The organism is Bordetella genomosp. 5, assembly GCF_002261475.1.
GTDB lineage: Bacteria > Pseudomonadota > Gammaproteobacteria > Burkholderiales > Burkholderiaceae_B > Bordetella.
In genome coordinates, this window is record NZ_NEVN01000001.1 from 167,742 (window position 1) to 222,889 (window position 55,148).

The window sequence follows — 55,148 nt, forward strand, 5'->3', positions numbered from 1 at the left end:
GCCTTCGGGCAGGGCGTCATTGAACACGGTGACGCGGGCGTCGGGGCCGAGGCTGGCCCAGTCGGCGTAACGCTGCGCCACGTCGTGATAGTCATCGAGAATCGCGATATCCATTGCCAGTCTCCAGGTATTGTTTTCGAGCGGTTGGTGTCCGGCGGGTGAGCGCGCCCACCCGTGCAAAGCAATCGGCCCGCTGGGAGGCGGGCCGGAGAATCATTTGAGGCGTTCCTGCAGTTGCTCGATCGGCAATGCGCCGCTCGCGCGGCTGCCGTCGGCGAAGAAAATGGTCGGGGTGCCCCGCACCATCAACTGCTTGCCGAGCGAGACCATCTGCTCGACCGGCGCGTCGCATTGCACCGAGGCCGGGCGCTTGCCGCGCAGCATCCAGTCGTCCCAGGTCTTGGCGGGATCGCTGGCGCACCAGACATCGCGCACCTTGGTGGTCGAGTCCGGCGACAGGATCGGGTACAGGAAGGTGTAGATCGTGACGTCGTCCACGTCTTCGAGCGTGTGGCGCAGCTGCTTGCAGTAGCCGCAGTTGGGATCTTCGAAGATCGCGACCTTGCGCGTGCCCTTGCCGCGCACCTGCTTGAGCGCGAGGTCGAGCGGCAGTTGGTCGAACGACACCTGGCCGAGCTGTTCCTGGCGCTCCTGGGTGACATCGCGGCGGCTCGCGGCGTCGATCAGCGGACCTTCCATGACCCAGTTCACGCCCTCGTCGGTGTAGATGAGGTCCATGCCCAGCTGCACCTCGAAGAGGCCGTAGGGCGTGCGACGCACGGCGGTCACGTCGAAATTCTTGAAGCGCTCCTTGAAGCGCGACTTGACCGCATCGGCCACGGGATCCGGAGGCGTCACCGAGGCGGTGTTGTAGACCTTCTCGCCCGGCTTGGCGGGCTGGCCCATCTGGGTGGTGCCGGTGACCTTGTCGCCCGCGGCGGGGGCGGGCGGGTTGGCGGTGGAATAGACCTTGTCGGCGGCCTGTGCCCCGGCGGCGCCGCAGGCAAGCGCGGCGGCCAGGATCAGCGATACGCGAATATTCATGTGAACTCCTGTGGGATCGGGCGCGGCACCGGACCGCCTTGAGCCTGTCCTTGAGACCGCGCCCTGACCGGATTAGTTGCGCGAGGCGCCTTCGATGAGCTGGCGCTTCACGAAAGGCACGGCCTCGACCCAATGCATGCCCGCGTTGCGCAGCCACACCAGCGGCGCGGCGCGCGAGGCGAACAGCCGATGCAGGCCGTCGGTGGCCAGGCGCATGGCGAGCACGGGCTCGGCGCGGGCGCGCTGGTAGCGGCGCAGCACGCGCAGATCGCCGGCTTCGCGGTACGCCTCGCGCGCGGCCACGGTTTCGGCCAGGGCCTGGACATCGCCGAGGCCGAGGTTGAGCCCCTGGCCGGCGAGCGGATGCAGCCGGTGCGCGGCGTCGCCCGCCAGCGCGATGCCGGGCGCGACCATCTGCGCGCGTTCCAGCGTGAGCGGAAATCCATGCAGCTTGCTGCGCACGCGCAACGCGCCCAGCCGGCCATGCGTGGCGTCCGCCAGGCGGCGTTCGAGTTCGGCGGTCTGGGCTTCGGGCGCAAGCGCCATCAGCGCGCGGGCGGGTTCTTCGCGCATCGACCAGACCATCGACACCTGGGCGCCGGCGCTCGTGTCGGGCAGCGGCAGCAGCGCCAGCACGCCGTCGTCGCGGAACCACTGGATCGCGGTGCCCTGGTGCGCGCGTTCGGCATCCAGGTGCACGACCAGACCGATGTCGTGGTACGAGGTGGCCTCGTGCTTCATGCCGGCGGCCTCGCGCAGCGGCGACGCCGCGCCATCGGCGCCGACGAACAGCTCGGCTTGCAGCGTGCGGCCGCCGTCGGTCTGCACTTCGCCCGGACGCCAGCCCGTGCAGCGCTCGTCGATCCACGGAATGCCGAACATCTGCACGGCCTGGATCAGCACGCGTTCGATTTCGCCGGCCTCGACGATCCAGGCGAGCTGCGGTTGCGCCGCCTGCCAGGCGTTGAGGTCGACGCGGCCGTCGCCGTCGCCGTGGATTTCCATGGCCGTGACCGGCATCAGCCGTGCCTGCGGCATCGCGTCCCAGATGCCGAGCTCGGCCAGGAAACGCTGGCTCGCGGGCGAGATCGCGTAGACCCGCGGGTGGTAGTGGTCGGCCGCGGCGGGCGCGATCTGGTTGCGCGGCGACAGCACGGCCACGCGCTGGCCGCGGCGCGCCAGCGCCAGGGCGGTCGACAGGCCGACGATGCCGGCCCCGCAGATCAGGATCTGGTGTTTCATCGTGCGCTCGGTTCGCCAGCCTGCTTGGGCCACAGCAGCCACATCTGGCCGCGCTGCTTCATGCGCCCGGCCTGCTGCCCGGCTTCGTCGCCGAAGCCCCAGTAGAAGTCGGCGCGGGCGGCGCCCTTGATCGCGGTGCCGGTGTCCTGAGCGAACACCAGGCGCTGCAGCGGGCGCTCGGAAGCGGGATAGGTGGTGGACAGGAACACCGGGGTGCCCAGCGGCACGAAGGTCGGATCCACGGCGATCGAGCGGCCGGTGGCCAGCGGAATCGCGTAGGCGCCCTTGGGGCCCTGTTCGGGATCGGTCACGGCTTCTTCGCGGAAGAACACCACGGCCGGATTGGCGTTGAGCATTTCCTGCGTGCGGCCCGGATTGCGCTGGGCCCAGGCCCGGATGTTCTGCATGGACGCCTGATCGGCCCGCAGCTCGCCCCGGTCGATCAGCCAGCGGCCGATGGACACATAGGGCTGACCGTTGTGGTCGGCGTAGGCGACGCGGATGGTCTTGCCGGCGTCGGGCCCTTCGGTGAGCTGCACGCGGCCCGAGCCCTGCACCTGCAGGAAGAAGTTATCGACGGGATCATCGACCCACACCAGCACGGGCGGCTTGCGGTCGGACGCCTCGATGGAGGCGCGGGTGTCGTAGGGCACGACGCGGCGGCCATCGAGCTTGCCGCGGACACGCTTGCCGGCCAGGTCGGGGTAGACCGAGCCCAGGTCGATCGTGAGCAGGTCGGCGGGCACGGCATACAGCGGCCACTGGTGCTTGCCACCCGACTCGCGCGAGCCGCGTACGAGCGGCTCGTAGTAGCCCGTGACGGTGTTGGTGGCGGGGCGGCCGTCGGTGCCGAGCACACGCCAGGGCTGCAACCAGGTCTGGATGAAACGGCGTACCGCGGCGGCGTCGCCCGCGGCGGGCGCGCGGGCCGGATCGGCGGCCGCCGCGCAGACGGGCTGCCAGGCGCGCGGGGTGGCGCGCGCGGGCGCCGCGAGGTTGCCGCTGGTGGGCCGCATCAGGCCTTTGCAATTGCGCAGCACCAGAGGCCACAGGCGCGACAGGTCGTCGCCGTCCCAGCCGGGCAGTTCGCTGTAGTTGGCGCGCTGATAGCGGCCGGCCAGCGCGCGCGCCGGGGTGTCGGGCAGGGCCGAGACCGAGGGCACGACCAGCGGGCCATCGGTCGGCACGGGCGTGACGGTGCCGGGACGCTCGTCGGGCGGGATGCTGGAGGGGGTGGTACACGCCGCCAGCAAGACCGACAGCACAGACAGACTAAGGAGGCGCTTCATGGGCGGAACATCGGGTTGCGGCCGGCGCGGGGTGCGCCAGCGGGGTCAATGCAGGGTGCGGGGCATGGCGAGCACGAACTCCTCGATCGGCACTTCGAACGGAATGCCGTTCTCGCCCACGCAGTGATAGGTGCCGCGCATGGTGCCGACCGGGGTCGGCAGCGGACAGCCGCTGGTGTATTCGAAGGTCTCGCCCGCCGCCAGCAGCGGCTGCTGGCCCACCACGCCGAGACCACGGACTTCCTGCACCTGCTGGTTGCCGTCGGTGATGATCCAGTGACGGCTGATCACCTGGGCCGGATTCGAGCCGGTGTTGGTGATGCGCACGGTGTAGGCGAATACGTATTGCTGCTGACTGGGATCGGACTGCTCCGGCACGAATCGAGGGGTCACGGATACGGTCAGATCGTAAGGTTTCACAGGCCTTTCCCAGTGTGGCGTATGAGGGATGAATGCAGGGGATCGCGCAGTGCGAATGCGGCCGGCCGGGGGCGAAGAAGTAACGGCGCTCCCGGGCCGGGGCGGCAAGCTGCAATAATTGCACATTATGCCCCCGGAAATCCCGATCACCATGTCCACGCCGGCCACCTCCACCCGCATCGCTCCCAGCATTCTATCCGCCGACTTCGCCCGCCTGGGCGAAGAGGTCCGCAACGTCGTCGCCGCGGGCGCCGACTGGATTCACTTCGACGTGATGGACAACCATTACGTTCCCAATCTCACCATCGGTCCGATGGTCTGTGCGGCGATCCGTCCCCATGTCGAGGTGCCGATCGACGTGCACCTGATGGTCGAGCCGGTGGACGACATCGTGCCCATGTTCGCCAAGGCCGGCGCCAACATGATCACGTTCCACCCGGAGGCCAGCCGCCACCCGGATCGCACCCTGCAACTGATTCGCGACCACGGCTGCAAGGCCGGTCTGGTGTTCAACCCGGCCACGCCGCTGAGCTACATGGACTACGTGATGGACCGCCTGGACCTGGTGCTGCTGATGTCGGTCAACCCCGGCTTCGGCGGCCAGTCGTTCATTCCGTCCACGCTCACCAAGCTGCGCGAGGCCCGCGCCCGCATCGACGCCTGGACCCGTGCCGGTGGCCAGCCCATCCTGCTCGAAGTCGACGGCGGCGTGAAAACCGACAACATCGCCGAGATCCGCCAGGCCGGTGCCGACACCTTCGTGGCCGGCTCGGCCATTTTCGGCAAGCCCGACTACAAGGCCGTGATCGACCAGATGCGCGCCGAGATCGCCCGCGCCGAATCCCTTTCCGCCTGACCCATACCGCAAGGAATACGCTGTGTCCGCCACGCCCCTGCTCGCCGTCCTGCTCGACCTCGACGGCACGCTGCTCGACTCCATTCCCGATCTCGCCCACGCGGCCAACGCCATGCGTGTGGAGCTTGGCATGGTGCCGCTGCGCGAAGACGTCATCGCCACGTTCGTGGGCAAGGGCGTGGACAACCTCGTGCGCCGCACGCTGGCCGGCAGCCTCGAGGCCGAAGCGCCCGAAGATGCGCGCTATGCCGAGGGACGCGCCTCGTTCCATCGTCACTACCACCTCGTCAATGGCGACAAGGCCCGGGTCTATGACGGCGTGATCGAAGGCCTGAAGGCCATGCGCGCCCAGGGCCTGAAGCTCGCCGTGGTCACCAACAAGCCCACCGAATTCACGCTGCCGCTGCTGCAACGCACGGGCCTGGCCGGCTTCTTCGACACCGTGGTCTGCGGCGATACCTGCGCCGCCAAGAAGCCCGATCCCGATCAGGTGCTGCACGCCTGCGCCACGCTGGGCGTGACTCCGGTTGAGGCCATCACGATCGGCGATTCGATCAACGACGCGCTGGCCGCCCGCCGCGCCGGCACGGTGGTGCTCGCGGTGCCCTACGGCTACAACGAAGGGATGGACGTGCGCTCGCTGGATGTGGATGGTATAGTTGACACGCTGCTTGACGCCGCCCACTGGATTTCCGCCCGCAACGCCACACTGGCCGCGGCCGAATAATCCAGAAAGCCGAGCCAGGTAGCCAAGCAGTAACCCCGGACGGCGACGCCAGGCACGAAGCCCCGGCGTCTCCTTACTCAGCCAGACACTCGAATCAATGAACGCTCGCCCCTCGAACCAAATGCGCAACGCCTCGTGGCGTTGGTGGCGTTTGTCTTCCGGGTGGCGATGATTCCCTTCCCGGCCCTGACGCGCACACCGCGCCAGCGCCGTAAGCTGTAAAGCCAGCAAAGCCAAGCCCGGAACCGTAACAGGACCGGGCTTTTTCACATGCGTGCCCGGTCTGTCGCAACCCTCACCGCCCCAGACCGACATGACCGAAATCGAATTCAAGGCGCTTGCCGCCCAAGGCTTTAACCGGATCCCGCTGGTCGCCGAGACCTACGCCGACCTGGACACCCCGCTGGCCATCTATCTCAAGCTGGCCCACAGCGGCCCTCAGGGCGGACGCATGAGCTGCCTGATGGAGTCGGTGGTGGGGGGCGAGCGCTTCGGGCGCTATTCCTTCATCGGCCTGCCGGCCCGCACCGTGATCCAGGCGCGCGGCACGCACACCGAGGTGCTGACCGACGGCAAGGTGGTCGAGACCCACGACGGCGACCCGCTGTCCTTCATCGAGTCGTACCAGGCGCGCTTCAAGGTGGCGCTGCGTCCGGGCATGCCGCGCTTCTGCGGCGGCCTGGCCGGCTATTTCGGCTATGACACCGTGCGCCACATCGAGACGCGCCTGGGCCCGGCGGTCAAGCCGTTCCCGGCCGGCATGGACGAAGGCACCCCCGACATCATGCTGCTGCATGTCGACGAGCTCGTGATCGTCGATAACCTCGCCGGCCGCATCTATCTCATGGTCTATGCCGATCCGGCCCAGCCCGAGGCCTACAGCCGCGCCCAGCAGCGCCTGCTGGACCTGCGCGCCCGGCTGCGCCGCGCGGTCGAGATCCCGTATAGCCACGCCAGCATGCAGACCGAAGAGCGACGCGATTTCGCCAAGGCCGATTACCTCGCGGCCGTGCACCGCGCCAAGGAATACATCGCCGCGGGCGACCTGATGCAGGTGCAGGTGGGCCAGGTCATCGCCAAGCCGTTCCGCGATTCGCCGCTGTCGCTGTACCGCGCGCTGCGCTCGCTCAACCCCTCGCCCTACATGTACTTCTGGAACTTCGGCGACTTCCAGGTCGTGGGCGCCTCGCCCGAGATCCTGGTGCGCCAGGAGCAGGTCGTCGAGAACGACGTGCCGAAGTCGCAGATCACCATCCGCCCGCTGGCCGGCACGCGCAAGCGTGGCGCCACCCCCGAAGAAGACCAGGCCCTGGCGGCCGAGCTGCGCGCCGATCCGAAGGAGATCGCCGAGCACGTCATGCTCATCGATCTGGCGCGCAACGACGTCGGCCGCGTCGCGGAAACCGGCTCGGTGCGCGTGAGCGACACGATGGCGATCGAGCGCTATTCCCACGTGATGCACCTCGTGTCCAACGTGACCGGCAATCTCAACCCGGGCATGAGCAGCATGGACGTGCTGCGCGCCGCGTTCCCGGCCGGCACGCTGACCGGCGCGCCCAAGGTGCGCGCGATGGAGATCATCGACGAGCTCGAGCCCGTGCGCCGCGGCATCTACGGCGGCGCGGCCGGTTATCTGAGCTATGGCGGCGAGATGGACGTGGCCATCGCCATCCGCACCGGCGTCATCAAGAACGGCACGCTCTACGTGCAGGCGGCCGCCGGCATCGTGGCCGATTCCAATCCCGAAGCCGAATGGGCCGAGACCGAAGCCAAGGCGCGCGCCGTATTGCGCGCGGCCGAGCAGGTCCAGCACGGCCTGGATGAGCCCATCTGAGCCCCGAGCCTCTTCAGGGCCCGCGGCCCGCACCGAAACAAGCGAGACAGACATGCTGCTGATGATCGACAACTACGATTCCTTCACCTACAACCTGGTGCAATACTTCGGCGAGCTGGGCGAAGACGTGCGCGTGGCGCGCAACGACCAGATCACCCTCGAAGAGATTGCCGCGCTCAAGCCCGACCGCATCTGCGTGTCGCCGGGGCCGTGCTCGCCGGCCGAGGCCGGCATCTCGGTGCCCGCGATCCGCGAGTTCGCCGGCAAGCTGCCGATCCTGGGCGTGTGCCTGGGGCACCAGGCGATCGGCGCGGCCTACGGCGGCGACATCGTCCGCGCGCAGCAGATCATGCACGGCAAGACCGTGCGCATCTCGCACACCGGCACCGACATCTTCACCGGCCTGCCCACCCCCTACACGGTGATCCGCTACAACTCGCTCACCATCGATCCCGCCACCCTGCCCGACGAGCTGCGCGTGACCGCCACCGCGCCCGACGGCGACATCATGGGCGTGGCCCACAAGACGCTGCCGCTGTACGGAGTACAGTTCCATCCGGAGTCGGTGCTGAGCGAGCACGGCCACGCGATGCTGCGCAACTTCCTCAATCTCTGACCCATCCAGGAGCCCCCACGTGACGATCACTCCCACCGAAGCGCTCGTGCGCTGCATCGAACACCGCGAAATCTTCCACGACGAGATGCTGCATCTCATGCGCATGCTGATGCGCGGCGAGATGTCGCCGCAGATCGCCAGCGCGCTGCTGATGGGCCTGCGCGTGAAAAAGGAAACCGTCGGCGAGATCACCGCGGCCGCGCAGGTGATGCGCGAGTTCGCCACCCCCGTGGTCACGCCCAACCCCGAAGACCTGCTCGACATGTGCGGCACCGGTGGCGATGGCAGCAGCACGTTCAACATCTCGACCACCGCCATGTTCGTGGCCGCGGCCGCGGGCGTGCCGATCGCCAAGCACGGCAATCGCAGCGCGTCCTCGTCGTCGGGCAGCGCCGACGTGCTCGAGGCCCTGGGCGCCAATCTGCAACTCGGCCCCGAGGAAGTCTCCGAGTGCATCGCGGCCACCGGCATCGGCTTCATGTTCGCCCCGGCGCATCATGGCGCGATGAAGAACATCGCGGCCGTGCGCAAGGAGCTGGCCGTGCGAACCATTTTCAATATCCTCGGTCCATTGACCAACCCCGCCGGCGCCGCCAACCAGCTCATGGGCGTGTTCCACGCCGACCTGGTGGGCATCCAGGTGCGCGTGTTGCAGCGCCTGGGCTCGCGCCACGTGCTCGTGGTGCATGGCAAAGACGGCATGGACGAGGCCTCGCTCGGCGCGTCCACGCTGGTGGGTGAGCTCAAGGACGGCGTCGTGCGGGAATATGAGATTCATCCCGAGGACTACGGGCTATCCATGATGTCCAATCGGAGTATCAAGGTGTCCAATCGCGATCAGTCGCGCGAACTTGTCATCGAAGCGCTGGACAATGTCGAAGGCGCCGCGCGGGACATCGTTGCCCTGAACGCGGGTCTGGCCATTTATGCCGGCAACAAGGCCGAGTCCATCCCCGCGGCGCTTACACTGGCGTTCGAGCTCTTGTCCAACGGCGCGGCCCGCGCGAAGCTGGAAGAGTTCTGCGCTTACACCCGGAAATTCCAAAAATGAACGATATCCTCGCGAAGATCCTGGCCGTAAAGGCCGAGGAAGTCGCCACCGCACGTCAATTGCGCAGCGAAGCCGAACTGCTGCGCGAGGCGCAGGCCAGGCAGGACGTGCGCGGCTTTGCCCAGGCGATCGAAGACAAGATCGCCGCGGGCAAGCCGGGCGTGATCGCCGAGATCAAGAAGGCATCGCCCTCCAAGGGCGTGCTGCGCGAGAACTTCGATCCGTCCGCCATCGCGTCCACCTATGCGGCGCATGGCGCAGCCTGCCTGTCCGTGCTCACCGATGTGCAGTTCTTCCAGGGCTCGCACGACAACCTGCGCCGCGCACGCGCCGCGTGCTCGCTGCCGGTGCTGCGCAAGGACTTCATCGTCGATCCCTATCAGATCATCTCGGCCCGTGCGATGGGCGCCGATTGCGTGCTGCTGATCGTGGCCGCGCTGTCGCCCACGCAGTTGCGCGAGTACGAGCAGGTGGCGTTCGACCTCGGCCTGGATGTGCTGGTCGAGGTGCACGATGCCGCCGAGCTCGAGGTGGCGCTCACGCTCAACACGCCGCTGCTGGGCATCAACAATCGCAACCTGCGCACGTTCGAGACCAGCCTGCAAAATACGCTGGACCTGCTGCCCCGCATCCCGGACGGCAAGCGCGTGGTCACGGAGAGCGGCATTCTCAAGCCCGAAGACGTCAAGCTCATGCGCGACCACAAGGTCGACGCCTTCCTGGTGGGCGAGGCCTTCATGCGTGCCCCCGATCCGGGCGTCGAGCTGGCGCGCATCATGATGCAGTGAGCGCCGCGCCATCGCATCGCCACGGGCTGCTCGGCAGCCCGTTTTTCATGGTGCGGCGGGATCAGTGGGCGCCGCGGCGCGCCTGCAGACGGCGGTACAGCGTGCTGCGGTGCAGGCCCAGCCGGCGCGCGGCCTGGCCGACGTTGCCCTCGCATTGGCGCAGCACCGCGTCGATGCGATCGTCCTGCAGGGCGGCGAGCGTGTCGGGCGCGGCGCGGGCGGGCGTGCCCAGATCGGCCGGCAGCATGTCGGCACGCGCCACGCCACCCTCTTCCGCCAGCACCGCCAGCGTGCGCAGCACCGAGACGAGCTGACGGACGTTGCCCGGCCAGTCGTGCGCGGCCAGCCGCGCCGCGAGATCGTCGGGCAGGCTGAACTCGGGAGCCAGCGTGCGCCAGAGCTGGCGTACCAGCATCGTGCGATCGGCGCGTTCGCGCAGCGGCGCCAGCGTGACCGTGTACTCGGCAATGCGAAAGTACAGATCCGGTCGCAGTACGGGTTCGGCGTCGTGGTCGGCAAGCCGGCGATGCGTGGCGCAGACGAGCGCCACGTCGAGCGGCACCGCGTGGGCGCCGCCCAGCGGCACGACCTCGCGCGTCTGCAGCACGCGCAGCAGACGCGCCTGTAGCCCCAGCGGCATATCGCCGATCTCGTCGAGAAACAGCACACCGCCTTCGGCCTGGCGCAGCAGCCCCTTGCTGCCGTGGCGCCTGGCGCCCGTGAACGCGCCGTCTTCGTAGCCGAACAGCTCGGCCTCGATCAGGCTCTCGGGCAAGGCCGCGCAATTCACCGCCACGAAGGGCCGGTCCGCGCGCAGGCTGCGCGCGTGCATGGCGCGCGCGAACATCTCCTTGCCGGTGCCGGTCTCGCCTTGCAGCAGCACGGCGACGCCGGCGTTCTGCATGCGCACCGCACGCGCGAGCGCGGCACGGCTTTGTTCGTCGAAGCAGGCCGCGGGCTCGCGCCGGGCGGGCGCGCGCGGCTGCGGCGCCTGCCGGGCGAGGTGCGGGACCAGTGCCCGGGCGGTGCTCTCGACGGGCCGCCCCGCATCGAGCGCACCCTCCGGCGCGCTCGACCACGCGGCGAGATCGGACGCTTGCCCGGTGGCCGCGGCGCGCAGGGGGGCGCGCACGCGGGCCTGCCAGCATTCTCCCGACACCGTGCGGCGCAGCGTGTCCGAGGTATCGGGGCTGCCTTCGAACAGATCGCCGTAGCGCAGCACGCCGACGGCGGCCGGGTCGAGCATGAAGGCGGCACGCGCGTGGCGATTGGCGCCCGTCAGCAGGTCGCCGTCGAAGGCCAGGACGGCCTCGGCAGGCGTGCCCAGCTGGCTGCGATCCGCATGCAGGCCCAGCAGGGTGCAGTGCGCATAGTCGTGTTCGAAGAGCGTGTGCTCCGCGAGGTCTACTGCCTGCCGCACGCGGGCCAGGGCGTGGGGCACGGCGCCCGCCGGCCCGGACAGGTCGAGCACGCCGAGCAGACGGCCGCGCGCATCGGTGACCGGCACCGCGGAACACGTGAGGATGTGATTGGCGTCGAAGAAGTGCTCGCCGCCGTGCACGGCGATGGCGCGGTTCTCGGCCAGCGCGGTGCCGATGGCGTTGGTGCCGGCCATCGATTCGTCCCAGCGCGCGCCAGGCATCAGCGCCACGCGCGCGGCGCGTGACGCGAAGGCGGGGTCGCCGCGCGTGTCGAGCACCAGGCCCTGCGCATCGGTGAGGATCACGAGCCCGTCGCGTCCGGGCGCGCTCGCGGCCAGCATGTCCAGCACGGGGCGGCACATGCGCCGCAGCGCATCGCTGCGCTCCTGGGCGGCGCGCAGTTCGGGCGACGTGAGGGGTTCCTGGGGGCGCAGGCGGCGCATGTCGTGACCCAGCTCGGCGCAGCGGCGCCACGAGCGCAGGATGGGTTCGGCCACGATGCCGCCAGGCACCGCGCCCTGTTCGGCGAACAGCAGGCGGGCGGTGGCGAGTCCGGAAGGCGCGTGGCGGTCCATGGCATGTCTCCGAGGACCTGCGCGAGCGCGCGGCCCATGCTGGGGTTGCGGCGTTCTGCGACGCCGGCGGAATCGGTACTGCGAGCGCTGTCGCGTCGCGGGCGTGTCGCGCGACGTTGTCGCGATCTGCGACAACGCGGTGCGGCGGCCGGTGCCCGGCAGCGACGGCCTCACTTTCGCATGCACGGCCCGGCCCTGTAAAGACGCGGTCCGGCGTCGCGATCGGGGCCGGATCGAGGCCCTTCGGGCGATCTGGCATGGGCTTTGCTTGAACCCTGTCAGGCGCGGCGCAATGCGGCGCCGCACACAATAATGGAGACAAGGCTATGGACATCGCGACCCGACTCGCGCCGGATACCTACGGCACGCCCCTGGACATCAAATCGCAATACGGCAATTTCATCGGCGGTAAGTGGGTGGAGCCGGCCACGGGCGAATTCTTCGACAACCTGACGCCGGTGACGGGCGCGGTGCTCTCGCGCCATGCCCGCTCCGGCGAGCGCGACATCGAGATGGCGCTGGACGCCGCGCACAAGGCCGCGCCCGCCTGGGGCGCAACGCCGCCCGCCGAGCGTGCCCGCGTGCTGCTGCGCATCGCCGACCTGATCGAAGCCAACCTCGAGCAGCTCGCCACCGCCGAGACCTGGGACAACGGCAAGCCCATCCGCGAGGCCCGTGCGGCCGACATTCCGCTCGCGGTCGATCACTTCCGCTACTTCGCGTCGGCGATCCGTGGCCAGGAGGGATCGCTCTCGGAGATCGATGCCGACACGGTCGCCTATCACTTTCGCGAGCCGCTGGGTGTCGTGGGCCAGATCATCCCGTGGAACTTCCCCATCCTGATGGCGGCGTGGAAGCTCGCGCCCGCCCTGGCCGCGGGCAACTGCGTGGTGCTCAAGCCCGCCGAACAGACGCCGCTGGGCATTCTGATGTTGGCCGAGCTGATTGCCGAGGTGGTGCCGCCGGGCGTGCTCAACATCGTGACGGGTTTCGGGCTCGAGGCCGGCAAGCCGCTCGCATCGAACAAGCGCATCGCCAAGATCGCGTTCACCGGCGAGACCACCACCGGCCGGCTCATCATGCAGTACGCCTCGCAGAACATCATTCCGGTGACGCTGGAGCTGGGTGGCAAGTCGCCCAATATCTTCTTCGAGGACGTCGGCGCGCACGACGACGACTTCTTCGACAAGGCCATCGAGGGCTTCGTGATGTTCGCGCTCAATCAGGGCGAGGTCTGCACCTGCCCGAGCCGCGCGTTGATCCATGAGTCGCTCTACGAGCGCTTCATGGAGCGCGCGTTGGCGCGGGTGGCGCAGATCAAGCAGGGCAATCCGCTGGACGCCGACACCATGATCGGCGCGCAGGCCTCGAGCGAACAGCTCGAGAAGATCCTGTCGTACCTCGACATCGGTCGCCAGGAAGGCGCCGAGGTGCTGGCCGGCGGCGCCCGCGCCACCTTCGACGGCGCGCTGGGCCAAGGCTATTACGTGCAGCCCACGGTGTTCAAGGGCAACAACCGCATGCGCGTGTTCCAGGAGGAAATCTTCGGGCCGGTGGTGGCCGTGACGACCTTCAAGGACACCGACGAGGCGCTCTCGCTCGCCAACGACACGCTGTACGGCCTGGGCGCGGGCGTGTGGTCGCGCGACGTCAACACCTGCTATCGCATGGGCCGGGCCATCAAGGCCGGCCGCGTCTGGACCAACTGCTATCACGCCTACCCCGCGCATGCGGCCTTCGGCGGCTACAAGCAGTCCGGCATCGGGCGCGAGAATCACAAGATGATGCTCGACCATTACCAGCAGACCAAGAACATGCTGGTGAGCTACAGCCCGAAGAAGTTGGGCTTCTTCTGACGAAGCCGTGGCGCGGCCCGTCGTGGCCGCGCCACCGCCGCAGATCGCTGCGCGCGCAACGATCTGCGGCGCCCTGACGGAAGGAGATGTCGGATGACTACACCGAGAGTGCTCGTCACGCCCGCGGGGCAGGCCCTGATCGCCACCCTGCGCGCCAAGCACGGGCCGCTGATGTTCCATCAATCGGGCGGCTGCTGCGACGGCAGCGCGCCCATGTGCTACCCGCAGGGCGAGTTCATGGTCGGCGGCGCCGACGTGCTGCTCGGCGAGATCGATGGCTGCCCGTTCTACATGAGCGCCGCGCAGTTCGAGTACTGGGAGCACACGCAGCTTCTGATCGACGCCGTGCCCGGCCGCGGCGGCGCGTTCTCGCTCGACAGCGCGGAGGGCCAGCGCTTTCTGGTGCGCTCGCGGCTCTACTCGGACGAAGAATGGGCCGACGTGGCGCCCGTCACGCGCGGCTAGTGGCGCGCGGCCAGCGGTGCGCCGCGAGCCGCGCATGCACGAAGGTGGTGCGCGCCGCACCGCGTTTTGCACCATCCCCCCTACGCGATTCCCTGGATAGGCGGACGCGCCCTTTCGCGCCAATATGTGCGGACACCGGCGCGCGGCGCCGGTCTTCGTTCATCGTCCCGGGAGTGATCATGAGTGTTGCCCTTACCGAAGCCCAGACCGACCTGCGCGTGGATGGCGCGCGGCTGTGGCAGTCGTTGATGGACCTGGCCCGCATCGGCGCCACCGACAAGGGCGGCGTCTGCCGCCTCGCGCTGACCGAGCTCGACCGGCAGGGCCGCGAGCTGTTCTGTGCCTGGGCCCGCGATGCCGGCTGCGAACTGCGGGTGGACGCCATCGGCAACATCTTCGCCCGTCGTGCGGGGCGCGACGACAGCCTGCCGGCCATCATGACCGGCAGCCACATCGACACCCAGCCCACGGGGGGAAAGTTCGACGGCAACTACGGCGTGCTCGCGGGCCTGGAGGTGCTGCGCACGCTCAACGACGCCGGCGTGCGCACCGAAGCCCCGATCGAGCTGGTGGTCTGGACCAACGAAGAAGGATCGCGCTTCGTGCCTGTGATGATGGGCTCCGGGGTCTATGCCGGCGCGTTCACGCTCGAGCATGCATTGTCCCAGGTCGACCGCGAAGGCGTCAGCGTGCGCGATGCGCTGTCGGCCATCGGCTTTGCGGGCGACACCGCCGTGCCGCCCGCGCGGCGCGATGGCGTTGCCGCGTATTTCGAGGCCCACATCGAACAGGGCCCGGTGCTCGAGAACGCCGACACGGTCATCGGCGTGGTCACCGCCGCGCTGGGCCAGCGCTGGTACGACGTGGTGCTCACCGGCGTCGAGGCGCATGCGGGTCCGACGCCCATGCCGCTGCGCCGCGACGCGCTGCTGGCGGCGTCCGACGTGGTGCGCGCGGTCAACGACATCGCCCTGGCCCATGCGCCCAACGCGCGCGGCACGGTCGGCTGGATGGATGTGTTTCCCAACTCCCGCAACGTGATCCCGGGCCGCGTGCGCCTCACCGTGGACCTGCGCGCGGCGGACGACGCCACGCTCACTGCGATGGACGCCGCGCTGCGCTCGGCCGTCGCCGAGGCGGCCCGTCGCGGCGGGGTGTCGGCCGAGATCGAGCAGGTGGTCTATTTCGCGCCGCAGCCCTTTGCCGCGCCGTTGGTCGACGCCGTGCGCGAGGGCGCGCAAGCTTTCGGTCTGTCGGCCATGGACGTGGTCAGTGGCGCGGGCCACGACGCCGTATACATGGCGCGCGTGGCGCCCGCGGCGATGATCTTCGTGCCCTGCAAAGACGGCATCAGCCATAACGAGATCGAAGACGCGCAACCCGCGCATCTCGAGGCCGGCTGCAACGTGCTGCTGCACGCCATGCTGGCACGGGCGGGCGTGGCCGACTGAAGCCCGGGCGGCCGGCGCCCGTTGGCGCGGCATCGCTCCGTCTTCCCGTCGCGCACCACCATGAGGCCTGCCGCACCGCGCTGGTGCGGCAGGCCTACGCTTATCCACGCCGGCGTTTGCGGCGGCGCGCTGCCGTGTCGGCCTCGCACCGGGGAAGCGATCCTCGCATCGCTGCGAATTCCCCGTATTTACCCTGAAGTCCGCGCGATGTGCCGCGAAATGGCACGGATATTGCATGGAGTGGATTGTGTACTAACGCTGTGCACAGCTTTTCGGTCGCTCGCGGGCGATCTGTGCCTGGCGTTGGACCCCATCCCATCGCGCCTTGCCTAGGCAAGACTTCGGAGAACCAAAAATGCAGACACGGAGTATTCGCATCAAGACCCTGGCCGCCGCCCTGGCCTTCACGGCCGCCGGCGCCGCGCTGAGCCTGCCCGGCATGGCCCGCGCGGAATCGGTATTGCGCATCGGCATGACCGCCGGCGATATCCCGCGCACGCTCGGGCAGCCCGACCAGGGCTTCGAGGGCAATCGCTTTACCGGCATTCCGATGTACGACGGCCTGACGCAATGGGATCTGTCCAAGCAGGACGCGCCGAGCGTGCTGATCCCCGCGCTGGCGCTCTCCTGGGAAGTGGACGCGGCGGACAAGACCAAGTGGGTATTCAAACTGCGCCCCGGCGTGACGTTCCATGACGGCTCGCCCTTCAACGCCGACGCGGTGGTCTGGAACGTGGGCAAGGTGCTCGACAAGAGCGCGCCGCAGTTCGATGCGAGCCAGGTCGGCGTGACGGCGTCGCGCATGCCGACGCTGGTCTCCGCGCGCAAGATCGACGATCTGACGGTCGAGCTCAAGACCTCGGAACCGGATTCGTTTTTGCCCATCAACCTGACCAATCTGTACATGGCCTCGCCCGCGCATTGGCAGAAGAAGCTGGCCGAGGTGCCGGCGGGTGTCACCGATGCCGCCGAGCGCTCGCAGAAGGCCTGGGCCGCGTTTGCGGCCGATGCGTCGGGCACCGGTCCTTTCAAGATGTCCAAGTTCACGCCGCGTGAGCGGCTGGAAATGGTCAAGAACGACAAGTACTGGGACGAGAAGCGGCGCCCGAAGATCGATCGCGTGGTGCTGCTGCCGCTGCCCGAGGCGAACGCGCGTACGGCCGCGCTCATCTCCGGTCAGGTCGACTGGATCGAGGCGCCCGCGCCGGACGCGTTCGACGCCATCAAGTCGCGCGGCTTCGTCATCTACTCCAACGAACAGCCCCATGTGTGGCCGTGGCAGCTGTCGTTCAAGGAAGGCTCGCCCTGGCTCGACAAGCGCGTGCGTCACGCCGCCAACCTGTGCGTGAACCGTGGCGAGCTCAAGCAGCTGCTGGGCGGCATGATGGCCGAACCCAAGGGCACGGTGCCGCCGGGCCATCCGTGGTGGGGCAATCCCACGTTCGACATCAAGTACGACCCCGACACGGCGCGCAAGCTCATGACCGAGGCGGGCTATTCCAAGGCCAAGCCCATCAAGGTGAAGATCCAGACCTCCGCGTCCGGCTCGGGCCAGATGCAGCCGCTGCCGATGAACGAGTTCGTGCAGCAGAACCTGAAAGACTGCTTCTTCGATGTGAGCTTCGACGTCGTGGAGTGGAACACCCTCTTCACCAACTGGCGCAAGGGTGCCAAGGATCCCTCGGCCAACGGCAGCGATGCGATCAACGTGAGCTACGCCGCGATGGATCCGTTCTTCGCGATGGTGCGCTTCGTGAGCACCAAGACCTTCCCGCCGGTTTCCAACAACTGGGGCTACTTCGGCAATGCCGAGATCGATGCGCTGATCACCACCGCGCGCACCACGTTCACGCCCGCCGAGCGTGATGCCGCGCTGGCGAAGCTGCATGCGCGCGTCGTGGAAGAGGCGCCGTTCGTGTGGATCGCGCACGACGTCGGTCCGCGTGCGATCTCGCCCAAGGTGAAGGGCGTGGTGCAGCCCAAGAGCTGGTTCATCGACATCGCCACGATGTCGGTGCAGTAAGCGGTCAACCCGCCGGCCGCGCGCGCCGCGGCCGGCGACAACCTGGGTGATGCTCCATGCTCGGTTTCGTAATCCGGCGCGTCGTCTATGCCCTGCCCATCATGGTCGGGGTGGCGTTGCTTTGTTTCCTGCTCATCCATCTGGCGCCGGGCGACCCGCTGGTGTCCATCCTGCCGCCGGACGCGTCGGCCGATCTGCAGCGCCAGCTCATGACGCTGTACGGCTTCGATCGGCCGCTGCCCGAGCAGTTTTTCGCCTGGGTTTGGCGCGCGCTGCAAGGCGATCTGGGCGTGTCGATCGCCACCGGGCGGCCCGTCGCGGCCGAGGTGTTCAATGCCGTCGGCAACACGTTGCGGCTCGCCTGTGTGGCGACCCTGCTGGGCTTTCTGGTGGGCGGCTTTCTTGGCTTTGTCGGCGGCTACTTCCGCAACTCGCTGATGGACCGCATCGCGTCGGTGGTGTCGGTGATCGGCGTGAGCGTGCCGCACTACTGGCTCGGCATGGTGCTGGTGATCGTGTTCTCGACGCAGCTCATGTGGCTGCCGCCCACGGGCGCGGGGCCCGGCGCCTCGGGCGACTGGACCGCCGACTGGGCGCACCTGCGGCACATGATCCTGCCGGCCGTGACGATGTCGGTGATTCCGATGGGCATCATCGCGCGCACGGTGCGCGCGCTCGTGGCCGAGACGCTGTCGCAGGAGTTCGTCGTGGGCCTGCGCGCGCGCGGGCTGTCCGACCTCGGCGTGTTCCTGCATGTCGTGAAAAACTGCGCGCCCACGGCGCTCGCCGTGATGGGGCTGCAGCTGGGCTATCTGCTGGGCGGCTCGATCCTGATCGAGACCGTCTTCTCCTGGCCGGGCACGGGCTTTCTGCTGAACGCCGCGATCTTCCAGCGCGATCTGCCGCTGCTGCAGGGCACGATCCTGGTGCTGGCGCTGTTCTTCGTCGTGCTCAACCTGCTGGTCGACATCCTGCAAGGATTGTTCGACCCGCGTATCGAACGGAGCTGAGGCCATGACGCCGACCACCGTTACGCTCCCCGCCGCTTCGGCCGCCACGCCGGTCGTGCGCTCGCCGGGCTATTGGTCCAACGTGTTGCGGCGGCTGCGCCGTGATCCGGTCGCGCTCGGCGCGGGCGCCGTGATCCTGCTGCTGATCATCGTTGCCGTGCTGGCGCCGTGGATCACGCCGGCCGATCCGTTCCAGGCGTCGATGCTGCGGCGCCTGCGGCCCATCGGCACCGAGGGCTACCCGCTGGGCGCCGACGAGCTGGGTCGCGACATGTTGTCGCGCCTGATGCTGGGCGCGCGCCTGTCGCTGTTCATGGGCATCATCCCGGTGATCCTGGCGTTCGCGATCGGCAGCGCCATCGGCATCCTGGCGGGCTACGCCGGCGGGCTCACCAACACCATCATCATGCGTGTGGTGGACGTGTTCTACGCGTTCCCTTCCGTGCTGCTGGCGATCGCGCTGTCAGGCACGCTCGGCGCGGGCATCTTCAATGCCATCGTCTCGCTCACCATCGTGTTCATTCCGCAGATCGTGCGCGTGGCCGAGAGCGTGACGACGCAGGTGCGGCGCAGCGACTACGTCGACGCGGCCCGGGCCTCGGGCGCGGGTCCGGTCACCATCGTGCGCGCGCATGTGCTCTCCAACGTGCTGGGCCCGATCTTCGTCTACGCCACGAGCCTGATTTCGGTATCGATGATCCTGGCCTCGGGCCTGTCGTTCCTGGGCCTGGGCGTGCGGCCGCCGGAGCCCGAATGGGGCCTCATGCTCAACACCCTGCGCACCGCGATCTATACCCAGCCCTGGGTGGCGGCGCTGCCGGGCGTGATGATCTTCGTGACCTCGATGTCGTTCAACCTCTTGTCCGACGGTCTGCGCAACGCCATGGAGGTGAAGGAATGAATGCCGTCGCGATGCCTGTTCATGCCGACCTGGGTGGCCCGGCCCAGCCTTTGTTGCGCGCGCAAGGACTCGTCAAACACTTCCCGCTCAAGCGCGATCCGCTGTTGCGGCGCCAGGGCGGCAACGCCGTGCGTGCGGTCGACGGCGTGGACTTCGAAATCCGCAAGGGCGAGACGCTCGGCGTGGTGGGCGAGTCCGGCTGCGGCAAGTCGACCACCGCGCGTCTGGTGATGCAGCTCATTCTGCAGGACCAGGGTGAGCTGGTGTTCGACGGCGTGGGCGTGGGCACGCGGGCCCTGAGCCTGCGCGAGTTCCGGCGCCAGACGCAGATGGTGTTTCAGGACAGCTATTCGTCGCTCAATCCGCGCATGACCATCGAGGACTCCGTGGCCTTCGGTCCGCTGGTGCACGGAACCTCGCGGCGCGACGCGGTGGCCGGCGCCCGCGACCTGCTGGCGCGGGTGGGCCTGGACCCGGCGCGCTTCGCCGGCCGCTATCCGCACGAGCTCTCGGGCGGCCAGCGTCAGCGCGTGAACATCGCGCGCGCGCTGGCGCTGCGCCCACGCCTGGTGATACTCGACGAGGCCGTCTCCGCGCTGGACAAATCGGTCGAGGCCCAGGTGCTCAACCTGCTGCTCGACCTGAAGGCCGACTTCGGCCTGACCTATATGTTCATCAGCCACGACCTGAACGTGGTGCGCTACATCTCGGATCGCGTGATGGTGATGTATCTCGGCGAGGTGGTCGAGCTCGGTCCGGTGGAGCAGGTGTTCGACGCGCCGCGCCATCCGTACACCCAGGCGCTGCTGCGCTCCATGCCCTCGCTCGATCCGGGCCAGCGCACCGAGGTGGCGCCGCTGTCGGGCGATCCGCCGAATCCGATCGACCCGCCCTCGGGTTGCCGTTTTCACACGCGCTGTGCGCAGGCCCGCGCCGTCTGTGCGAAACAGGCGCCCGTGGTCACGCAGACGGACGGAAACGCGGTGCGCTGCCTGATCCATCAACCCGGCTCCGGCTACTCGGCATCGGAGGCCCTCGCATGAGCAGCACTCCCGAATCCCTGGTCCACATCCGCAATCTGGACGTGCGGTTCACGGCCGGCTCGCGGACGGTGCACGCGCTCAACGGCGTGGACCTGCAGGTCGGGCGCGGTGAAGCCGTCGCGCTGATCGGCGAGTCGGGTTCCGGCAAGAGCGTGACGCTGCGCGCGCTGATGCGGCTGCATCCGCCGCGCCGCACGCGCATGCAGGGCGAGATCCGTGTCGAAGACCGCGATGTGCTGGCGATGGGCCAGCGTGAGCTCGCGGCCCTGCGCGGGCCCATCGTGTCCATGATCTTCCAGGAACCCCTGCTCGCGCTCGATCCGGTGTATCCGGTGGGACGGCAGATCGAGGAGATGGTCCGCCGCCATACCGGCGCGAGCGCGGCCGAGGCACGCGCACGCGCGCTGGCGCTGTTCGAACGGGTGCGGATACCCAGCCCGGCGCGCCGCCTGCAGGCCTATCCGCACGAGATGTCGGGCGGCATGCGCCAGCGCGCCATGATCGCGCTGGCGCTGTCGTGCAATCCCAAGGTCCTGCTGGCCGACGAGCCCACCACCGCGCTCGACGCCACCGTGCAGATCCAGATCCTGTTGCTGCTGCGCGAGCTGCAGCGCGAGATGGGGCTGGCCATCGTGTTCGTGACGCACGATATCGGCGCGGCCGCCGAGATCGCGGATCGCGTCGCCGTCATGTATGGCGGCCGCATCGTCGAGCAGGGCTCGCTGGCCCAGCTTCTGCGGGCGCCGCGTCATCCGTACACGATCGCCTTGCTCAAGGGCCGCGCGCACGGCGCGATGCGCAAGGGCGAGCGGCTCGAGACGATACCGGGTTCGCCGCCCGACCTCGCCGCCCTGCCCCCGGGCTGCGCGTTCGCGCCGCGCTGCGCGCTGGCCGAGCCGGCCTGCACGGCCGCCGTGCCCGGCATCGTGGCGGTCGGCCCGGGCCGCGAGGCGCGCTGCCGGCGCGTCGATCAGACCGAGCCCGTGCGGGAGATGGCGTGATGAGAGTGCTCGTCGTGAACGTCAATACCACCGCGGCGATGACCGAGGCGATCGCGCGGCAGGCGCGCGCGGTGGCCGCGCCCGGCACCGAGATCGTCGGCCTCACGCCGAGCTTCGGCGCGCCTTCGGTCGAAGGCAACTTCGAAAGCTATCTCGCCGCGCTGGCCGTGATGGAATGCGTGCGCGCCTATCCCGATCCGTACGACGCGGTGATCCAGGCCGGCTTCGGCGAGCACGGGCGCGAGGGCCTGCAGGAGCTGTTGACGGTGCCGGTGGTCGATATCACCGACGCCGCCGCCAGCATGGCGATGTTGCTGGGCCGCAGCTATTCGGTGATCACGACGCTGGATCGCGCGGTGCCCCTGATCGAAGACCGCCTGAAACTGTCCGGACTCTACGAACGCTGTGCCTCGGTGCGCGCCAGCGGCCTGGCGGTACTCGATCTCGAGAGTGCGCCGCGGCTCGCCAGCGAGGCCATCGTCGCGCAGGCGCGCATCGCGGTCGAGACCGACCGCGCCGAGGTGTTGTGCCTGGGATGCGGTGGCATGGCGGGCCTGGATGCCGAGGTGCGTGCCGCCACCGGCGTGCCGGTCGTCGACGGCGTGAGCGCCGCGGTGGCGCTCGCCGAGTCGCTGGTCCGCCTGGGCCTGAAAACCTCTAAGATCCGCACGTACGCGCCGCCGCTGTCCAAGACGCTGCTGCGCTGGCCGCCGACCTGAACGCCACCCGCTCATGCCCCATCACCCGCTTCCGAATGGCCTCCTTCCGCCCGCCGGCTACCCGCGCGATCTGATCGGGTACGGCCGCAATCCGCCGCAGGCGCGCTGGCCCGGCCAGGCGCGGGTGGCGGTGCAGTTCGTGCTCAATTACGAAGAGGGCGGCGAAAACAGCGTGCTGCATGGCGACGCGCGCTCGGAGCAGTTTCTGTCGGAGATGTTCAATCCCGCCAGCTACGCCGCGCGCCACATGAGCATGGAGAGCATCTACGAATACGGATCGCGCGTGGGCGTGTGGCGCATCCTGCGCGAGTTCGAGCGGCGCGGCCTGCCGCTGACCGTCTTCGGCGTGGGCATGGCGCTCGCCCGCCACCCGGAGCTTGCCGCGGCGCTGGTGGAACAGGGCCACGAGGTGGCCTGCCACGGCTGGCGCTGGATCTCCTATCAGGAGGTCGACGAAGACACCGAACGCACGCACATGCGGCAGGCGATCGAGGCCATCACCGCCCTCACCGGCACACGGCCGCTGGGCTGGTACACGGGCCGCGACAGCCCGCGCACGCGGCGTCTGGTGGCCGACGAGGGCGGCTTCGCGTACGACAGCGACTACTACGGTGATGACCTGCCGTTCTGGATGCCAGTGACCCGCAGCGACGGCGGCACGGCGCAGCAGTTGATCGTGCCGTACACGCTCGATTGCAACGACATGCGCTTCGCGCTGCCGCAGGGCTATTCGCACGCCGATCCGTTTTTCCAGTATCTGAAGGACAGCTTCGATACCTTGTACGAGGAAGGCGCCGAGACGCCCCGCATGATGAGCATCGGCATGCACTGCCGGCTGCTAGGACGGCCGGGCCGCATCACCGCGCTCAAGCGCTTTCTCGACCATCTCGCGGCCCACGATCGGGTGTGGATCTGCCGCCGCATCGATATCGCGCGGCACTGGCGTGCCGCGCACCCGGCGCCGGGGAGCCCCGCGCCCGGCAGCCCGGCGCCCGGATGCCCCGCGCCCGGATGCCCGGCGCCCGGCGTCTAGCGCCCGCCGGATACTTCGATGAACGAGCCCGTGGTGTAGCCCGCCTCGTCCGAAAAGAACCACATCACCGCGCCGGCCACTTCTTCGGGCGTGCCGCCGCGCTGCAGCGGGATCGAGTCCTTGAGCCGGTCGACCCGCCCGGGCTCGCCGCCCAGCGCGTGCATCTCGGTATAGATGAAGCCCGGCCGCACGGCATTGACGCGGATCTGATCTGCGGCCACCTCGCGCGACAGGCCGATGGTGAAGGTGTCGAGCGCGCCTTTGGAGGCCGCGTAATCCACGTATTCGCCGGCGGAGCCCAGCCGCGCGGCGGCCGAGGACACGTTGACGATCACGCCGCCCTGCCCGCCGTGACGCGGCGCCATCAGACGGATCGCTTCGCGCGCGCACACCAGCGGTCCGGTCACGTTGGTCGCCAGGATGCGGTTCACGCGCGCGGCATCCATGTCTTCGACACGCATCTGGCGTTCGAGCACGCCGGCATTGTTGATGAGGCCGTCGAGCCGGCCCCATTCTTGCTGGACCCGCGCGAACAGCGCGATGACCTGCGCGTCGTCGGCCACGTCGGCCTGCACGACCATCGCGGTCCCGCCGTCGGCGCGGATCGCATCGGCCACCGCCTGCGCCGGCGCTTCGCGCTCGCGATAGTTGATGCACACGGCATAGCCGCGCCGCGCGGCCAGGCGCGCGCAGGCCGCGCCGATGCCCCGGCTCGCGCCGGTGATGATCATGACGGGTTGCTCGAGAGGCATGACAGGAAACTCCGGGGAATGAGAGCTCAAGCGTACCAAGCTCAGGCGCGGGCGGGGCGCCGGGCCCAGTCCAGCGCGTCTTCGAGACGATCGTTGCCCCAGAACATTTCGCCGTCGACGAGAAAGGTCGGCGCGCCGAAGATCCCGTGCTGGCGCGCCTGCTCGACCTGCCGCCGCAGCGCTTCCTTGGTGTGTTCGGTCTTGGCCTCGGCGATGAGCGTATCGGCATCGAGCGAGAGCCCGAGCAGGATATCGCGCACCACCCCCTCATCCTGGATCTCGCGGTCGGCGCTGAAGTTGGCCTCGAACACGGCGCGGCAGAACGCCGGGCCCCAGGCTTGATCCTGGCCGAGCAGCGCCACGCGCGACGGCAGCACGCCCATGCGCGGGAACACCGAGGGGCGCACGTAGGTCAGGCCGTATTTATCGGCCAGGCGCGCGACGTCGCGCATCATGTAGGCGCCCTTGCCCGGGAACAGGCGAAACGGCGAGTCGTTCCAGCCCTGCGCCTGGAAAATCGGGCCCAGCAGAAAGGGCCGCAGCGCGACCTCGACGCCGGCCTGCTGCGCCAGGGGCGCGAGGCGGGCGATGGCGAGATAGCTGTAGGGGCTGGCAAAGTCGAACCACATCTCGATGCGGGACGGGGCGGAGGCAGACGCGTTCAAGAGCACACTCCCAACGGGTGAGGTCCGCGCAGCGGGCGGGCCGGCCGCCCAAGCATACGGTCGGCCGCCCGCGGTTTCAACCGCAAGGCAGCGCGCGATGGTGCGGCGCGGGGCGAGCCAGTACCATTACGCTTTCTCACTCCGCGCAAGACCGCCATGGACGACGCCTTCAGCCACCAGCTTTCGATGACCATCCTGATGACGCCCGACATGGCGAACTTTTCGGGCAATGTGCACGGCGGCACGATTCTCAAGTACCTCGACCAGGTGGCATACGCCTGTGCCAGCCGCTACGCGGGCCAGTACGTGGTCACGCTGTCGGTGGATCAGGTGGTGTTCCGCGAGCCCATCCACGTGGGGGAGCTGGTCACGTTCCTGGCCTCGGTGAACTACACCGGCCGTACCTCGATGGAGATCGGCATCAAGGTGGTCACAGAAGACATCCGGCGCAAGCTCGTGCGCCACACCAACAGCTGCTATTTCACGATGGTGGCGGTGGGCGACGATGGCCAGCCCACGCCGGTGCCGCAGCTCGAGCTGCGCACGCTCGAAGAGCGTCAGCGCTTCGAGGCGGCCAAGCAGCGCCGCGCGCTACGCCAGGAAATGGAAAACCGGCACGACGCCATCAAGAAGCAGGCGCACGTTGCGCCGGGGGCGTCGAGCTGATCTCGGCAGGGGCCGGCGGATCGCCGGCCGCGGGCGGCACGCCGCCCGAGCGCGCCTGGCGGCCTAACAGGCGCTCCAGGCCACGCCACTGCTGGGCCCAGAAACCACGGCCGTAGTCGTGGCCGCCGTTCTCGGGCAGCTGATCGTGGATGCCGGTGGGGCCATACTGGCCGTTGAAGCGCGCGGTCCGGCCCAGGATGTCCCAGATCGGAAACAGCGGCGCGAAGTTGTAGCCGCCCACCGGGCCCGGCGACGACGCATCGTAGGCGATCGAATGATGCTCACGATGAAAGCGCGGCCCCGTCAGGATGCGCGAGCCCCAGCGGCCGAAGCCCACGCGCAGGTTGGCGTGCGACAGGCTCTCGACCAGCTGGGTGATGGCCACGATGGCCACGAACTGCGCGGGCGGCACGCCCACCAGCTGCGACACCACCACGATGAGCGCGTCGCGCAGCATGTCGTCGAGCAGATGATTGCGGTTGTCGCTCCACATCGTCATCTGGCGCTGGCTGTGATGCAGCGAGTGCAGCGCCCAGAGCCAGGCGTAGCGATGCTGGGCGCGGTGATACAGATAATCGACCAGATCGAAGAGCAGCAGGTAGAGCAGCAGGCTCACCCACGGGCCGTCGGTCACGCCGGGCCACACCTGATCGAGCTGGAACGTGGCCAGGCCCCACAGATGGAACTGGCCGAACATCGCGTCGAAGAGCGGGTCCACCGCAAAGAACAGCGCCACGCGAAACAGCCCCAGGCGATGCACCAGCGTGTACAGCACGTCGACCCACACCTGCTGGCGGTCGCGCACCGCTTCGACCGGCCGCAGGCGCTGCAGCGGACCGAAGACGAGCACCAGCACCGCCACTTGGATCAGGCCCACCAGCAACCACATCGTGGCGTCGTAGGCATCTTCGATGAAGTTAGACATGCCGAGATGGAACAGCGCCGGCTGCACGACCGTCTCGAACAGCCATTGCTGACAGGTGGAGAAAAGCTGGGCCAGGTGATCCATGGTGCGATGACTCAGGGGTGCTTGGCGTACCACGCCGCGTAGGCGGGATGGTCGGCCAGGGTGGCGAAGCAGAAGCCTTTTTTCTGCAGGCCGGTGATCAGGGGTTCGAGTACGGCGGGCGCCCAGGGATCCTTGCGCGACCAGATGCCCAGGTGCGCGAGCAGGATGTCGCCCGGCTGGATGCGGCGCAGCGCCTGGTCCAGCAGCCTGGCATTGGGGAATTTGTCGCTGGGCAGCTCGTCACCGAGGAAGCCGGCGTCGGCCCAGCCCACGTGGGCGTAACCGCAGGCGCGCGCCGCCGCCAGCAGCGCGGGCGAGGTCTTGCCGCCGGGGGCGCGGTAGATCGGCAGCATGCGCGCGCCGGTCATGGCCGTGAAGCGCGCGGTGGAGCGCTTGATCTCGTCGCAATACTGCGCGGCGGTGAAGGTGCGATTCTGGTCGGCCTGCGGGCCGGCGCTGGCCCGCACGCGGAACTGGCCATCGGGCAGGTCGCCGCGCCAGTACACATGATCGTAGGTGTGCGAGCCGAAGGCATGGCCTTCGGCCACGCGTGCCTTCCACCAGGGCGCCCAATGGTCGTCCAGGCTGCCACCGTCGGTCAGGGTGCGCTCGTTGGCCAGGAAGAACGTGGCGTGCACGCCGTGGCGTTTGAGTACGTCGGCCACGAGATCGGCCACGCCCATGTGGCCGGTATCGAACGTGAGGTAAACCGGCTTGTCGCAGGCGGGCGCGGCCCGCGCCGGCGCGAGCGCGGCGGTGCCCACGGCCAGCGCCAGCGCCGCCGCGATCAGGCGGGCGGACTCAGTGCGTGGCCGCATGGTTGAGGGTCCAGACACCGTGCGGCGATTTGCCCACCTTGACCTGCTGGCTCACGGTCTTTTTCTCGAGGTCGACCACGGTCAGCTTGCCGGCCCAGCGCGAGGTGACGAGCAGCGTCTTGCCGTCGGCCAGGATGTCCATGCAGTCGGGGCCGCCCGGCACCGGGAAGGTGTCGAGCGTTTCGAGCGTCTTCATGTCGATGCGGCTGATGCTGTTGGCGGTGCGGTTGCTCACGAAGATGTGGCGGCCGTCGCCCTGGATGCGGAACGCGTGCGCGCCGGCCGCGGTCTTGATGCGCTTGATCAGCTTGGCCGGCTTGACCGTGATGTCGTAGGCCTCGACATAGCTGTCGCCGGTGAGGGCGACCAGCAGCGTCTTGTCGTCGGGCGTCACGTAGACGTCGGCGGGCGTCTTGCCGACCGGCATGGTCCAGAGCGGCGCCTGCGTGGCCAGATCGATGGCGATCACCTGATCGCTGTCCTGCAGCGATACGTAGGTGACGCGGCTCTTGCTGTCGATCGCGATGTGGCTGGGCGTCTTGCCCGCCGGCACGCGCTTGACCAGCTTCAGGTCGAAAGTCTTGCCCTGCGGCTGATAGGCGTAGATGTCGATGTGGTCGAGCCGGTTGGCGGCCGTGATGAACCACTTCATGTCGGGCGAGAAGCGCAGCTGGTACGGATCGACGATGCCGGTCAGCGTGCGCTGCACGTCGCCGGTGCGCGGATCGAGCAGCGTGATCGTGTCGGAGGTGGCATTGGCCACCATCAGCGATTGCTCGTCGGGCGTGAGGTACAGGTGGTGCGGTTCCTTGCCGGTGGGCACGCGCTTGATCTCGGTGTAGGTGGCCGGGTCGATGATGCTGACGTTGGCGTTCAACGAGTTCAGGACGAAGATCGGAGCCGCGGCTCCCGGAGCGGCGGCTGCCGGGGCGGCGACGGTCGCCGCGCCCAGGACCATCCCCGCGCCAAGCACGGCGCAACGGATCAGATGCAGGGGATTCAAGATGAGCAATACCGTAAAGGTGTAGTCGACGCGCCCGCCCGAAAGGCGGGGCGGCCTGTGCGCGGCATGCCGGCGCGGCGATGCTCGCGGCGCTATTTTGTCATAGCGCGCGGCGTAAAAGTGCGCCGCTCAGGGCGGTGTCAGCAAACCCCGTCGCCTGTTGCCGTTCAGCAACAAATTTCCGCCCTAAGTTGTTGTTGTTACACCGTTTTTTGAGGCTGGAGCAGGCGCCCGGAAGCGCCCGGCGGCGCCGGTTCAGGCCGCCTCGGCCAGCCCCCGTTGAAACAGGAACGCGTCGCTGTAGAGATGGTCGGCGCTGGCACCGTGGGCGAGGAACGCGGCCTTGGCATCCGCGATCATGTGGGGCGAGCCGCAGAGGTAGATCGCATGCTCCGACAGATCGGGGATGTCCTGCAGCACGGCATCCTGCACATAGCCCCGGCGGCCGGTCCAGCCGGCGTCGGCGCGCGAGAGCACCGGCACGAAGCTGAAGTCGTCCAGGCGCTGCGCCCACTGCGCGATCTCGTCCTGCAGATAGAGGTCGGCCTCGGTGCGCCCGCCCCAGTAGAGGGTGACGGGCGGACACTCGCCGGTGTCGAACATCGATTCGAGGATGGCGCGGATCGGCGCCAGGCCGGTACCGGTGGCCACCATCACGAGCGGCCGATAGTCGCGTTCGTGATAGCAGAAGCCGCCCAGCGGCGCCTCGATGCGCCAGGCGTCGCCCGGACGGGTGGCGGCGAGCACGCCATCGGTGAAGTGGCCGCCCGGGATGCGGCGCACGTGCAGTTCGAGCAGGCCCGCGTCGCGGCCGCTGGCAGAGGCGAGCGAGAAGCTGCGGGTGCCGGCTTCGCCCGGCAGCAGCACATTGACGTACTGCCCGGGCAGGCAGGCCGGCAGCGCGGCCGGATCGACCTGCAGCACGATCTTCCAGACATCCGCGCTCAGGGTGCCGATGCTGTGCACCCGCGCGGCGAGCTCGCAGGGCTCGGCCAGCGCCGGACCGCTCGCCCGCTGAATCACCAGATCGGAGCAGGCCCGCGCCTGACAGGCCAGGGCGTAGCCCAGTTCGGCCTCCTCGGGCGTGAGCGCCATCGGAAACTCCTCGTACGCCACGCTGCCCGCGTCGACATGGATGCGGCAGGTGCCGCAGCCGCCGAACGTGCATTCGCGCGGCAGCGCGACGCCGGCCCGGTCGGCGGCTTCGAGCAGGGATTCATCGGGGGCGGCCGTGAAGCACGCGCGCGCGCCGTCGGGCTGGATCAGTTCGATGCGATGGTTCATGGCAGTCCCCGGCGTGATCACTTCTTGATGTCGGCGGTCACGGTGACCTTCAGGCCTTGTTCGGCCAGCATGTCGGCCAGCGCCTGCAGCGCGGCCAGGCCGGCCTTCGTGTCCTGTTCGCCGTTGCCGCCCGACAGGCCGACCCCGCCCACGACCTCGTCGTCGATCACGATCGGAAAGCCGCCCACGAAGACGGCGAACTTGCCGTCGAAGCTCCATTGAATGCCGAAGGCCTCGTTGCCCGGCAGCGCCGGGCCGTTGGGCGGCGTATTGAACAGATGGGTGGAGCGCTTGTGGCCCGCGGCGGTGAACGCCTTGTTCCAGGCGATCTGCGGGCCGGTGATGCGCGCGCCGTTCATGCGTTCGAGCGCGATCGGATAGCCGCCGTCGTCGACGATGCAGATCGATTCGAGCACGCCGATTTCTTCGGACTTGGCGATGGCCGCGGCGATCATGACGCGCGCTTCTTCGAGTTCCAGGCGATAGACTTTTTTCATTGCTGCGATTCCTGTTGAGGCGGATCAGCCGGCGCGATAGACCGTCTTGATCTGCGTGTAGAACTCCAGCCCGATGCGGCCGGATTCACGGAAGGTGGAGGTCGACGAACGCTTGAGGCCGCCGAACGGCGCGTTGATCAGATTGCCCGTGGTGGTGCGATTGATCTTCACGGTGCCCGCCTGGATGTCGCGCGCGAAACGGTGCGCATATTGCGCATTGGTGGTGGCGATCGCGGCGGCCAGACCGTACTCGGTGTCGTTGGCGCAGGCGATGGCGTCGTCGTAGCCCTGCACCTCGATCAGCGCGATGACCGGGCCGAAGATCTCTTCGCGCGCGATGCGGGCGTCACGCGCCACGTCGTCGAACACCGCCGGCGTGACGTAATAGCCGTGGGCGAAATCGCCGTCTTTCAGCTGCTCGCCGCCACACAGCAGGCGCGCCTCCTGTTTGCCGATGTCGAGGTAGCCCAGCACCGTGTCGAGCTGGCGCGCGGTGGCGAGCGGACCGAGATCGTGGCTGCCCGTCGCGCTGTTGCCGACCGTGAGCCTGGCGACGCGCGCCAGCAGCTTCTCGGTGAACGCGGCCTTCACGGGGGCGTCGACCAGCACGCGGCTGGTGCCGGTACACGCCTGCCCCGACAGCGAAAAGCCGCCCTTGATGACCAGGTCGACGGCGCGGTCTAGATCCGCGTCGGCCATGACGATGAGGGGATTCTTGCCGCCCAGCTCCATCTGCGTGCGCGTGCTCATGTCGACCGCGCGGTGGATCTGCTCGCCCGCCTGGGTGGAGCCGGTGAACGACACGGCGCGCACCGCCTTGTTGCGGGTGATGGCCTCGCCCACGGCGCCGGCCGGTCCGGTGATGAAGTTCAGCACGCCCGCGGGCAGGCCCGCCTCGATCAGCGCTTCGGCCAGGCGCAGGCCGGAGAGCGGCGCGTCGGAAGAGGGCTTGAACACCACGGTGTTGCCCGTGATCAGGGCGGGGGCGATCTTGCGCGCCGGGATCGAGATCGGGAAGTTCCAGGGGGAAATCACGGTGACCACGCCCAAAGGTTCGCGCTGGGTGTAGACCACCATATCGGGATCGTCGTTGACGAAGGTTTCGCCGGCCAGCGATTGGCCCTCGGCGGCATAGAAACGCAGGGTCTGTGCCGAGCGCACGACCTCGTCGCGTGCGAGGTTCGCGGCTTTGCCCTCCTCGCGCATGAGCTCGTTGCCGATCTGGTCGGCGCGGCTCTCGAGCCAGTCGGCGGCGCGGTTCAGGATGCCGGCGCGCTTGGTGATCGAGGTGGCCTTCCAGGCGTCGAACGCGGCCTGCGCGGCGGCCACGGCGCGCTCGCCGTCTTCGGCGGCCGACATCTGGAAGTGGCCGACCACCTCGCGCGTGTCGGCCGGATTGCGATTCGGCGCGGTCTTGCCCGAGGCGCAGGGCACCCAGGCGCCGCCGATGTAGTTCAGGAAAGTCTGCTGTTGCAAGTCTTGCACGCTGGCCTCACGGTGTCGGGGCCGGCGGCGCGGCGCGGATCGCACCGCGCCGCCAGCGGGTTCGTCGGGAAGCTCAGGCGGCGCGCTTGAGTTCGTCGAGCGTGATGTCGCCCTGCACGTAGTCGGTGTACAGCGCGGTCGTGTAGAGCAGACGCATCTGCGCGCCCACTTCGCAGATCTTCAGGCAGCGCTGCTGCAGCTCGGGCGTGTTGGCGTGCTCGAGGACGATCTGGTAGCCACGCTCGCCGTGGATTTCGTCGGACACGATGTGCAGATCGAAGAACTCGACCTCTTCATCGGTGAAGCCGTATTTGTCGCGCAGCGTCGGGGTTTGCTTGCGGTAGATCGACGGCACCTGGGATTCCAGGCCGACCACCAGACCGGCGACGGCCACGATGGGGTCTTCGCGCATGGCGACCGAGTAGCACCAGCTCTGCAGGCCGCGCGTGGTGGGCGACATGTTGTCGGCGCTGGTCACGCGCTCGCGGGTGGTGCCGCAGGCTTCGGCGAATCGGATCAGCAGATCGGTGTGGCGGTCGCCGCCGATCTCTTCTTCGTACATATTGGCCAGCAGGAAGTCCTTGGCCTCGGTGTACGTGTCGGGCGTGCGGGCATAGATGTAGGCCAGGTAGTCGGCGAACGGGCCGACGTAGTGGTAGTGATTTTCTGCCCAGCGCGCCAGGTGTTCGCGGCTCAGCTGGCCGCCGGCCCACGCAATCGAGAAGGGCGACGCATTGGCGCTCTTGCCCTTGATGGCGTTTTCCAGGGCACTGCGAAATTCTTCACGGGTCATCAGTTCCGACATGATTCGCTCCTAAATCGGGTCAGTCAGGGGGAGGACACCGCAAGGCGACACGGTTTCGCCTGCGGCCTGGTTGCATTAGTGGATATTGTATACTGTAAGCAGTTTGGGTCTGTCGGGATAAACCCGGAGCCGCGCGCGGCTCAGGCCCACATCAGCATCGCGAACAGGGTGGAGGCGCACAGGGCCAGCACCACCGGCAGCATCAGCGCGCGCACCATGTCCAGCACGTGCACCCGCGCGAATCCCGCCACCGCGATGAGCGACGACCAGGCGATGAGGGTGCCGCCGCCGGTCCAGACCGCGCCCATCTGCCCCACCGCCGCGAGCGTGGCGGGGTCGATCCCGGCCACCGGCCCCAGGGCGCCGGACAGGGTGCCGGTCAGCGGCAGCCCGGCGAAACCGGATCCGTCGATGCCGGTGATCATGCCGACCAGCAGCACGCCGAAGCCCACCAGCAGATGGTTGTCGGGGATCAGGTGTTGCGAGGCGCTGATCAGCTCGAACAGCAGCCCCGGCGCATGCGTGCCGGTGGGCACGCCCAGAATGGGGCCGGCCGTCTCGGCCGCGCCCACGAAGAAGAAACCCGCGATCGGCAATACCGAGCCCATGGCCTTGAAGGCGAACACAAAGCCGTCGGTCACGTGCTCGGGGCAGACGTCGAGCATGCGTCGCGGTCCTTCCGCGGCCAGCGTGGCCAGCATCATGAGCACGAACGCCACCCCGCCTACCAGCGCCGCGGCATCGCCACCGCGCAGCTCCGCCATGCCGCCTAGCGCCTTGGGCGCGGCCATCAGCACGATCACACCCATGAAGGTGAGCGGCGTCACGATGGCGAACACCTTGGACCAGCGCGCCAGATGAGCGGTGCGGTGCGGCGGCTCGGCGGGCTGACTGGTTCCGCGCGCGAGCTCGGCCTTGTCGAAGGTGCCGGCATGCTCGAGCGGTTCGGCGGCGCCGCCCGTTGCCCGCGCCTGCCAGGCCGACAGCAGCGCCGGACTGCCGGGCACGATCTGGCGCCGCATGAAGAGGTAGGTCATCACCAGCGCGATCGCGCCGGTCACGAGCGACAGCACCAGCGCGCGGTCGGCCACCACGGCGGCGCTGACCGCGGCGCCGGCGGCCTTGGCGCTGATGCCGGGCGCGACGCCGATCACGTAGTCCGACGAGAGCGCCATGCCCTGGCCGGCGATTGCGATCGCCATGGCGCCCGCCAGCGGAGGCAGGCCGGCGGCCACGGCGGCGGGCAACAGGATGGCGCACACCAGCGGCACGGCGGGCGTGGGCCAGAAGAACAGCGACAGGCCGTAGGTACAGGCCGCGAGAATAAGGAAGGAGGCGTGGCCGTTGGTCATCACGCGGCGCAGCGGCTGCACCATGCGCACGTCGGCGCGCAGCACCTTGAGCGCATTGAGCAGCGCGGTCATGAAGGTGATGACGAGGAAGATATTGAACAGCTCGCGCGCGGCGACAAAGCTGGCGTTGAAGATGCCGACCAGCCCGCTGATCGGATTCCCCGTGTAGGCCAGCACCACCAGAAACGTGCCGATCACCGAGGGGACCACCACGTTGGCGCGCAGAACCATCGTGAGGATGATGGCGGCCACGCTCGCGAGATACAGCCAGTGCGCGGCGCCGAGTACGACTTCGGATTGCATGCGACCTTCCCCTTACCTTTTAATCGGGCCGTATCGGCCGCGTTAAACGGTATACTATATTTTGTCGTTTCGACTCACCAGCGCTATCTGCCCATTTGAGGGAATACGCTAGGCCCGCCCACGGCATTTTCGCCCTCTTGCGGCCACATTTCCCAGGGTTTACCCAGGCTTTGAGCAACCGGGCCTTGGCCGCCATAATTCATTGCATACCGTATACCAAATTATGTTGACGACAACTCTCCCCTGGCTGGCCGGCCAACCCCAAGTCTGGCAACTGTTGCTGATGGCAGGCGTGGTGGTGGCCGCGGCCGTGGCGCAGGGCATCGGGGGCGTGGGCTTCGCCATGCTGGCCGCGCCGGTGGCGGCGCTGTTCTTTCCGCCGCTGGCGCCGGGCCCGCTGCTCACGCTCGGCGGCTTCATCTCGCTGCTGGGCGCCATCCGTGAGCACTCGGCCATCGATTGGCGCGCGGTCGGTCACACCCTGGTCGGCCGCTGTCTCGGGACGCTATTCGCGGTCTATGCCATGTCGCACTACGCCCCGGACCTGCTCGCGGTGCTGTTCGCCCTGTCGATCCTGGCGGGCGTGGCCATCAGCGTGGCGGGGCTGCGGCTGCGCTATGCGCCGCGCAACCTGTGCGGCGCCGGGGTGGCTTCCGGGATCATGGGCACCCTGACCTCCATCGGCGCGCCGCCGCTCGCACTCATCATGCAGCACGAGACGCCGCCGCGGCTGCGCGCCACGATCGGCGTGATCCTGTTCATCGGCGCGTCGTTTTCGCTCGGCATGCTGAATCTGACCGGCCACTACGGGCTGCCGCAGTTCCTGTTGAGCCTGTGCCTGCTGCCCTGCCTGCTGCTGGGCTTCGCGCTATCGGGGCGGCTGAAATCCTGGCTCGCGCCCCGCACGGTGCGCCGCGTGCTGCTGGCGCTGTGCGCGGGTGGCGCGCTGGTGGTGCTGGGCCAGGTCGCGCTGCGTGCCTGAGGCGAGGGCCGGTTCGTCCGCGTCCGGCCTCCCGGGGTCTACAATGGATGCAGTATTCATTCTGCACATCCTGCACACCACGCGCCATGGCTCTCCCGGGTTACAGCATGCACTCCATCGATAGTGGTTCCGCCTCGTCCATGAAGATCGGTGATCAGCACACGCCGCTGTTCGCCGTTATCCGCGACCGCCTGCGCGAGCGCATTCTGAGCGGGGAGTTCACGCCCGGAGATCGCCTGATCGAAGGCCGCCTGTCCGAAGACATGGGGGTGTCGCGCATTCCGGTGCGCGAAGCCTTGCGCGCGCTGGCGGCCGAAGGCCTGGTCACGATCGAGCCGCGCCGCGGCGCCTCGGTGGCGGTGCTGTCCGACGAGATCGCCTACGACATGGTCGAAGTGCGCGCCACGCTTGAAGGGCTCAACGCCAAGCTGGCCGCCCAGCGCCGCGACGACAAGACCGTCGCCCGCCTGCAGGCCTTTCTGGCACAGGGCGCCGACGCGGTACGTGGCGATGATCTGCAGGCGTTCCTGGGCCTGAATTCGCAGTTCCACGAGATGCTGGCCACGATCGCCGGCAATGTGGTCCTGACCGATCTGATGCGTTCGCTGCGGGATCGCACGGCGCTGCTGTTCGCGCCGAGCAACATGCTGCGCGCCCGCCAGAACTGGGACGAGCATTCGCAGATTCTCGCCGCCGTGATCGCGGGCAACGGCGAGCTCGCCGCCCTGCTCGCCACGCAGCACGTCCACAACGCCGCACGCGCCTATACCGACGCGCAAAAGCACGCGCAGCCCTCGGCCGCCTGAAGCGCGGCGGCGGGTCCGCGGCGGCGTGCCTGCATGCCCGTCGGCGCCGTGCCGGGCGCTGCTCGCCGGGCACCGTATACGTCCTTGCCGCGCGTCGAATACCGCATACCGCACGCTGATCGCCGCTGGCCGGGCACCTTCGCCGGGCGCCCTTAGCCAGGCGCCCCTGGCCGGGCGCCCCTCCCCAGGCATCAGGGCAGCGGCCAGCCCTCGCGTTCGGCCGCGCGCCGATAGGCCAGGCCGGCCAGCGCAATATCTTCCAGCCCCACGCCCACCGACTTGTAGATCACGATGTCCTCGGGCGACTGGCGCACCGCCGCGCCCGCCAGCACCGCATCGAGCTGCACCAGCTTGTCGGCCACGCCGCAGCGCGGATCCGCGAGCACCAGATCCCCGGCTTCCGTCAGCGTCTGCTCGCGCCATTCGACCACGATGGCGCGGGCGCGCATGAGCGCGCGGTCATCGAGTTCGCGCGTGGTGGGCAGGCTCGAGCCGATGGCCGCGACGAACGCGCCGGCCTTGAGCGCATCGCCCGCGAACAGCGGCGTCGTGGCGCGCGAGGCCGTGACGAGCACGTCGGCCTGCGCCGCGAGCGCGCGCGGTTCGGCCAGCGCCACCGGCACCCCGCATTGCCGTGCCAGCGTGTCCGCGAGCCCGGCCGGGGCGTGTGGGTCATTGACCAGCACCTGCTCGAAGGCGAAGCGCGCGCACAGCTGCGCGACGTGTTCGCGCCCCTGCGTGCCCGCGCCGAAGAGGCCAAGCACGCGCGGCGCCGCCGGCGCCAGTTTGCCGGCCGCCAGCACGGTGCACGCGGCCGTGCGGCGGCGCGTGAGGGCGGCCGCGTCGAGCGTGGCGAGCGGACGTCCATCGCGTGCCGAGAACAGCAGGATCACGAACTCGAACTGCCCGGCGATCGTGGTGTAGACCTTGGCGCCCACCACGCCCTGCCCGGGGATCACCGCGCCGAGCGTGGAGAGCTTCACGCCCGCCGCGTCGGTGCGCACTCGCCGTTGCATGGCGGCCTCGCCCTTGCCGAATGCGCCGAAGGCGTCGGCCAGCGTGGCCTGCGCGTCCTCCGGCGTCAGCACGGCCTCGATCATCGCATCGCTGAGATGCTTCATCGTGGCGCCGTCCGGGGCTGCCACGACACTTTGATGTCGCCGTTGACGAAGGTCTGGCAAGCCATGCGGTAGCCCTGTTCGAGGTCTTGCTCGGTCAGGTGCTTGCGCTCTTTGGGTTTGACCGCGTCGGTGTGTTCGAGTCCCTGCTCGATGAGGCAGCGGCAGGTTCCGCACAGGCCGCCGCCGCACTTGAACGGGATGCCTCCCTGCTCCTTGAGCGACACGCGCAGCAGATTGCTGTTTTCAGGCGCCTGCACGACCTTGCCGCCGTTGCTGATGAAGGTGATCTCTACCATGTGATGCTCACTGCTCCCGGCGGACGAGCTCCGCCTGCATGCTGCCAAAATGGGTGAGGTGACCGAGTTCGCCGCGCGCGGCGTCCAGCGTGTCGAAGTGCTCGAGGAATTTGCTCGGAACGAGGTTGACCACGTGCGGGGGCGCGTCTTCGACGATGCGCACGCGCGTCGGCGCGTCGAGCGCGGCGATGTCGTAACGGGCGAGGCAACGGCCGTAAAAGAGGTAGTCGTAGCGCTCGAGGATGCGCAGCCCCTCGCCGGGCTCGGTATGAAACTGGCCGGGCTTGCTGGTGAGAATCACGAACATTTTGCGGTCTCCGGTACGGGGGCGCGGCGGGCGGAAGCGTCGGGCGCGTTGTTCGGGTTGTCGGCATTGGCCGGGTCGGCATTGGCCGGGGCGGCATTGAGCGGAGCGACCTCGGCCTTGCCGGTATTCGTCGGGGCGGCCTGTGCCGGGGCGGCCCTCGCCGGGTCGGCACTCGCCGGAGCGGCACTCAGGGGGGCGGCATTGGACGCCGGCTGCCCGGCGGCAGGTCCACCCGCGGGCCCGGACGCCGGCTTGGCCGGGGACGGCGGGCTGGTACGCAAGGTCGTGCCCACACCCACGCCCGCCCCTGCGGCGGCACCCGTGCGGACCGGCTGCGCGAGCTCGATGTCGTGCGTGATCCAGAGCTGGCAGGCCAGACGCCAGCCCTGTTCGACGCGCTCGCCCAGCTGCTTCTTTTCTTTCCAGTTGGGCGGGGGCAGGTGCTCGGCGCCGTGCAGCACCTGGCAGGCGCAGGTGGCGCATTTGCCCATGCCGCACTGATAGCTGAGGTTGGGGTACGGAAACTGCTTGATCCCGGCCCGTACCACCAGGTTGGTGTTGTCCTTGACGACATCGGTGTGCACCGCATCGCCCTTGCGAAATACCACGGTCGGCATGGCCATCCTCTCCCAGGCTCGTCTGGCGCCGGACGCAGAGCATCGGGCGCGTTATGAATATTGTATACCGTTGCTGCGGGAGGACCCAGCTAGGGTTAACACCGGACGCCGCACCACGGGCGGCGCGCCGCGTCGCTCGTGAAGGGATTCGTCTGCGGAATCAAGGCGTTTGCGCAAGATCAAGCCAGCGTGACGTGCGCGGCACAGGGGAAAGCAGGACACCCCGAAAATCGGTACAATGAATACATAGTTCAAGCAATAGGTATTTGCCATGAAGTCCCGTTCCGCCCACCAAGAACCGCGCATTGGCGCCCAACTCATTCCCCATTTCGAGCAGCGCAACGCGCTGCGCCGCAGTGCGCCGCTGATTCCGTTCCGCTGGTCCGAGCTCGTCACGTTGTTCCGCGGCACCCGGCCCGCAGACCGCAAGCAGGCGCCGCAGACGCCCTGCCATTCCCACTGACGGTGCCGCGCGGGCATCGAGCGCCGCGCCAGCCAGGGCGCCGGTCGTCCTGAAGCCGCCGCGTCAGCGCGCGCAGCGCCCGTAGCGCCGCCGGGGGCGGCCAGGGGCGGCCGGGGTGCGAGGGATTCCTGTAGCCGGACGCAAGCTGGCAGAATGAGGTCTACGCCTCTTCGCGCCTTACGAGTGACCCGCCGCATGTCTGTCCGCCTTCGCCCCGCCGTCCGCCTGGTTCGTCATCTCACCTTCATGCTGGGAGCCGCTCTGGCGGCGAGCGCGGCCCAGGCCGCGGGCCCGGCGCGCATCGTCACGCTGGGCGGTTCCGTGACCGAGATCGTCTATGCGCTCGGTCAGGGCGAACGTCTGGTCGGTAATGACCTGTCGAGCATGTATCCCGAAGCCGCGCAGAAGCTGCCGCGCGTGGGTTACTACCGAGCGGTGCCGGTCGAGGGCGTACTGGCTCTGCAGCCGGATCTCGTGCTCGCCTCGGAGCAGGCCGGCCCGCCTTCGTCGCTGAAAAAGCTCGCCGATCTGGGCATCAAGGTCGAGACCGTCTCCGATCGCGCCAGCATCGACTCGCTCAAGCAACGCATCACGCAGATCGCCACCGCGCTGGACGTCCCGGCCCAGGGCGAGACGCTCGCGCGCGACGTGCAGACCCGTCTCGACGCGGCCGCGCGCCTGCCGGCCGCGCAGGCGCCCGCGCTTCTGCTGCTGGGCAATGGCGGCGTGTACATGGGCGCGGGCGGTGGCACCGCGGCCGATCTGCTTTTGCGCGAAGCGGGCCTGAACAACGTGCTGCACGACCAGAAAAGCTACAAGCCGGTGTCCGCCGAGGCGCTGAGCGCGCTGGCGCCGGCGGTCATCGTGGTGACGCAGACCACCGGCCAGGCCCCGGACGCCGCCGCGCTGCGCTCGCTTCCGGGCGCGGCCGCCACGCCGGCGGGCGCATCGCAATGCGTGGTGGGCCTCGATCCTCTGCTCGCGCTGGGCAATGGCCCGCGCCTGCCCGACGCGATCCGTCAGCTAAAAGAAACGCCCTGCGTGGCCGCCCTGTCGCGCGAGCGGGCGCGATGAGCGCACGCGGGACCGGCGCCCCGGCGCCCGATCCCGCGCCTCGCGGCCGGGGCCCCGCCATCCTGGCGGCATTGGCCGTCCTGACCCTGATCGCGGCGCTGCTCGCCGCCGCCAATGGCGCGGTCGATATCCCGCTGGGCCAGCTCGCCCGCCTGCTCGCCACCCCCGCCGCCGACCTGGCCGATCCGGCCGATCGTCTCGCGCGCAACGTATTCATCGATATCCGCCTGCCGCGGGTGCTGTTTGCGCTGCTCGCGGGCGCGGGTCTCGCGCTGTGCGGCGCGGCCATGCAGGCGCTGTTTCGCAATCCGCTGGCCGAGCCCGGGCTCGTGGGCGTGTCGGCCGGCGGCGCGCTGGGTGCGGTCGCGGCCATCGTGTTGGGCGCGGGCGGGTTCATGCTCACGGCGGTGGCCGCCTTCGCCGGCAGCCTCGCGGCCACCGCGGGCGCCTATGCCCTCGGCCGCCGCGTACCCGGCGTGGCGGGTCTGCTCCTGGCCGGTATCGCGATCAACGCCGTGGCCGGCAGCTTCATCGGCCTGCTCACCTTCAATGCCAACGACATGCAGTTGCGCAGCCTCACCTTCTGGAGCATGGGCAGCCTGGCGGGGGCGCAATGGGACATGCTGACGCTGCTCGCGCCCTGGACCCTGTTGTGGGGCGGCTGGATGCTGACCCAGTGGCGCGTGATGAACGCGTTGCTGCTGGGCGAGCGCGAGGCGCTGCATCTGGGCTTCGCGCTTGCCGCCGTGCGTCGCAGATTGATCGTCGCCACCGCGCTGGTGGTGGGGCCGCTGGTGGCCGCGACCGGGGGCATCGGTTTCATCGGGCTCGTGGTTCCGCATCTGGTGCGCATGACGCTGGGCGCGAACCATCGCTGGCTGTTGCCCGCGTCGGTGCTCGCCGGCGCGCTCGCGCTGGTGCTGGCCGACTGGCTCGCACGCGTGCTCGTCGTGCCGGCCGAGTTGCCCATCGGCCTGCTCACCAGTCTGGTGGGCGGCCCGTTCTTTCTCTGGTTGCTCGCGACCGGGCGGGGGCGCGCATGAGTCTCGCCGCCAGCCAACTCGTACTCGCACGCGGCGGACGCGACGTGCTGTCGGACCTGACGCTCGACATCGCGCCTGGCACCGTCACGGCATTGCTGGGCGCCAACGGCGCGGGCAAGTCGACCTTGCTCGGCGCCCTCGCCGGTGAGCTGGCGCCGCGCGCGGGCCGGCTCTCGCTCGACGGCGTCGATCTGCAGGACCTCGGGGTTCGGCGTCTGGCGTGCCTGCGCGCCGTGCTGCCGCAAAAGCCCGGCCTGGGCTTCGATCTGCCGGTGGCCGAGGTCGTGGCCATGGGCGCGTACCCGTTCCCGGAGCTCACGCCGGCCGAGGTCGATGGCCTGGTGACGCAGGCGCTCGCGCTGGCCGGGATGACGGAGCATGCGACGCGCCGTTATCTGGCGCTGTCGGGCGGCGAGCAGCAGCGCGTGCAGTTCGCGCGTGTGCTGGCGCAGTGCCGGGCCGGGCGCCAGGCGGGGCAGGCGCGCTATCTGCTTCTGGACGAGCCCATCTCCAATCTCGATCCTCGCCATCAGGGCGAGCTGCTGCAGGTGGCCACGCGCCTGGCGCACGAGGAGGGCGTCGGCGTGCTGGTGATCCTGCACGACGTGAATCTCGCCGCGCGCTGGTGCGACAGGCTGGTGATGCTGGCGCAAGGCCGCCTGCTCGCGGCCGGGCCGCCGGCCGAGGTGCTCACGTCCGCCTTGCTGCGCGAGGTGTACGAGGTGGACGCCGATGTGATCGATCACCCCATCCTGCCGGGGCGACGGCTGGTGCTGATGCGCTGAACCGCGCGGCTAGAGCACGCCCTTGCCCGACAGCGCGGGCGTATCCGCGATGCGTTGCGTGATGGCGCGGCTGGCCTGCAGCAGCGGCGCGACGTACACCGCCTCGGGGTCCGGCTTTTGCCGAAAGCGCAGCGTGCTCACGCTGATGGCGGCCACCGGCGCGCCGTCGGGGCCGAGAATGGGCGCGCCGAAGCAATAGATGCCCGCCTCGTTTTCTTCGTCGTCCACCGACCAGCCGCGTGCGCGCACGGTGTCCAGCTGGCGCACGAGTGCCGCGAGGTCGCGCACGGTCTTGGGCGTGTGTTGCTCGAACGGCTGGGGCAGGGTGGCGAGCACGGCGTCGCACTCCGCGGTGCCGAGCATCGCCAGCCAGGCCTTGCCCACCGCGGTGGAGTACAGCGACACCGTCGTGCCGATGCGCGAACTCATCTGCACGGCGCTCGGGCTCTCGAGTTTTTCGATGTAGACCATGTGCGGGCCGTTGGGCACGGCCAGGTGCACCGTTTCGCCCGTCACGTCGCGCAGCTGCTTGAGCGCCTCGACGGCCGCGAGCCGGATCTCCGAGCGGCCCCAGCTGCGGCTGGCGAGCTGGATCAGGCGCGGGCCCAGGCCGAGCCGGCCCGTTTGCGGATGTTCGACCAGAAACCGCTCCGCCACGAGCGCCGCCACGAGCCGGTAGACGGTGGGCCGTGGATAGCCGCAGCGCCTGGCGAGTTCGGCCACGGTCATGGGCTCGGGCGTGTCGGCCACCGACTGCAGCACATGCGTGAACTTGGAGAACGCCGCGGTACCCGCGACGGGGGTGGCAGCCGCGGCGACGCCGCGGGACGGTAGCTTGGACATGGACTGAGGGCGAGGCACAAAACGAATCTGGCCCAAGCGTAGCGCATCGCGCCGCGCGCGACGCTTGGGGTATGCCCGTCAGGCGACCAGATAGCCGCCATCCACGGGCAGGATCACGCCGGTCATGAACGATGCCGCCGGCGTGCACAGGAACGCCACGCCCTCCGCCACGTCTTCGGGGCGGCCCCAGCGTCCGAGCGGCGTGCGCGCGAGGATCGGGCCGCTGCGCAAGGGGTCTTCCTGCAAGGCCTGGGTGAGCGGCGTGGCGATCCAGCCGGGCGCCACGGCGTTCACGCGGATGCCGTCGGCGGCATAGGCCAGGGCCAGCGACTTGGTGAGCTGCGCCACGCCGCCCTTGCTCGCGGCATACGCCGGCACCAGCGAGCCGCCGAAGAAGCTCAGCATCGACGCCGTGTTCACGATGCACCCGCCACGGCGGGCCAGCCGCTCGCGCGCGGCGCTGCAGACGCGCATCGTGCCGGTCAGGTTGACGGCGAGGACCTGCTCGAACACATCGGGATCGTGCTCCGCGCCGCGCCGGATCACGCCGGCGCAGTTGACCACGATGTCGAGCGTCTCGAGGTCTTCCATGATGCGATGCACGTCGGCGGCGACGCTGACGTCGGCGAGCCGCACCTCGACGCCCGCCGCCTGCGTGGCGGTGTCGGAGTGCAGGCCGACCGCGATGGTGCGCGCGCCCAGCGTCGCCAGCCGGCTGGCCACGGCGGCGCCGATGCCTTGCGTGGCGCCGGTGACGAGCGCTGTCTTGCCGGCGAACAGATCTGCTTGGAATGTCATGAGGGCTCTACAACAGGATGTCGATGGATGAGGCGCCGCGCGTTCCGGCTTCGGGTGCGCGAGGCGCGGCGGGGATGGCTTCAATGGGCCGTCGGCGCGGAGCTACCCGGCCGGAGCTACCCGCCCGGAGCGGCCCGCGGCCCGCACGTGCGCTTACTGGCGCAGGCCGAACTTGTCGATCAGGTTCTTGAACGTCGCGTTGTCACGCTCCATCAGCGCGGTGAACGTCTGCTGGTCGGCCACGACGTAGCCGAGGTTCTGTTCCGCCATGAAGCGCTTCAGGCTGTTCTCAGCGGCGGCGGCGCGGAATGCCTTGCCGAGCTGGTCGAGCACCGGCTGCGGGGTGCCCTTGGGCGCCGCGATGCCGCGCCAGGTGCCGATCGACAGGTCGACGTTGCGTTCCTTGAGCGTGGGCACGTTCTCGAACCCGGTCACGCGCTGGTCGGCCATCACGGCCAGGGTCTTGAGCTTGCCCGCCTTCACGTACTGGATCACTTCGGCCGGGCTCACGAACACCGCGTCGATGTGGCCGCCGAGCAGCGCGAGCACGGCGGGATTGCCGCCATTGAACGGGATGTGGCCGAACTTCGCGCCGGTCTTGTCTTCGAGCGCGGCGGTGGCCAGATGCCAGATCGAGCCCGTGCCGGCGTTGCCCACCTGGATCGATTCCGGTTTGGCGCGTGCCGCCGCAAGAAACTCTTCCACCGTGTTGTAGGGCGAGTTGGCGTTTACGGTGATCGCCGCCGGATCGGCATTGAGCTGGATGATCGGCGTGAAGTTCTGGTAGGTGGTCTTGGTGAGGTTCAGGTGCGGAATGATGACCATGTCGGCCGTGACCAGCGCGAGCTTGTATCCGTCGGCCTTGGCGTTGGCGACTTCGGTGAGCCCGATGGCGCCGGCCGCGCCCGGCTTGTTGAGCACCACCAGCGGCTGCGACAGGTGGGAACGCGAGGCGTCCGACATCGCCCGCGCCATGGCGTCGGTGCCGCCGCCCGCCGCGAACGGCACGACCAGTTCGATGGGACGCGCGGGATAGGACTGTGCATGGCCTGCGGCGGCCAGGCCGAGCGTGGCGGCACAGCCGAGCAACGCGGCGCCGAGATAGCGGTGGAACGCACGATGTTTCATTGTCTCTCCGAGGATCGGTTTTTGGTTGTATGACGGTCCGGAAGGTGAAGCTTCAGTACGTGGCGCGTCCTCCGGACAGGTCGAACACCGCGCCGGTATTGAACGAGCAGGCCGGTGAGCAGAGCCAGCTCACGAGTTCGGCCACCTCCTGCGTTTCGCCGAGCCGTTGCATCGGGCTCTTGGCGATCATGGTCTGGACGTGTTCGGGCGCCATCTGCGCCAGCAATTCGGTCTGCACGGCCGCGGGCGCCACGGCATTCACGCGGATGCCGGTGAGCGCGAGCTCCTTACCCAGCGATTTGGTGAGCGCCAGCACGCCGGCCTTGGCCGCGCTGTAGGCGGCGGCGTTGGGCGTGCCCTCCTTGCCGGCGAGCGAAGCGATGTTCACGATGCGGCCGGCGTTGCGCTCGCGCATGGCCGGCACCACCGCCCGGCACACGTTGAACACGCCGGTGAGGTTGACTCGCACGATCGCGTCCCACACCTCCGGATCGATCCGATCCAGCGGCAGCGTGGGTCCGGCGTAGCCCGCGCTGTTGACGAGCATGCCGATGGCGCCGTGGCGGCGCAGCGTGTCGGCGCAGGCCGCGCCGACGCTGGCGCGATCGGTCACGTCCACGCGCAGCGCGGCGGCCTCGGCCACCGCTGCTTCTGCCGGGTGCAGATCCCACACCACGACCCGCGCGCCATGCGCGCGCAGGTGGCGCACGACCTCGGCGCCGATGCCGTTGGCGCCGCCGGTCACCACCGCCACCTGACCGGCGAAGTCGTAGCCGACCCGGGGCGGGGCCTCAGCGGATGAACTGGCGCACATAGTCTTCGCCCAGGCCCACGTCGCTGAAGTGCTTGCGGCACATGTCGATCTTGGTGAACACGTCTTCGTAGCCCATGCCCTTGCCCCAGGGGTCGGTGTAGTACATGACGCCGTTCACCTGGAAGTAGGTGATCATCTCTTCGACATCGGGCGGCACGTACAGCGTGTGGGTCTCGCCGGGCGGCTCGTACACGTAGCTGCCTTCGACGGCCTCCCAATCGTGTTCGAGGTAACGCCAGCGGCCCTTGAGCACGAAGCCATGCACGGCCTGCGGATGGCGGTGGCGGCTGAGCACCCCGGACTTGCGCACGCGCAGCAGGTTCATCCAGTAGCCCTGGCTGGCGTTCAGACAGAGCGGGCGGAACCACACGTTCTCGGCCTGCGGGACCCAGAGACGCTCGTCGGTCGGAATCGCGTGGGGGATTACCAGTTCCGGCAGCGCATCCACCGGATTGGGGTACTGGTACGGGGTCATCGGTTCAGCGTCGGCTTTCTCGATCGGCACGGCTCGGTACTCCTGTCTACTATATGGACAAAATGTCTGAGATATGGACAAGTTTAGCGAGACGCGAGCCGCTGGCGAGCCGGGGCTTACCCTCTGATGCAGCGCAGTATGGGGGCGGCGGAGGCGAGACGACGGGGGCGAGTCGAGCGGGCGAGGGCGGGGGCCAGCGTGCACGGGCGCAGCGTGACGAGCCGGCGACGACCGGCATGCGCGGGCGTGTCGAGCCGAGCCGGGCCGGCAGGCAGGGGCGGGAGCAGGCGTACCTACGCCCGGCGCGGGCGCAGCGTTCTATGGAGGCGGGGCAGCCGGGGCCCGCGGCGGGGCCCGACGGCGAGGACGGCGCCGGCCGCGTGGGCCGGCGCACCGATCATTCGTCGATGTCGGCGGTGTCGAGGTGAGCCAGCACCTTGTCGAGCATCTGGCTCAGCGCCTTTTGCTCGCGCTCGGAAAGACAGCCGAACACTTCGTCATTGCGTTCCTGCATCACGGCCGCGATCTGCCGATAGCGCGTGAGACCGCGTGCCGTGGGGCTGAGCACCACGCCACGGCCGTCTTCGGGACTGACCGATTTGCGCACCAGGCCCGCATCGGTGAGCGCCTGCGCGCAGCGGCTGGCCTGGCCCTTGTTGAGGTTGGCCGCGATGGCGAGGTCGTTGACGGAAAGCGGGGCGTAGCGGCCGATGGCGGCCAGGCAGCGCGCCTCGCCGATGGGCAGACGGCAGCGTTCGGCGTAGGCCTGGGCGCTGTCGCGATCGGCGATTTTGTTGACGACGTGAAGACGGTAAGTGAGAAACCGTTCCAGGGCCGGCACTTGGGTATCGTTCTTGGATTTTTGCGCGGTCATGGCGAGTGCAGTAAGGGGTTGAGCCGGGATATTGCCACAGGCGGACAGACACGCGTCAGCGCGGCAAGACCCCTTGTGGCAAGCGAGCGACGAGATTTGATCGCGGCCGGAAGATTTAGTTCAGCGATCTTGCGCGAACCAGGGTTGTCCCCTAGAAAATCGCCGGATGGTTGCCCGTGCAACGATATGAGGCAGGTGTCTCAGGCGGGCCGGGCGCGGCCCGCGCGCGTGATGTCGGCGGCGGTGTCGACCGTCGTGGCGGCCATTGCCGTGGCGGCGGATGCCACGGCATTGGCCGCCACGGCTTCGGCCGCCGCGGCAACGGCCGCCGCGGCATTGGCCGCCACGGCTTCGGCCGCCGCGGCATCCGCCGCATCGAATTCTTGTTCGCTGAAGACGCGCACGCCCGCCGCCGCGAGCAGCGCGGCCGTCACGCCCTGACCGGCGAGCCGCTGGCCGCTGAACGATCCGTCGTAGATGTAGCCGCTGCCGCAGGAAGGACTGCCTTCCTTGAGCACGGCCAGCGTGATGCCGTGTTGCCGCGCCGCGTCCAGCGCCGCCTGCGCCCCGGTCACGAACGGCGTGGTGACATCGGCCCCGGTGATGTCGATCACCCGGGCCAGTCCGTCCAGCACGCGCGCGCCGCCGTCGCCATGCGTGATTTCGGCGGGCGGGCGCGGCGTGGGCAGGCCGCCCGCCATCTCCGGACAGATCGCCACGACGCGGCCCTCGGCCTGCCAGCGCGCAAGCACCGGATGCACGCGCGGCGCGCCGCGGCCGTCGTATCGCACCGGACGGCCGAGCAGACAGGCGCTGACGAGCACGCGCGTGGGAGGACAGGAGGGGGGCGGTTCGGAAGAGGTGGACATGCGAAAGCGAAGGGGAGCGAGACGGAAAGCCGGCGCGCGTGACGGGCGACACCGCCAGCATAACGCGCCAGGCTTGCCGTGCGGTGCGGTGCGGTGCGGTGCGGTGCCTTGCCATGCCGTGCCGTGCCGTGCCATGCCGTGCCGTGCCGTGCCGTGCCGTGCCATGCCGTGTCGGGCAGGGCACGGCAGGCCAGGGCCGCCTTCGCAACCCTGTCCACGTCCCGCGCGCCACGGCCGAATTCGAGCGCAAGAGTCGGGAGGCCGCCGGGTCGGCCGTGGCGCTAGACTGATTGCATGCACAGGCAGGCCGATCTCCTTTTCGCAGCGCCGGCGCGGTCATCGGGCGAAGACGCCGATTCGGCCGTGGCCCGCCTGCGCGCCGCCGACTGGGACGCCGTCCTGGCCGAGCTCGACGCCCGCGGCAAGGCTATCGTGCCGGGGCTGTTCAGCGCCGACGAGTGCGCGCGGACAGCCTCCGCGTACGCCGACGACGCGCTGTTCCGCAGCCGCGTGGTGATGGCGCGCCACGGTTTCGGGCGCGGCGAATACCGCTACTACGCCTATCCCTTGCCCGCGCCGCTGCCTGCGCTGCGCGAGATCCTGTATGCGCGGCTGGCGCCGCTGGCCAATCAGTGGCGCGCGCGTCTGCGCGAGGCCGGTCCGGCCTTTCCGGAAACGTACGCGGCGTTCCTGGCGCGCTGCCATGAGGCCGGGCAGACGCGGCCCACGCCGCTCCTGCTGCGTTATGAGCCGGGCGACTACAACTGCCTGCATCAAGACCTGTATGGCGATCACGTGTTTCCGCTGCAAATGGCGGTGTTGCTGTCGGCGCCGGGCCGGGATTTCGACGGCGGCGAGTTCGTGATGACCGAACAGCGCAGCGGCCATCCGGCCACGGCCGAGGTGCTGCCGCTGGCGCAAGGCGACGCGCTGATTTTCGCCGTACGCGATCGCGCGGTGCGCGGTGCGCGTGGATGGCACCGGCGTACACTGCGTCATGGGGTCGCCGAGCTCATGCGTGGCCAGCGCCACACCCTCGGCATCATCCTGCACGATGCCCGTTGAGTCGGCGTCGTTTTCGATTTCGCGTCATGACACTCGACCTGTTCGAATCCACTCTCACCGGCGTGACCGAGCCCATCGGGGCGCGCGCCTACATTCTGCGCGGCTTCGCGCTGCCGTATGTCGAGCGCGTGCTGGCCGAGCTCGACGAGGTGCGCGCGGCGGCGCCGTTGCGCCACCTCGTCACGCCCAGCGGCCACACGATGTCGGTGGCCATGACCAACTGCGGCAAGCTCGGCTGGGTCAGCGACGAGGCGGGCTACCGCTACAGTGCGCGCGACCCGCTCACGCAGCGGCCCTGGCCGCCGCTGCCTCCGGGCATGCTGGCGCTCGCGCGCGCCGCGGCCGCCGAATGCGGTTTCGCCGATTACGATCCCGATGCCTGCCTGATCAATCAGTATGTGCCGGGCAGCCGCCTCACGCTGCACCAGGATCGCAACGAGCGTGATCTCGAAGCCCCGATCGTGTCGGTGTCGCTGGGCTTGCCCGCCACCTTTCAGTTCGGCGGGCTCAAGCGCACCGACCCCGTGCAGCGCATGGGTCTGTGGCATGGCGACGTGGCGCTGTGGGGCGGCGTCGACCGCATGCGGTTCCATGGCATCAGCACGCTCAAGGATGGCTGGCACGCGCAGCTGGGGCGTCAGCGCCTGAATTTCACGTTCCGCGTGGTGCTCGACAAAACGCGCCGAATTCAAGCGCAAGAGGCGGAGTGAAGGCGCCGCCGCGCCATCCTAGGATGACAAGCATGGCAAACCGCAAAGGAAAAACCATGACTGTCACACTCGATCCCCCCGCGGCGGGCCCCCTGCCGCTGTCGCTTGCGCACGATCCACGCTGGGCCGCCGTGGTGGCGCGCGACCGCAGCGCCGATGGTCTGTTCGTGTACGCGGTCAAGACGACAGGCGTTTATGGCCGCCCCAGCAGCGCGGCCCGTCTGCCGCGCCGCGAGAACGTGGAGTTCTTCGACAGCCCGGCCGCGGCAGAAGCCGCGGGCTATCGGCCCAGCCGGCACATCGCGGCCGACCAGACCCAGGTCGGCCACCAGCACGCCGCGCTCGTGGCGCAGGCCTGCCGCCTGATCGACGCGAGCGACGAGATCCCCTCGCTGGCGCGGCTGGCGCAGCGTGCCGGCATGAGCCCCTATCACTTTCACCGCGTGTTCAAGGCCGTCACCGGCCTCACGCCCAAGGCCTACGCGGCCGCGCAACAGGCGCGCCGTGTCCGCGAGCAGCTCGCCGACGCGGGCACCGTCACCGACGCGATCTACGCCAGCGGCTTCAATTCCAACAGCCGCTTCTACGCCAGCTCGAAAGAGCGGCTGGGCATGACGCCGCGCGCCTACAAGGCGGGCGGCGCCAACCAGGAGATCCGTTTCGCGGTGGCACAGTGCTCGCTCGGCGCGCTGCTGGTGGCCGCGAGCGAGGCGGGCATTTGCGCCATCCAGCTGGGCGATGACCCGGACGCGCTGGTGCGGTCTCTGCAGGATCGCTTTCCCCGTGCCGCGTTGATCGGCGCGGACGCCGCATTCGAAACCGTGGTGGCGCGCGTGGTGGGCCTGGTCGAGGCGCCCGCCCTGGGCGCCTCCTTGCCGCTCGATGTGCGCGGCACGGCGTTTCAAGAGCGCGTGTGGCAGGCGCTGCGCGAGATCCCTGCCGGCCGGACGGTCACCTATGCCGACATCGCGCGCCGCATCGGCGCGCCGGGCGCGGTGCGCGCGGTGGCACAGGCCTGCGGCGCCAACCCGGTCGCCGTGGCCATCCCTTGCCATCGCGTGGTGCGTACCGATGGCGGTCTGTCGGGCTATCGCTGGGGCGTGGCGCGCAAGCTGGAACTGCTGCGCCGGGAAGGCGCCTGGCCATCGGCCGGGGCCGAGAGTGAATGACACCGGCCCCTCGGGCGCCCGGCTCGACGCCCTCACCGAGAGTCTGCGGACACGCGGCCATGCCCTGTGGCCCGAGGCGTTCGATCCGCAAGAATGCGAGGCCTTGGTCGCTGGCGCCGCCGTGTCGGCCGAACCGCGGCGCATCGCGCTTGCCGCCTCGTGGCTCGACAGGATCGAGGCCCTGCGCCGCGGACTCGCCCCATTGGCCGCGCAGTGGCGGCCCGCGACGTCCGCGCCGTTCGAAGGCGACGGCGCGGCAAGGCATCCGGCGCAGTCCGGGCCGCTCGAAGGCGAGGGTGTGGCTAAGCATCCGCCGCCGGACGTCTGGCTGACCCACACCGACGCGTCGACCGACTGCCCGGTCGTGACCTCGGGGGATGGCGACGCGGGCTTTGGCCTGTTGTTCATCGTGCTGCTCAACCGTGCCGGCTTGGATTTCAGCGGGGGCGAGCTGGTGCTGGCCGAGCAGCGGCCGCGCATGCAGACGCGGCCGCACGTGGTGCCGCTGGCACAGGGCGGGCTTGCGGTGATCGCCGCCGCGGGCCGTCCGGTGCAAGGCGCGCGCGGCCCCTACCGGGTGCTGATGCGCCATGGCGTGGCGCGCGTGCGCGAAGGCCGGCGGCTGGCGCTGATGCTGGGCTGGCCGCTAACGCGCGACGCGCTCTGACGCGCAACGGCGCGGCGTGCGCGCCACGGCGGCGCGGATCGCGGTGGTGCGGGACGTGACTTCGGTATATCTTTGCCGGTCTACGTCCCTGGAGCCCGGGTCCGCATGTTTCCCGCCAGCAGCACCTATCGCATGCCGACCTGGCGCCTGACCCGTTGGCTCGTGTATGCGGGCGACGACGTCCCCGATGACATCCGCGTCGATCTCGTTGGCGGTCTCTTCGGCACCCTGCCTATTTTCCTGGGCGGCGTGATCAACAGCCTGATGATCGCGAGCATCGTGGCCTGGCGCATCCCGGAGCCGGCGTTCATTGCGTGGGTGGTGTTCGAGTTTCTCTGTTGTGCGATTCGCGGCGCGGTGCTCATGCGCGCGCGGCGCAACGCGCTCACGGGCGGGCCCACCTATACCGACCTCTATCTGCTCCTGACCTTGCTGTGGGCCGTGAGCGTGGGTTATGGCACGGTCATCAGCGCGCTGAGCGGCGATTGGGTCGCGATCCTGCTGGCCTGCCTGTCGGCGGCGGCCATGGTGGGCGGCATCTGTGTGCGCAACTTCGCGGCGCCGCGGCTGCTGGCGGTGATGATCTTCACGAGTCTCGGGCCGTGCATGACGGTCGCGGTGGTCTCGGGCCAGTCCGAGTTGTGGATCATCTGTCTGCAACTGCCGCTGTTCCTGCTCAGCATGACGCTGGCCTCCTACCGGCTCAACGCCATGCTCGTGACCACGATGCGTGCCGAGCGCGACAACGATCGCCTAGCGCGTCAGGACTCCCTCACGGGACTGCTCAATCGTTTCGGCTTGGGCGGCGTGCTGGCCCAGGCGGTGCGGCGCGCGCGTGACGATGCGGCGCGCTACACCTTGCTTTATCTCGATCTGGACGGGTTCAAGTCGGTCAACGACACCCATGGCCACGCCACCGGAGACCGGCTGTTGCGCGAAGTGGGCACGCGCCTGACCGAGCTCGCGCCGGCGGACGCGTCGATCGCGCGGATCGGCGGCGATGAATTCGTATTGGTGCTGCCCGAGGTGGACGGCTGGGAGGCGGCGCAGCTGGCCGACCAATTGATCCAACGCGTGGCGCAGCCCTTCGATCTGGGCACCGAACACGGCGTGCGGATCGGCGGAAGCGTGGGCATCGCCCTGATTCCGCGCCACGGGCACGATATGGCCGAGATTCTCAAGGCGGCCGACCGGGCCCTCTATCTGGCGAAGTCGGCGGGCAAGTCGCGCATGGCAATGGCGGACTGAACCCGGCCGGCGCGGCGGCCGGCCGGGGGTGATGCGCTCGCGCTCAGTTCCAGAACAGCGCGATCAGAATAATGATGGGGATGGGCACACCCAGCAACCACAGCAGAATCGAACGCATATGAACCTCCTCATTGCTTCACGTTGAACCTCCACTACAGCAATTGACGTGCCTGACCCCGGCCTGAAGCCTGTCCGGCCGACTTGACGGTGCGCCGCTCAGCGGCAATCATCGGGCGGTCTTTGAATTTCCCGGCAGTGAGTGGGCACGCTATGACCCCTGAGTTTTCCGAAGAAGAGCGCCCGCGGGGCGCGCGCTGGCCCAGGGCCGTTGCGCGGGGTCTGGCCCGTGGCGTGGCATTGCTGGCGCTGCTCGCCATCGGGGCATGGGGCATCGGCGCACTCAAGTACCAGATGCCGTTTCCGAGTTCGCTCACGGCGCTCGTGATCGTGGTGTGGGGCATGATCTGCGCGGCGATGGGCGGCCTGTTGCTGGGCCGCACGCGCCATTGGCGTCCCGTGCTGGCGCTTTACGTGGCGGCCTGCGCGATCATGGTGATCTGGTGGAGTTCGCTGCAGCCCTCCAACGACCGCGCCTGGGCCGCCGATGTCGGCCGCATGACCTACGGCGAGGTCGAGGGTTCGCATGTGTCGCTGCACAACGTGCGCGATTTCATCTGGCAGGGCGAGGCCGACTTCATGCCGCGCTGGGAGTCGCGCGAGTACGACCTCGATCAGCTGCGTACGGTGGATCTGTTCCTGTCGTACTGGGGCAATGAGGCGATCGCGCATACGCTGGTGTCGTTCGGCTTCGCCGACGGCGAGCGCGTCGTGTTTTCTGTCGAGATCCGCAAAGAGCAGCATGAGCGCTTCTCGGAGCTCGGCGGTTTTTTCAAGCAGTTCGAGATGAGCGTGATCGCGGCCGACGAGCGCGACATCGTCGGCGTGCGCACCTTCGAGCGCGGCGAAGACGTTTATCTTTATCCGATCCGCATGAAGCCCGACGCGATGCGCAGGCTGTTTGTCTCGTACGTGGAAACCGCCAACGCGCTGGTGCGCAAGCCGCGCTTCTATCACACGGTCACGGCCAACTGCACCACCATCGTCTATCGCATGGTGCGCGCCATCGTGCCGGATCTGCCGATGGATCCGCGCATTCTGCTGTCGGGCTATCTGCCCAGCTATCTGTACAAGATCGGCGCGATCGACAACCGCGTGCCGCTGGCGCAATGGCGTCAATGGGCCGCGATCGACGAGCGCGCGCAGTTGTCGCGCGAGCAGGCGGGCGATTTCTCCACGGCGATCCGGGCGGGGCAGCCGCTGCCCTGAGGGAGCGCTGCGGCGCCGGGCGGCTCAGGCTACACTTGGGCGCCGTTTTTCTGCCCGACCCGGTTTTTCCCATGACTTCCCCTGCCTGTGGCGTCGACTTCGGCACCTCTAATTCCACCGTCGGCCTGGCCCGCGCCGGCCAGCCCAGCCTGCTTCTGCTCGAAGACGGCAAAGGCACGCTGCCTTCCGCGATCTTCTTTCATGACGACGATGACGAGGTGAGCTACGGCCGCGCCGCCATCGCCGACTACGTGGCGGGTTACGACGGCCGCCTGATGCGCTCGATGAAAAGCCTGCTCGGCACCTCGCTGATGGAAGGCTCGACCGAAGTGCAGGGCCGCGCGGTGCCGTTTCGCGTCCTGCTCACGCGCTTTATCGCCGAACTCAAGCGACGCGCCGAACAGGCCAGCGGTCAGCCGCTGCGCCAGGCCGTGTTTGGCAGACCCGTGTTCTTCGTCGACGACAGCACGACGGCCGACCAGCTCGCGCAGGACACCCTCGGCGAGATCGCGCGCGATGTGGGCTTCACGCATGTCGAGTTTCAGTTCGAGCCGATCGCGGCGGCCTTCGACTATGAATCGCAGATCGACAGCGAAGAGCTCGTGCTGGTGGTCGACATCGGCGGGGGCACGTCCGACTTCACGCTGATCCGCCTCGGGCCGGCGCGCGCCGGCAAGGTCGACCGCCGCGACGACATCCTCGCGCACGGCGGGGTGCACATCGGCGGGACCGATTTCGACAAGCAGCTGAGCCTGGGTCACGTGATGCCGCTATTCGGCCTGGGCAGCCAGCTGCGCAGCGGCAAGGATGTGCCCAGCACGCAGTTCGGCAACCTGGCGTGCTGGCACACCATCAACCAGGCCTACACCAAGAAGGCCGCCGAGAATTTCGCCTGGATCCGCCAGCAGACGGCCGACCCGGCGCGCATCGGCCTGCTCGACGAGCTGGTGCGTCAGCGTGCCGGCCACTGGGTGGCGATCCAGGTCGAAGAGGCCAAGATCGCGCTGTCCGAAGCGCCGGCCACGCATATTCCGCTCGATCGCATCGCGCCGGGGCTGGGTGTGGACGTGACCCGCCCGGGCTTCGACGGGTCGATCGAAGGCCTGATCGGCCGCGTCGAGCGCACCGTGAACGAGCTGATCGCGAGCGCGGGCGTGCCCGCCAGCGCCGTTGACACGGTGTTCTTCACGGGCGGCTCGAGCCGGGTGCCGTTGCTGCGTTCGAGCGTGGCGGCCCTGGTGCCGGCGGCGCGCAGCGTCGAAGGCGACCTGTTCGGCAGCATCGGCGCGGGTCTCGCGCTGGACGCCAGCCGGCGTTTCGCCTGATCGGCTGCCTGCCGGCAGGCGCCTACTGCGGCGGCACGCGAAACGCGGGCGCCGCGGCCGGCGCGCCGCAGTAGTCGGCGAAGGCCTCGGGGCCCGTGACCAGGCCGCGCGCCCGCGCGAGCTCCCATGGGCGTACGCATTGCGCCAGCCGTTCGCACCAGGCGTAGCCCGCCGTGGGCTTGCAGCCGTGGGGATCGAGATCGGCCCCCGGCATCGGCGCGGCGGGTCGTGCGCCTGGCGCGCCTTCGTTGGCGCAGGCCGCCAGCAACAGCGTGAGCGCGGCAAGCGCGCAGCGTGTGGTGCTCTTCATTTCCTCTCCCCAGACACCGTGCCGCGTGG

The 55,148-nt window shown here is 69.0% G+C and carries 56 protein-coding genes and 2 pseudogenes (1 of these 58 only partly in view); 30 read left to right on the top strand and 28 right to left on the bottom strand.

Annotated features, from left to right (window positions below):
• From CEK29_RS00835 to apaG, 5 genes are all read right to left on the bottom strand, one after another.
• Positions 1-114 carry the 5' portion of a D-2-hydroxyacid dehydrogenase family protein gene (locus tag CEK29_RS00835; protein ID WP_094857090.1) on the bottom strand. It extends 849 nt beyond the left edge of the window, so the window shows 114 of its 963 coding nt (coding positions 1-114); it begins with the start codon at positions 112-114; the stop codon falls past the left edge of the window.
• A 99-nt stretch (positions 115-213) separates the two neighbouring features.
• Positions 214-1,044 carry a DsbC family protein gene (locus CEK29_RS00840; RefSeq protein ID WP_094857091.1) on the bottom strand — a complete coding sequence of 277 codons (831 nt, stop codon included), beginning with the start codon at positions 1,042-1,044 and terminating at the stop codon, positions 214-216.
• A 72-nt stretch (positions 1,045-1,116) separates the two neighbouring features.
• The gene (locus tag CEK29_RS00845) at positions 1,117-2,286 is read right to left on the bottom strand and encodes a UbiH/UbiF family hydroxylase (protein ID WP_094857092.1); all 1,170 of its coding nucleotides are present in this window, start codon (positions 2,284-2,286) and stop codon (positions 1,117-1,119) included.
• Positions 2,283-3,575: a murein transglycosylase A gene (gene mltA, locus CEK29_RS00850; RefSeq protein ID WP_094857093.1), complete on the bottom strand. Its 1,293-nt coding sequence runs from the start codon at positions 3,573-3,575 to the stop codon at positions 2,283-2,285. The genes CEK29_RS00845 and mltA overlap by 4 nt, the downstream gene beginning before the upstream one ends.
• A 45-nt stretch (positions 3,576-3,620) precedes the next feature.
• Positions 3,621-3,995 (bottom strand): Co2+/Mg2+ efflux protein ApaG, encoded by a 375-nt coding sequence (gene apaG / locus CEK29_RS00855; protein WP_094798333.1) that lies wholly within the window; start codon positions 3,993-3,995, stop codon positions 3,621-3,623.
• 127 nt (positions 3,996-4,122) lie between these two features.
• Between apaG and rpe the strand changes: the two genes are divergently transcribed.
• The 6 genes from rpe to trpC all read left to right on the top strand — a co-directional run bounded on the left by rpe (position 4,123) and on the right by trpC (position 9,867).
• On the top strand, positions 4,123-4,851 hold the full coding sequence (gene rpe / locus CEK29_RS00860) for a ribulose-phosphate 3-epimerase (RefSeq protein ID WP_440588295.1): 729 nt from the start codon (positions 4,123-4,125) through the stop codon (positions 4,849-4,851).
• Positions 4,852-4,873: 22 nt separating this feature from the next.
• Entirely contained in the window at positions 4,874-5,578 is a 705-nt protein-coding gene (locus tag CEK29_RS00865) for a phosphoglycolate phosphatase (protein WP_249278920.1), read from the top strand.
• 313 nt (positions 5,579-5,891) lie between these two features.
• Positions 5,892-7,412, top strand: a complete 1,521-nt coding sequence (gene trpE / locus CEK29_RS00870; RefSeq protein ID WP_094798335.1) for an anthranilate synthase component I — start codon at positions 5,892-5,894, stop codon at positions 7,410-7,412.
• A 52-nt stretch (positions 7,413-7,464) separates the two neighbouring features.
• Entirely contained in the window at positions 7,465-8,028 is a 564-nt protein-coding gene (locus CEK29_RS00875; protein WP_094857095.1) for an anthranilate synthase component II, read from the top strand.
• Positions 8,029-8,047: 19 nt separating this feature from the next.
• Entirely contained in the window at positions 8,048-9,079 is a 1,032-nt protein-coding gene (gene trpD / locus CEK29_RS00880) for an anthranilate phosphoribosyltransferase (RefSeq protein ID WP_094798337.1), read from the top strand.
• Positions 9,076-9,867 carry an indole-3-glycerol phosphate synthase TrpC gene (trpC, locus tag CEK29_RS00885; protein ID WP_094798338.1) on the top strand — a complete coding sequence of 264 codons (792 nt, stop codon included), beginning with the start codon at positions 9,076-9,078 and terminating at the stop codon, positions 9,865-9,867. Before trpD ends, trpC begins: the two co-directional genes overlap by 4 nt.
• Positions 9,868-9,928: 61 nt before the next feature.
• On the opposite strand, the gene CEK29_RS00890 is transcribed toward trpC, so the two are convergent.
• Positions 9,929-11,863, bottom strand: a complete 1,935-nt coding sequence (locus tag CEK29_RS00890; protein ID WP_094857096.1) for a sigma-54-dependent Fis family transcriptional regulator — start codon at positions 11,861-11,863, stop codon at positions 9,929-9,931.
• 326 nt (positions 11,864-12,189) lie between these two features.
• Here CEK29_RS00890 and adh point away from each other — a divergent pair, with 326 nt between their 5' ends.
• The 10 genes from adh (at position 12,190) to puuE (ending at position 23,365) form a co-directional block, all read left to right on the top strand.
• Positions 12,190-13,719, top strand: coding sequence for an aldehyde dehydrogenase (adh, locus tag CEK29_RS00895; protein ID WP_094857097.1), 1,530 nt, complete (start codon positions 12,190-12,192; stop codon positions 13,717-13,719).
• A 93-nt stretch (positions 13,720-13,812) separates the two neighbouring features.
• Positions 13,813-14,184 carry a DUF779 domain-containing protein gene (locus CEK29_RS00900; RefSeq protein ID WP_094798341.1) on the top strand — a complete coding sequence of 124 codons (372 nt, stop codon included), beginning with the start codon at positions 13,813-13,815 and terminating at the stop codon, positions 14,182-14,184.
• Positions 14,185-14,363: 179 nt separating this feature from the next.
• Positions 14,364-15,635 carry a Zn-dependent hydrolase gene (locus CEK29_RS00905; RefSeq protein ID WP_094857098.1) on the top strand — a complete coding sequence of 424 codons (1,272 nt, stop codon included), beginning with the start codon at positions 14,364-14,366 and terminating at the stop codon, positions 15,633-15,635.
• 355 nt (positions 15,636-15,990) lie between these two features.
• Positions 15,991-17,658, top strand: coding sequence for an ABC transporter substrate-binding protein (locus CEK29_RS00910; protein ID WP_094857099.1), 1,668 nt, complete (start codon positions 15,991-15,993; stop codon positions 17,656-17,658).
• Positions 17,659-17,714: 56 nt separating this feature from the next.
• On the top strand, positions 17,715-18,668 hold the full coding sequence (locus tag CEK29_RS00915) for an ABC transporter permease (protein WP_094857100.1): 954 nt from the start codon (positions 17,715-17,717) through the stop codon (positions 18,666-18,668).
• 4 nt (positions 18,669-18,672) lie between these two features.
• Positions 18,673-19,569 (top strand): ABC transporter permease, encoded by an 897-nt coding sequence (locus CEK29_RS00920; RefSeq protein ID WP_094798345.1) that lies wholly within the window; start codon positions 18,673-18,675, stop codon positions 19,567-19,569.
• Positions 19,566-20,612, top strand: coding sequence for an ABC transporter ATP-binding protein (locus CEK29_RS00925; RefSeq protein WP_094857101.1), 1,047 nt, complete (start codon positions 19,566-19,568; stop codon positions 20,610-20,612). The genes CEK29_RS00920 and CEK29_RS00925 overlap by 4 nt, the downstream gene beginning before the upstream one ends.
• A complete protein-coding gene (locus CEK29_RS00930) occupies positions 20,609-21,613 on the top strand; it encodes an ABC transporter ATP-binding protein (RefSeq protein ID WP_094857102.1) in 1,005 nt (334 codons plus the stop codon). Before CEK29_RS00925 ends, CEK29_RS00930 begins: the two co-directional genes overlap by 4 nt.
• A complete protein-coding gene (locus CEK29_RS00935; protein ID WP_094857103.1) occupies positions 21,613-22,332 on the top strand; it encodes an aspartate/glutamate racemase family protein in 720 nt (239 codons plus the stop codon). Before CEK29_RS00930 ends, CEK29_RS00935 begins: the two co-directional genes overlap by 1 nt.
• A 13-nt stretch (positions 22,333-22,345) precedes the next feature.
• The gene (gene puuE / locus CEK29_RS00940; RefSeq protein ID WP_094857104.1) at positions 22,346-23,365 is read left to right on the top strand and encodes an allantoinase PuuE; all 1,020 of its coding nucleotides are present in this window, start codon (positions 22,346-22,348) and stop codon (positions 23,363-23,365) included.
• On the opposite strand, the gene CEK29_RS00945 is transcribed toward puuE, so the two are convergent.
• Both CEK29_RS00945 and CEK29_RS00950 read right to left on the bottom strand, forming a co-directional pair.
• The gene (locus tag CEK29_RS00945) at positions 23,362-24,117 is read right to left on the bottom strand and encodes an SDR family oxidoreductase (RefSeq protein ID WP_094798349.1); all 756 of its coding nucleotides are present in this window, start codon (positions 24,115-24,117) and stop codon (positions 23,362-23,364) included. The genes puuE and CEK29_RS00945 overlap by 4 nt on opposite strands.
• 41 nt (positions 24,118-24,158) lie before the next feature.
• Positions 24,159-24,782, bottom strand: coding sequence for a 2-hydroxychromene-2-carboxylate isomerase (locus tag CEK29_RS00950; protein ID WP_170948362.1), 624 nt, complete (start codon positions 24,780-24,782; stop codon positions 24,159-24,161).
• Between the two features lie 156 nt (positions 24,783-24,938).
• Here CEK29_RS00950 and CEK29_RS00955 point away from each other — a divergent pair, with 156 nt between their 5' ends.
• Positions 24,939-25,448 carry an acyl-CoA thioesterase gene (locus tag CEK29_RS00955; RefSeq protein WP_094798351.1) on the top strand — a complete coding sequence of 170 codons (510 nt, stop codon included), beginning with the start codon at positions 24,939-24,941 and terminating at the stop codon, positions 25,446-25,448.
• On the opposite strand, the gene CEK29_RS00960 is transcribed toward CEK29_RS00955, so the two are convergent.
• The 8 genes from CEK29_RS00960 to CEK29_RS00995 all read right to left on the bottom strand — a co-directional run bounded on the left by CEK29_RS00960 (position 25,408) and on the right by CEK29_RS00995 (position 34,004).
• Complete coding sequence (locus tag CEK29_RS00960; RefSeq protein ID WP_094857105.1) at positions 25,408-26,457, bottom strand: sterol desaturase family protein; 1,050 nt, start codon at positions 26,455-26,457, stop codon at positions 25,408-25,410. The two genes, CEK29_RS00955 and CEK29_RS00960, sit on opposite strands and share 41 nt — an antisense overlap.
• A gap of 11 nt (positions 26,458-26,468) precedes the next feature.
• The gene (locus CEK29_RS00965) at positions 26,469-27,275 is read right to left on the bottom strand and encodes a polysaccharide deacetylase family protein (RefSeq protein WP_094798353.1); all 807 of its coding nucleotides are present in this window, start codon (positions 27,273-27,275) and stop codon (positions 26,469-26,471) included.
• On the bottom strand, positions 27,259-28,278 hold the full coding sequence (locus tag CEK29_RS00970) for a YVTN family beta-propeller repeat protein (RefSeq protein ID WP_094857316.1): 1,020 nt from the start codon (positions 28,276-28,278) through the stop codon (positions 27,259-27,261). Before CEK29_RS00970 ends, CEK29_RS00965 begins: the two co-directional genes overlap by 17 nt.
• Before the next feature lie 255 nt (positions 28,279-28,533).
• Positions 28,534-29,562, bottom strand: a complete 1,029-nt coding sequence (locus tag CEK29_RS00975; RefSeq protein ID WP_094857106.1) for a 2Fe-2S iron-sulfur cluster-binding protein — start codon at positions 29,560-29,562, stop codon at positions 28,534-28,536.
• A 17-nt stretch (positions 29,563-29,579) separates the two neighbouring features.
• Complete coding sequence (locus tag CEK29_RS00980; RefSeq protein WP_094798356.1) at positions 29,580-30,059, bottom strand: GlcG/HbpS family heme-binding protein; 480 nt, start codon at positions 30,057-30,059, stop codon at positions 29,580-29,582.
• Between the two features lie 24 nt (positions 30,060-30,083).
• On the bottom strand, positions 30,084-31,544 hold the full coding sequence (locus tag CEK29_RS00985) for an aldehyde dehydrogenase family protein (RefSeq protein ID WP_094857107.1): 1,461 nt from the start codon (positions 31,542-31,544) through the stop codon (positions 30,084-30,086).
• 73 nt (positions 31,545-31,617) lie between these two features.
• Positions 31,618-32,349 carry a TenA family transcriptional regulator gene (locus CEK29_RS00990; protein WP_094798358.1) on the bottom strand — a complete coding sequence of 244 codons (732 nt, stop codon included), beginning with the start codon at positions 32,347-32,349 and terminating at the stop codon, positions 31,618-31,620.
• 140 nt (positions 32,350-32,489) lie between these two features.
• The gene (locus CEK29_RS00995) at positions 32,490-34,004 is read right to left on the bottom strand and encodes a hypothetical protein (RefSeq protein WP_094857108.1); all 1,515 of its coding nucleotides are present in this window, start codon (positions 34,002-34,004) and stop codon (positions 32,490-32,492) included.
• Positions 34,005-34,227: 223 nt separating this feature from the next.
• Here CEK29_RS00995 and CEK29_RS01000 point away from each other — a divergent pair, with 223 nt between their 5' ends.
• Entirely contained in the window at positions 34,228-34,986 is a 759-nt protein-coding gene (locus CEK29_RS01000) for a sulfite exporter TauE/SafE family protein (RefSeq protein ID WP_432759216.1), read from the top strand.
• An 86-nt stretch (positions 34,987-35,072) separates the two neighbouring features.
• Positions 35,073-35,792 (top strand): GntR family transcriptional regulator, encoded by a 720-nt coding sequence (locus CEK29_RS01005; protein WP_094798361.1) that lies wholly within the window; start codon positions 35,073-35,075, stop codon positions 35,790-35,792.
• Positions 35,793-35,983: 191 nt separating this feature from the next.
• On the opposite strand, the gene CEK29_RS01010 is transcribed toward CEK29_RS01005, so the two are convergent.
• The 4 genes and pseudogenes from CEK29_RS01010 to CEK29_RS01025 form a co-directional block, all read right to left on the bottom strand.
• A complete protein-coding gene (locus CEK29_RS01010; protein ID WP_094857109.1) occupies positions 35,984-36,913 on the bottom strand; it encodes an ornithine cyclodeaminase family protein in 930 nt (309 codons plus the stop codon).
• Positions 36,910-37,209: a 2Fe-2S iron-sulfur cluster-binding protein gene (locus CEK29_RS01015; RefSeq protein ID WP_094798363.1), complete on the bottom strand. Its 300-nt coding sequence runs from the start codon at positions 37,207-37,209 to the stop codon at positions 36,910-36,912. Before CEK29_RS01015 ends, CEK29_RS01010 begins: the two co-directional genes overlap by 4 nt.
• Before the next feature lie 7 nt (positions 37,210-37,216).
• On the bottom strand, positions 37,217-37,516 hold the full coding sequence (locus CEK29_RS01020; protein ID WP_094798364.1) for a ferredoxin: 300 nt from the start codon (positions 37,514-37,516) through the stop codon (positions 37,217-37,219).
• Between the two features lie 305 nt (positions 37,517-37,821).
• Positions 37,822-38,133: pseudogene (locus CEK29_RS01025) on the bottom strand (2Fe-2S iron-sulfur cluster-binding protein); the annotation flags it as partial.
• 271 nt (positions 38,134-38,404) lie between these two features.
• Between CEK29_RS01025 and CEK29_RS01030 the strand changes: the two are divergent.
• The 4 genes from CEK29_RS01030 (at position 38,405) to CEK29_RS01045 (ending at position 41,498) form a co-directional block, all read left to right on the top strand.
• On the top strand, positions 38,405-38,596 hold the full coding sequence (locus tag CEK29_RS01030; RefSeq protein ID WP_094857110.1) for a hypothetical protein: 192 nt from the start codon (positions 38,405-38,407) through the stop codon (positions 38,594-38,596).
• 195 nt (positions 38,597-38,791) lie between these two features.
• Positions 38,792-39,670, top strand: a complete 879-nt coding sequence (locus CEK29_RS01035; protein WP_094798366.1) for a heme/hemin ABC transporter substrate-binding protein — start codon at positions 38,792-38,794, stop codon at positions 39,668-39,670.
• Positions 39,667-40,713: a FecCD family ABC transporter permease gene (locus tag CEK29_RS01040; protein ID WP_094857111.1), complete on the top strand. Its 1,047-nt coding sequence runs from the start codon at positions 39,667-39,669 to the stop codon at positions 40,711-40,713. Before CEK29_RS01035 ends, CEK29_RS01040 begins: the two co-directional genes overlap by 4 nt.
• On the top strand, positions 40,710-41,498 hold the full coding sequence (locus CEK29_RS01045) for a heme ABC transporter ATP-binding protein (RefSeq protein ID WP_094857112.1): 789 nt from the start codon (positions 40,710-40,712) through the stop codon (positions 41,496-41,498). The genes CEK29_RS01040 and CEK29_RS01045 overlap by 4 nt, the downstream gene beginning before the upstream one ends.
• 9 nt (positions 41,499-41,507) lie before the next feature.
• Here the strand turns inward: CEK29_RS01045 and CEK29_RS01050 are convergent, their stop codons facing one another.
• The 7 genes and pseudogenes from CEK29_RS01050 to CEK29_RS01080 form a co-directional block, all read right to left on the bottom strand.
• Positions 41,508-42,341 carry an IclR family transcriptional regulator gene (locus tag CEK29_RS01050; RefSeq protein WP_094857113.1) on the bottom strand — a complete coding sequence of 278 codons (834 nt, stop codon included), beginning with the start codon at positions 42,339-42,341 and terminating at the stop codon, positions 41,508-41,510.
• Positions 42,342-42,419: 78 nt separating this feature from the next.
• On the bottom strand, positions 42,420-43,139 hold the full coding sequence (locus tag CEK29_RS01055) for an SDR family NAD(P)-dependent oxidoreductase (protein ID WP_094857114.1): 720 nt from the start codon (positions 43,137-43,139) through the stop codon (positions 42,420-42,422).
• Between the two features lie 153 nt (positions 43,140-43,292).
• Complete coding sequence (locus CEK29_RS01060) at positions 43,293-44,267, bottom strand: tripartite tricarboxylate transporter substrate binding protein (RefSeq protein ID WP_094798371.1); 975 nt, start codon at positions 44,265-44,267, stop codon at positions 43,293-43,295.
• 52 nt (positions 44,268-44,319) lie between these two features.
• Positions 44,320-45,081, bottom strand: coding sequence for an SDR family NAD(P)-dependent oxidoreductase (locus tag CEK29_RS01065; protein WP_094857115.1), 762 nt, complete (start codon positions 45,079-45,081; stop codon positions 44,320-44,322).
• Positions 45,059-45,556: a 2,4'-dihydroxyacetophenone dioxygenase family protein gene (locus tag CEK29_RS01070; RefSeq protein WP_170948386.1), complete on the bottom strand. Its 498-nt coding sequence runs from the start codon at positions 45,554-45,556 to the stop codon at positions 45,059-45,061. Before CEK29_RS01070 ends, CEK29_RS01065 begins: the two co-directional genes overlap by 23 nt.
• A 397-nt stretch (positions 45,557-45,953) precedes the next feature.
• Positions 45,954-46,430 carry a MarR family winged helix-turn-helix transcriptional regulator gene (locus tag CEK29_RS01075; protein ID WP_094798373.1) on the bottom strand — a complete coding sequence of 159 codons (477 nt, stop codon included), beginning with the start codon at positions 46,428-46,430 and terminating at the stop codon, positions 45,954-45,956.
• Between the two features lie 356 nt (positions 46,431-46,786).
• A pseudogene (locus CEK29_RS01080) lies at positions 46,787-47,299 on the bottom strand (DUF523 domain-containing protein); the annotation flags it as partial.
• A gap of 294 nt (positions 47,300-47,593) precedes the next feature.
• On the opposite strand from CEK29_RS01080, the gene CEK29_RS01085 reads away from it, so the two are divergent.
• From CEK29_RS01085 to CEK29_RS01115, 7 genes are all read left to right on the top strand, one after another.
• Positions 47,594-48,364, top strand: coding sequence for a 2OG-Fe(II) oxygenase (locus CEK29_RS01085; RefSeq protein ID WP_094857117.1), 771 nt, complete (start codon positions 47,594-47,596; stop codon positions 48,362-48,364).
• Between the two features lie 26 nt (positions 48,365-48,390).
• Positions 48,391-49,074 (top strand): DNA oxidative demethylase AlkB, encoded by a 684-nt coding sequence (gene alkB, locus CEK29_RS01090; RefSeq protein ID WP_094857118.1) that lies wholly within the window; start codon positions 48,391-48,393, stop codon positions 49,072-49,074.
• A gap of 56 nt (positions 49,075-49,130) precedes the next feature.
• Positions 49,131-50,243, top strand: a complete 1,113-nt coding sequence (ada, locus tag CEK29_RS01095; protein WP_094857119.1) for a bifunctional DNA-binding transcriptional regulator/O6-methylguanine-DNA methyltransferase Ada — start codon at positions 49,131-49,133, stop codon at positions 50,241-50,243.
• Positions 50,236-50,910: a 2OG-Fe(II) oxygenase gene (locus CEK29_RS01100; RefSeq protein WP_255176034.1), complete on the top strand. Its 675-nt coding sequence runs from the start codon at positions 50,236-50,238 to the stop codon at positions 50,908-50,910. Before ada ends, CEK29_RS01100 begins: the two co-directional genes overlap by 8 nt.
• A gap of 105 nt (positions 50,911-51,015) precedes the next feature.
• Complete coding sequence (locus CEK29_RS01105) at positions 51,016-52,158, top strand: GGDEF domain-containing protein (protein ID WP_094857120.1); 1,143 nt, start codon at positions 51,016-51,018, stop codon at positions 52,156-52,158.
• Between the two features lie 270 nt (positions 52,159-52,428).
• Positions 52,429-53,484, top strand: a complete 1,056-nt coding sequence (locus CEK29_RS01110; RefSeq protein WP_255176035.1) for an Lnb N-terminal periplasmic domain-containing protein — start codon at positions 52,429-52,431, stop codon at positions 53,482-53,484.
• A 71-nt stretch (positions 53,485-53,555) separates the two neighbouring features.
• Complete coding sequence (locus CEK29_RS01115; protein WP_094857318.1) at positions 53,556-54,809, top strand: Hsp70 family protein; 1,254 nt, start codon at positions 53,556-53,558, stop codon at positions 54,807-54,809.
• A 22-nt stretch (positions 54,810-54,831) separates the two neighbouring features.
• Here CEK29_RS01115 and CEK29_RS01120 read toward each other — a convergent pair whose 3' ends face one another.
• Positions 54,832-55,119: a hypothetical protein gene (locus CEK29_RS01120; RefSeq protein WP_094857121.1), complete on the bottom strand. Its 288-nt coding sequence runs from the start codon at positions 55,117-55,119 to the stop codon at positions 54,832-54,834.
• Between the last annotated feature and the right edge of the window lie 29 nt (positions 55,120-55,148).

Excerpts from the sequence above, each read along its gene's own strand:
- adh (WP_094857097.1), top strand. The coding sequence starts at position 12,190 with ATGGACATCGCGACCCGACTCGCGCCGGATACCTACGGCACGCCCCTG.
- CEK29_RS00980 (WP_094798356.1), bottom strand. The coding sequence starts at position 30,059 with ATGAAAAAAGTCTATCGCCTGGAACTCGAAGAAGCGCGCGTCATGATC.
- CEK29_RS01000 (WP_432759216.1), top strand. The coding sequence starts at position 34,228 with ATGTTGACGACAACTCTCCCCTGGCTGGCCGGCCAACCCCAAGTCTGG.
- CEK29_RS00925 (WP_094857101.1), top strand. The coding sequence starts at position 19,566 with ATGAATGCCGTCGCGATGCCTGTTCATGCCGACCTGGGTGGCCCGGCC.
- mltA (WP_094857093.1), bottom strand. The coding sequence starts at position 3,575 with ATGAAGCGCCTCCTTAGTCTGTCTGTGCTGTCGGTCTTGCTGGCGGCG.
- CEK29_RS00965 (WP_094798353.1), bottom strand. The coding sequence starts at position 27,275 with ATGCGGCCACGCACTGAGTCCGCCCGCCTGATCGCGGCGGCGCTGGCG.
- CEK29_RS00945 (WP_094798349.1), bottom strand. The coding sequence starts at position 24,117 with ATGCCTCTCGAGCAACCCGTCATGATCATCACCGGCGCGAGCCGGGGC.
- CEK29_RS01105 (WP_094857120.1), top strand. The coding sequence starts at position 51,016 with ATGTTTCCCGCCAGCAGCACCTATCGCATGCCGACCTGGCGCCTGACC.
- CEK29_RS01030 (WP_094857110.1), top strand. The coding sequence starts at position 38,405 with ATGAAGTCCCGTTCCGCCCACCAAGAACCGCGCATTGGCGCCCAACTC.
- CEK29_RS01120 (WP_094857121.1), bottom strand. The coding sequence starts at position 55,119 with ATGAAGAGCACCACACGCTGCGCGCTTGCCGCGCTCACGCTGTTGCTG.
- CEK29_RS01065 (WP_094857115.1), bottom strand. The coding sequence starts at position 45,081 with ATGTGCGCCAGTTCATCCGCTGAGGCCCCGCCCCGGGTCGGCTACGAC.
- CEK29_RS01005 (WP_094798361.1), top strand. The coding sequence starts at position 35,073 with ATGGCTCTCCCGGGTTACAGCATGCACTCCATCGATAGTGGTTCCGCC.
- CEK29_RS01010 (WP_094857109.1), bottom strand. The coding sequence starts at position 36,913 with ATGAAGCATCTCAGCGATGCGATGATCGAGGCCGTGCTGACGCCGGAG.
- CEK29_RS01050 (WP_094857113.1), bottom strand. The coding sequence starts at position 42,341 with ATGTCCAAGCTACCGTCCCGCGGCGTCGCCGCGGCTGCCACCCCCGTC.
- CEK29_RS00915 (WP_094857100.1), top strand. The coding sequence starts at position 17,715 with ATGCTCGGTTTCGTAATCCGGCGCGTCGTCTATGCCCTGCCCATCATG.
- CEK29_RS00920 (WP_094798345.1), top strand. The coding sequence starts at position 18,673 with ATGACGCCGACCACCGTTACGCTCCCCGCCGCTTCGGCCGCCACGCCG.
- CEK29_RS00955 (WP_094798351.1), top strand. The coding sequence starts at position 24,939 with ATGGACGACGCCTTCAGCCACCAGCTTTCGATGACCATCCTGATGACG.
- CEK29_RS01035 (WP_094798366.1), top strand. The coding sequence starts at position 38,792 with ATGTCTGTCCGCCTTCGCCCCGCCGTCCGCCTGGTTCGTCATCTCACC.
- CEK29_RS00840 (WP_094857091.1), bottom strand. The coding sequence starts at position 1,044 with ATGAATATTCGCGTATCGCTGATCCTGGCCGCCGCGCTTGCCTGCGGC.
- CEK29_RS01055 (WP_094857114.1), bottom strand. The coding sequence starts at position 43,139 with ATGACATTCCAAGCAGATCTGTTCGCCGGCAAGACAGCGCTCGTCACC.
- CEK29_RS01020 (WP_094798364.1), bottom strand. The coding sequence starts at position 37,516 with ATGTTCGTGATTCTCACCAGCAAGCCCGGCCAGTTTCATACCGAGCCC.
- CEK29_RS01070 (WP_170948386.1), bottom strand. The coding sequence starts at position 45,556 with ATGACCCCGTACCAGTACCCCAATCCGGTGGATGCGCTGCCGGAACTG.
- CEK29_RS01110 (WP_255176035.1), top strand. The coding sequence starts at position 52,429 with ATGACCCCTGAGTTTTCCGAAGAAGAGCGCCCGCGGGGCGCGCGCTGG.
- ada (WP_094857119.1), top strand. The coding sequence starts at position 49,131 with ATGACTGTCACACTCGATCCCCCCGCGGCGGGCCCCCTGCCGCTGTCG.
- CEK29_RS00845 (WP_094857092.1), bottom strand. The coding sequence starts at position 2,286 with ATGAAACACCAGATCCTGATCTGCGGGGCCGGCATCGTCGGCCTGTCG.
- CEK29_RS00910 (WP_094857099.1), top strand. The coding sequence starts at position 15,991 with ATGCAGACACGGAGTATTCGCATCAAGACCCTGGCCGCCGCCCTGGCC.
- CEK29_RS00890 (WP_094857096.1), bottom strand. The coding sequence starts at position 11,863 with ATGGACCGCCACGCGCCTTCCGGACTCGCCACCGCCCGCCTGCTGTTC.
- trpC (WP_094798338.1), top strand. The coding sequence starts at position 9,076 with ATGAACGATATCCTCGCGAAGATCCTGGCCGTAAAGGCCGAGGAAGTC.
- CEK29_RS01060 (WP_094798371.1), bottom strand. The coding sequence starts at position 44,267 with ATGAAACATCGTGCGTTCCACCGCTATCTCGGCGCCGCGTTGCTCGGC.
- CEK29_RS01085 (WP_094857117.1), top strand. The coding sequence starts at position 47,594 with ATGCACAGGCAGGCCGATCTCCTTTTCGCAGCGCCGGCGCGGTCATCG.
- CEK29_RS00990 (WP_094798358.1), bottom strand. The coding sequence starts at position 32,349 with ATGTCGGAACTGATGACCCGTGAAGAATTTCGCAGTGCCCTGGAAAAC.
- trpE (WP_094798335.1), top strand. The coding sequence starts at position 5,892 with ATGACCGAAATCGAATTCAAGGCGCTTGCCGCCCAAGGCTTTAACCGG.
- CEK29_RS01045 (WP_094857112.1), top strand. The coding sequence starts at position 40,710 with ATGAGTCTCGCCGCCAGCCAACTCGTACTCGCACGCGGCGGACGCGAC.
- CEK29_RS00905 (WP_094857098.1), top strand. The coding sequence starts at position 14,364 with ATGAGTGTTGCCCTTACCGAAGCCCAGACCGACCTGCGCGTGGATGGC.
- CEK29_RS01040 (WP_094857111.1), top strand. The coding sequence starts at position 39,667 with ATGAGCGCACGCGGGACCGGCGCCCCGGCGCCCGATCCCGCGCCTCGC.
- CEK29_RS00900 (WP_094798341.1), top strand. The coding sequence starts at position 13,813 with ATGACTACACCGAGAGTGCTCGTCACGCCCGCGGGGCAGGCCCTGATC.
- CEK29_RS01015 (WP_094798363.1), bottom strand. The coding sequence starts at position 37,209 with ATGGTAGAGATCACCTTCATCAGCAACGGCGGCAAGGTCGTGCAGGCG.
- CEK29_RS01075 (WP_094798373.1), bottom strand. The coding sequence starts at position 46,430 with ATGACCGCGCAAAAATCCAAGAACGATACCCAAGTGCCGGCCCTGGAA.
- alkB (WP_094857118.1), top strand. The coding sequence starts at position 48,391 with ATGACACTCGACCTGTTCGAATCCACTCTCACCGGCGTGACCGAGCCC.
- CEK29_RS01115 (WP_094857318.1), top strand. The coding sequence starts at position 53,556 with ATGACTTCCCCTGCCTGTGGCGTCGACTTCGGCACCTCTAATTCCACC.
- CEK29_RS00935 (WP_094857103.1), top strand. The coding sequence starts at position 21,613 with ATGAGAGTGCTCGTCGTGAACGTCAATACCACCGCGGCGATGACCGAG.
- CEK29_RS00975 (WP_094857106.1), bottom strand. The coding sequence starts at position 29,562 with ATGAACCATCGCATCGAACTGATCCAGCCCGACGGCGCGCGCGCGTGC.
- CEK29_RS00960 (WP_094857105.1), bottom strand. The coding sequence starts at position 26,457 with ATGGATCACCTGGCCCAGCTTTTCTCCACCTGTCAGCAATGGCTGTTC.
- CEK29_RS00930 (WP_094857102.1), top strand. The coding sequence starts at position 20,609 with ATGAGCAGCACTCCCGAATCCCTGGTCCACATCCGCAATCTGGACGTG.
- rpe (WP_440588295.1), top strand. The coding sequence starts at position 4,123 with ATGCCCCCGGAAATCCCGATCACCATGTCCACGCCGGCCACCTCCACC.
- CEK29_RS00995 (WP_094857108.1), bottom strand. The coding sequence starts at position 34,004 with ATGCAATCCGAAGTCGTACTCGGCGCCGCGCACTGGCTGTATCTCGCG.
- puuE (WP_094857104.1), top strand. The coding sequence starts at position 22,346 with ATGCCCCATCACCCGCTTCCGAATGGCCTCCTTCCGCCCGCCGGCTAC.
- CEK29_RS00875 (WP_094857095.1), top strand. The coding sequence starts at position 7,465 with ATGCTGCTGATGATCGACAACTACGATTCCTTCACCTACAACCTGGTG.